Below are 56,339 nucleotides of genomic sequence, written 5' to 3' on the forward strand. Positions count from 1 at the left end.
GTCCGGGCCGAGCGGGTCGTCGTCCGCGGTCGCCGGACGGCCCTGTCCGCGGTCGTACGCGGCACGGTCGGCGGGCTCCCCCACCAGCTCCCACGCGCGCTGCACCGCGTGGAAGAGGTGCGCCTCGCCGCCCGTGTCCGGATGCGTGGCGCGCACCAGCCGGCGGTACGCGGCGCGGACGGTCGCGGTGTCGGCCGCGGGATCCACCCCGAGCACCTCGTACGGCGTGCGGTCGGCGGGGCTCCCCGCGCGGCTCACTCGGCGGGAGAGGCGGACGCGTCGGCTGCGGCCTGGTCGGCGACCTCCGCCTCCCACGGCGCCGGAATGCCGTAGTAGCGCTCGAGGAAGTCCTGCACCCGCGCCTGGCGCTCGTCGGCCGGCACCTCGGGGAACGAGCCGTCGTTGAGGCAGAAGAAGTCCTGCGAGCGGCGCTTGAGGAGGCCGGGGAGGAGATCCAGACCGGCGCGCGACGTGGTGTCGACGTAGGCGACCTTCGCGTTCTCCTGCTGCACCGCCCGGGCCGTCATCTGCGCGTAGTAGTGGTACAGCGAGTTGGTGACCGAGATGTCGGTGCTGGAGCGGAAGCGGCTGAGCTGCGTGCGGTGGAAGTCCTCCGCGAACTCCTGCTCGAGCTCCAGCAGCACGCTCTTGCGCAGCGGCGTGGCCGCGTGCTCGAGGTGGCGGGTGATGAGGCGGCCGAAGCGCTCCATGAGGAGCCGGCGGTTGACGCGCGCCGAGTTCTCGAAGCCGCTGCGGTCGCTGTCGTTGTCGCCCAGGCCGATGCGCGTGGACGCCTCGATGAACTTCGTGATGCCGCCGGGCGAGAAGAACATGCCGGGCTGCACGGGACGGCCGAAGAACATGTCGTCGTTCGAGTAGAGGAAGTGCTCGCTGAGCCCCGGGATGTGCTGGAGCTGCGACTCGACGGCCTGCGAGTTGTGCGTGGGCAGCGCGGCGGGATCCGTGAAGAACTCCTCGCTGCGCACGAACGTGACGCCGGGGTGCTCGGCGAGCCAGGCCGGCTTCGGCGAGTCGGTGACGATGAAGATCCGGCGCACCCACGGTGCGAACAGGTAGACGGAGCGCAGCGCGTACTTGAGCTCGTCGATCTGGCGGAAGCGCGCCTCGGAGTCGTCGCCCTCGCCGACCACGACGTCCTTCATCCGCTCGGCGCGGCGCTTCTGGAACTCGGGGTCGTTGCCGTCGACCCAGGAGAAGACCATGTCGATGTCGAAGGTGATGTCGGACGCCTGCGCGTCGAACATGCCCCGGAGCGTCTTCCACTCGTGGCCGTACATCTCGACCGTGGTGGGCACGACCTCGGCGGCGGGGAGGATCTCGCGCGTGAGCGAGTTCTCGACCGGCCACACGATGGTCTCGCCCTCGAAGCGGAAGAACTGCAGCTCGACCGCGGTGGACGCCCCGTACGCGAGGAGGCCGTCCGGCTCGATGCGCGGGCGGTAGAGGCGGAAGATCCCGGCCTCGGGGTTGTCGGTGAGGCGGCCGTCGGCGACGAGGAGCGGCGGGCGGCGGCGGCCGTCGACGGTCTTGGCGTAGAGCGGCTCGTCGGCGCACGCGGTCACGAGCGCGCGCACCACGGTGTCGCGGTTCTGCACGTCGATGGCGATGACGGGGCGCTCGTCGTTGCCGCGGATGAGCCAGAAGTCGATGCCGGTCGCGAGCAGCGCGTCCCGGATGAAGAGGAGGTCGGTCACGAGCGCCTGGTGCGGCGTGAGCGTGCGGTTGACCAGCGTGGCGAGGCCCTTGCGGATGACGACGTCGGGGCGGTGGTGCGTGGTCGGCCACGTGGCGGGCGCGGGGGCGACCGCGTCGTCCTGGCGGGAGTACTCCTCCTCGCTGGTGGCCGGATCGACCGTCGGCTCGAGCGCCACGTTGAACTGCCGTGCGCTGCCCGCCATGGATCATCCCCTTGGTGCTTCTCGTGTGCCGATGCGTGCGCCTGACCCGACGGGTGGCGACGGATCATCCTACCGAGCGGTGGACCGCGCCCCCGGTCGGGAGCCTCCCGCGGACGGTGCGGTCAGCGCGGCGGCGCGGCTCCGGGCAGGGCCGGACGCGGCGACCCGTCGGCGTCCCGCCCGAGCCGCGCATGCAGGAGGAGGACGAGCGCCGTGCCGGAGAGCACGCCGTCGAGGATCCCGGCGGGCAGCAGGAACACCATGAGCACGAGCGTGACGACGCAGAGGATCGCGGCGAGCGCGAGGCCCCAGAGCCGGTCGCGCCAGAGGCCGACGCCCGCGGTGATCCGGAGGGCCGCGAAGATCCCGCTCATCGCCATCATCGGGTAGAGGTTCTCGCGGAGGTAGGCGAGGGCGAAGACGTCGGCGTGGTCAGTGATCGTCGCCTGCGGGATGCCGAGCGCGAGCAGGACGACGAGGCCCACGGCGACCAGGCCCTCCATCAGCGCGCCCTGCACGAGGAGCAGCACGGCCGCGGCGCGGAGCTCGCGGCGCGGACGGCTGGCGCGGGCGGTGGTGCGGTTGCTCATGGTCTCCCCGGGGTCGGTGCGAGCGTGGCAGCCCGGTCCGGCGCCGGCAAGTCGGGGCGCCGGTTCGGGGGCGCGGCCCGGCGGATGCGAGGATCGCTGTCACACGCCCGACGCACGACCGCCCTCCGACGAGGACGCGGCCGCCGACCGGGACGCCCGGGAGGAGACCCATGGACCAGCCGACCGTCCGCTCCGTCCTCCCCGCCCGCACGCGGGACGACCTCGCCGCGCTCGGCCCGGCCGTCGCGGCGCTCGCCGGCGGGTCCGGGATCTTCGCGGAGCCGCATCCGCACCTCACCGGCCTCGTTGACCTGCAGACGCTCGGCTGGGAGCCGCTCCTCGTGACGGACGCGGGGCTCGAGATCGCCGCGACCTGCACCATCGCGCAGGTCGCCGGCATCGCGCCGCGCGACGGCTGGCACGCGCACCCCCTCTTCTTCCAGGCGTGCACGGCGCTGTTCGGGTCCACGGAGATCTGGCGCGTCGCGACCGTGGGCGGCAACATCTGCTCGGCCCTGCCCGCGGGGCCGATGACCGCGCTCGCCGCCGCCCTCGACGCCGAGGCGCTCGTCTGGCGCGCCGCCGCGGACGGCTCCCCCGCGCACGACGAGCGGATGCCCGTGGGCGCGCTCGTGACGGGCGACCGCACGACGGCGCTGCGTCCGGGCGACGTGCTGCGCTCGATCCACGTGCCCGCCGCGTCGCTCCGGGCGCGCACGGCGTTCCGGAAGATCGCGCTGTCGCCCATCGGCCGCTCCGGGGCGGTCGTGATCGGCCGGCTCGACGAGGACGGCGCGTTCACGCTCGCGGTGACGGGCGCGACGCTCCGGCCCGAGGTGCTGCGCTACGGATCCCTGCCCGCGGGCGACGCGCTCGCGGACGACGTGCGGGCGATCGGATCCTGGTTCACCGACGCGCACGGCGCCGCCGACTGGCGCCGGGCCGTGAGCGCGCTGCTCGCGGAGGAGATCCGCGCCGAGCTGGCGGGCGACGCGGCGGGATCCGGCGACGGCCCGCCCTCCGGCGAGCGCGGCACCCCGCTCGTCGCCGCGGCCACGACGACGGCGGGAGCGCGCGCATGGGCATGACCGTGGACGGCCGCGAGGTCCCCGGCGAGCCCGCTCCCGGGCAGAGCCTCCGCACCTGGCTGCGCGAGCATGAGGTGTTCAGCGTGAAGAAGGGCTGCGACTCCGGCGACTGCGGCGCCTGCACGGTGCTCGTCGACGGGGACGCCGTGCACTCGTGCATCCTCCCGGCGTTCCGGGCCGCGGGCCGCGTCGTCACGACGGCGGCGGGGCTCGGGACGCCGGGCGACCTGCATCCGGTGCAGCGGGCCTTCGTGGAGGCGGCGGGCTTCCAGTGCGGGTTCTGCACGCCCGGCATCGTGGTCACCGCGTCGACGCTGGAGCCGGATGCGCTCGACGACCTCCCGCGGCTGATGAAGAGCAGCCTGTGCCGCTGCACGGGGTACCGGGCGATCGACGAGGCGATCCGCGGGGCGCACTCGCGCGAAGGCGACGCCGACGCCCCGCACGAGCACGAGCACGGGGCCGGCTGCGGCGGGCGGCCCGCGGGACTCGGCCCCGTGCGGGCGACCCGATCGGCGCGGCCGACCGGATCCACCGCCGAGGCCGTCGCCCGCGAGGCCGAGCGCGCGCAGACCGGCCGCGTCGGCACGTCCCTGCGCGCCCCCGCGAGCGAGCGCGTCGTGAGCGGGCTCGAGCCGTACACGCTCGACGTCGCCGTCCCCGGCCTCCTGCACGCGAGCCTCGTGCGGAGCCCCCACCCGCACGCGCGCATCCGCTCCATCGACGCCACCGAGGCCCTCGCGCTGCCCGGCGTGCACGCCGTGCTCACCCACGAGGACTCGCCCGCGACCCTCTACTCGTCCGCCCGGCACGAGGACCGGTTCGACGACCCCGACGACAGCCGCGTGTTCGACGACGTCGTGCGGTTCCGCGGGCAGCGCGTCGCCGCCGTGATCGCGGACTCGGTCGGGATCGCCGAGGCCGCCGTGCGCCTGGTGCGGGTGGACTACGAGCCGCTGCCGCACGTGCTCGATCCCGACCTCGCCCGGCGGCCCGGCGCCCCGCTGGTGCACGGCGACAAGGACCCGGCCGTCTCCCGCATCGCGGACCCGCGGCGGAACGTCGTCGCGGAGATGCACGGCGAGCACGGCGACGTGGCCGCCGGCCTCGCCCGGGCCGACGAGGTCGTCTCCGGCACCTGGTCGACGCAGCGCGTGGCGCACACGCACCTCGAGACGCACGCGACCGTCGGCTGGATGGAGGAGGGCCGCCTCGTCCTCCGCACCAGCTCGCAGGTCCCGTTCCTGGTGCAGCGCGAGATCTGCCGCCTGTTCGAGCTCGAGCCGGAGCGCGTGCGCGTCTTCACGGCGCGCGTGGGCGGCGGGTTCGGCGGCAAGCAGGAGATCCTCACCGAGGACGTCGTGGCGCTCGCCGTGCTGGCGACCGGCCGCCCGGTGCAGCTCGAGTTCACGCGCTCCGACGAGTTCACCCTCTCCCCCGCGCGGCACCCGATGCGGGTGGGCGTGACGGTCGGCGCGACCGCGGACGGCCTGCTCACGGCCCTCGCGGTCGACGTGCTCTCCGACACGGGCGCGTACGGCAACCACGGGCCCGGCGTGATGTTCCACGGCTGCAACGAGTCGATCACCCTCTACCGCGTGCCGGCGAAGCGCGTCGACGCGCAGGCCGTCTACACGAACAACCTGCCGTCGGGCGCGTTCCGCGGCTACGGCCTCGGGCAGGTGATCTTCGCGATCGAGTCCGCGCTCGACGAGCTCGCCCGGCGCCTCGGCATCTCGGGCTTCGAGATCCGGCGGCGGAACGCGGTCGTGCCGGGCGACCCGCTGATCATCACGCACGCCGAGGGCCCCGACCTCGGCTTCGGCGGCAGCTACGGGCTCGACCAGTGCCTCGACCTCGCCGAGGCGGCGCTCCGCGACGGCGGCGGGGATCCGGTGCCGACGGGCGACCGCTGGCTCGTGGGCGAGGGCATGGCCGCCGCGATGATCGCGACCATGCCGCCGCGCGGGCACTTCGCCGACGTCACGGTCGCGCTGGCGGCGGACGGCACGGTGACCGTGTCCGTGGGCACGGCCGAGTTCGGCAACGGCACCACGACCGTGCACGCGCAGCTCGCCGCGACCGCGCTGGGGACGACGCCCGACCGGATCCGCATCCGGCAGTCCGACACCGACGTCACACGCTACGACACGGGCGCGTTCGGGTCCGCGGGCACGGTCGTCGCCGGGAAGGCCGTGCACCGGGCCGCGACCGCGCTCGCCGACCTGCTGCGGGAGGCCGCCTCGGCGCGCACGGGGATCCCCGGCGCCGCCTTCGCGCTCACGCCCGACGCGCTCGTGGCGGGCGCCGTCGCGGTCCGCGTCGCCGACCTGGTGGGCCCCGACGGCCTCGCGGCCGAGGCGCACGAGGACGGCGCGCTGCGGTCGCTCGCGTTCAACGTGCACGCGTTCCGGGTGGCGGTGGATCCGGCGACCGGCGAGGTGCGCATCCTCCGGTCCGTGCAGGCCGTGGACGCGGGCACCGTCATCAACCCGGCGCAGCTGCGCGGCCAGGTCGAGGGCGGCACGGCGCAGGCGCTCGGCACCGCGATGTTCGAGGAGGTCGTGCACGACGGCGAGGGGCGGATCCTCACCGATGTGCTGCGGAACTACCACATCCCCCAGCTCGCCGACCTGCCCCGGACCGAGGTGCTGTTCGCCGACACGCACGACGAGCTCGGGCCGCTCGGCGCGAAGTCGATGAGCGAGGCGCCCTACAACCCGGTCGCGCCGGCGCTCGCGAACGCGGTGCGGGACGCCATCGGGATCCGGCCGTACGACCTGCCGATGTCGCGCGACCGCGTGTGGCGGCTCCTTCACGGCGGCGGCCCGCAGCCCGCGTTCGACAGCCCGACGACGCTCGGGGAGCGCGGGACGCGGGAGTCCTGATCCTGAAGCGCCAGCGGCGGGCGGGCGCGGCGGGTCAGGCCACGGACCGCGCGCGTCGACGCTGGGCGAGCACGACCGCCCGGCCGACGACGCCCACCGCCAGCACCCCGATCCCCGCCGCGATCGACGACACGGGCAGCGTCGCCACCAGCACCAGACAGCCCGCGACGCCGAGCACCTGCATCGCCCGCGGGTAGCGCCGATCGACCCGCCCCTGCGTGAAGGCGGCCGCGTTGGCGACCACGTAGTACAGCAGCACGCCGAAGGACGAGAAGCCGACGACGCCGCGGAGGTCCACCGTGAGCACGAGCGCGACGACGACCACGGCCACCGCGATCTCCGCCCGCTGCGGCACCCGGTACCGCGGGTGCACGACGGCCAGCGCGCGCGGCAGGTCGCCCTCGCGGGCCATCGCGAGCGACGTGCGCCCGATCCCGGCGAGGAGCGCGAGCAGGGCGCCGAGGCACGCCGCGGCCGCGCCGATCCCGACGACGGGGACCGCCCACGTCCACCCCGCGGCGCGCACCACGTCGGCGAGCGGCGCGGTGGATCCGGCGAGCCGCGCCTGCCCGAGCACCCCGAGGAGCGTCACGGCGACGAGCGCGTAGACGACGAGCGCGCTGCTGAGCGCGAGAAGGATCGCGCGGGGGATGGTGCGGGCCGGATCCCGCACCTCCTCCCCCATGGTCGCGATGCGCGCGTATCCCGCGAAGGCGAAGAACAGGAGGCCGGCGGATTGGAGGACGCCGTAGGGGGTCGTGTCGACGACGCCCGCGATCGGGCCGACGCCGGGTCCCGCGGCACCCGCCCCGCCCGTGACGGGGCCCGCGACCAGAACGAGGGCGATCACCGCGAGGACCACCGCGATGATCACACGGGCGAGCCGCGCCGTGCGGGTCACGCCGAGGCAGCCGACGACCGCGAGCGCGGCCACGGCGAGCGCCGCGACGGGCCGCTGCCACACCGCGGGCACGGCGTAGGCGGCGAAGGTCAGGGCCATGGCCGCGCAGCTCGCGGTCTTGCCGATCACGAACGACCAGCCCGCGAGGAAGCCCGGCCACTCCCCCAGGCGCTCGCGGCCGTAGAGGTACGAGCCCCCGGACGACGGGTAGCGGGCGGCGAGCTGCGCCGACGCGGTGGCGTTGCAGAACGCGACGACGGCGGCGATGGCGAGTCCGAGCAGGAGGCCGCCGCCAGCCGCGCGGGCCGCCGCGGGCATGACGGCGAAGATCCCCGCGCCGATCATCGCGCCGAGGCCGAGCACGGTGGCGTCGACGAGCCCGAGGCGCCGGGCGAGGCCGGGCTGGGCGGGTGGCGCGGATCCGGCGGCGGATGCGGCGGTCATCCGGGCTCCCCGTGGATCGGCCCGGTCGTGGTCGTGAGCGGCGCCCCCGCGGTGCCCGCGCGCGCCGCGAGCACCTCCGCGAGGATCGAGACGGCCGTCTCCTCGGGCGTCGACGCGCCGATGTCGAGGCCGATGGGCGACCGCAGCCGCGCGAGCTCCTCCGCGCCGAGGCCCTCCTCCACGAGCAGCGCACGGCGGCGCACGTCGGTGACGCGGGATCCCATCGCCCCCACGAAGGCGACCGGGAGGCGGAGGGCGGCGACCAGGAGCGGCACGTCGAAGCGGTCGTCGTGGGTGAGCACGCAGATCACGGTGCGGGCGTCGACCTCGGTGCGGGCCAGGTACTCGTCGGGCCACTCCGCGACGACCTCGTGGGCCGACGGGAAGCGGGCGCGGGTCGCGAACGCGGGCCGGGCGTCGCACACCGTGACGCGGTAGCCGAGCAGCGCGGCCGCGTCCGCGAGGGCGGCCGAGAAGTCGACGGCGCCGAACACGAGCATCCGGGGCGGGGGCGCAGCCACCACGTGGAGGACGCGCCGCGGGCCGTCGGCGCAGGCGACCTCCGCGGTGCCGGAGCGGCCGGCGGCGAGGCGGGCGGCGAGCCCGGCGCGGATCCGGCGGGCGGGCTCGGATCCGACGGCCACGTCGACGGCGGGGTCGGGGGCGGCCGTGATCCACGTGCCGAGGGCGGGGCCGTCGAGCACGAGCGCGAGCGACGCCGCACGACCGGCGCGCGCGTCCTCGAGCGCGGCCCGCACCGGAGCCGGGACCGGCGACCGCGGGTCGCCCGCGGGGTCGAGCGCGACGACGACCACGCCGATCCGCCCCCCGCACGTGAGGCCGACCTGGAACGCGTCGTCGTCGCTGACGCCGAACGCGGTGAGCCGGGGCACGCCGTCCGCGAGGACCGCCTCCGCCACCTCCACGACCGCGCCCTCGACGCAGCCGCCGGAGATGGATCCGATGACCCGGCCGGTGTCGTCGACCGCCATCGCGGTCCCGGCCGTGCGCGGCGCGCTGCCGAGCACGTCGGTGACGCACGCGACGGCGAGACGCCGTCCGTCGGCGAGGGCGTCGAGCACCTCGGCGGCGATCTCGAGCACGGCACCTCCCGGGTGGCGGGGCTGAGGGGCGGACGGGACTGGGGAGCGGACGGGATCTGAGGAGCGGACGGACGACGGGAGCGGATGCCCGCGGCCGCACCCAGCCTCCCACGCGCCGGTGGAGGGATCGCGTCCCCGCCGCGCGCAGCGCGCTACCGTGACGCGATCACCAGCCCGCTCGTCCGGAGGAAGCCCCGTGTCCGATGCCCCCCGCCCGTCCGACACCCGTCAGGGCCACGCCCGACCCAGCTTCGGCCTCTGGTTGGAGACCGCGCCGGCGGGCGTGCTGACGGCCGCCTTCATCCCCGTCTTCTTCCTCATCGCCGGGGGCTGCCGCCTCGCCTTCGCGCGCCCCCTCCCCTTCGTGCCGGACGGTCCGCTCGGCCTGATCGTCCTCGCGGCCATCAGCATCGCGGCCGCCTCCACTGTCCCGAAGGCGCGGGACGCGCAGCAGCGGGCGCGACCCGGTGGCCGCATCACCGTGGACGTCTGGCGCGCCGTCTCCAACAGCCGCCTGCCGGACGACGCGGACCCCGCGGTGTGGCGCTCCCCCGTGGAGCAGTACGCGGCCGCCTTCCGCACCGGGCAGGAGAACCTCCCGAAGGCCCTCCTCGGCCTCGTGATCCTCGTCCTCGTCGGCTTCTTCATCCAGTTCGTCCCGTCCCCCCACGGGACGGCAGGCTGGTGCGCCCTCGTCATCGCGGTCGTGCTCGGGATCGCGATCCTCGTCCGACGGCGCCAGCTGCCGCCGCGCATCGACGCGGTCCTCGCGCAGCTCGCGGAGCTCGAGGCGCGCCGCGCGGACCCGCTCGACTGATCCGACGCCCGCCGCCCCACCCCCGAAGGACTCCCCGTGCCCGAAGCCCCTCATCCGCCCGTGCGCGGTCGTCTCGTCCGCCGCAGCTTCGGCCTCTGGTTCGAGACCGCGCCCCGCGGAGCGCTGATCGCCGTCGGCATCCCGTCGTGCTTCGTCCTCGTCGAGGGCATCCGCATCACCTCAGGGAGACCCCTGCCCATCGTCCCTGCCGGGACGCTCGGACTCGTGTGCGTGGCCGCGTTCAGCGTCGCCATCGGCGTCCTCTTCGGACTGGTGCGCGACTGGCAGCAGGAATATCGACCGATCGGGAGGATCACCGTCGACGTGTGGAAGGCCGTGTCCACCGGCCGACTGCCGGACGACGCGGATCCCGCGGCCTGGCGGCCCGCGGTGGAGTGGTACGCGTCGGAGTTCGGCCGCGCGAACGCGAGTCCCGCGAAGCTCATCGGCGCCCTCGCCATCTTCCCGATCGGCGGCCTCCTCGCCTTCCCGCACGCCTCGTTCGGCTGGATCCTGCTGGCCGTGGCCGTCTGGCTCGGCATCGTGATCCTCCTCAAGCACCGCCGCGTGCCGCGGCGCCTCGACGCGCTGTTCGCGCAGCTCGCAGAGCGCGAGGCGCGTCGCGCGGACTCCATCGACTGATCCCCGTTCGTCCGCCGGGCTCTGAGGCCTCGGACGATCGGCTTTCACGCACTGCGACGGGCCGGCAGCGTACCGGCATCCTCGCCGCGCGGGCCCTCGTCGATGGGGTGGGAGCGGATGTCGGGGGGTCTCCCTCGATGCCGTGCGCGCATCCGCCGCGCAGGACGAGGAGGTTCCCATGACCCCGACCGCACCCGCGCAGCCCGAGCCGTTTTTCCGCCGACTCCGACGGGCCTGGTACCACGCCCCGTTCCTCCTGCGGGCGTTCGCGTTCGCGCTCCTGGTGTACGCGTGGCTGTGGGTCATCGACCTCGACCAGCCGCCCCAGGAGGCGGGCAGCGGGATCGTCCGGGCCGTCGTGGCCATCGTCGCCGGGCTGGCCGTGGCGGGCGCGCGTCTCGTCACCCGCCTGTACCACCCCGGGGCGCCCACGCCGGTCGAGGTGTCGGAGGCCGCGGAGGACGGCGAGCTGCCGCAGGGAGCGGATCGGGTCGCGTGGCAGGGCGCGCTCGACCGCCGTCGTCGTGAGATCCGCCAGGAGGCGTGGGCCCTCCTGCCCGTCGGCCTGCTCCTCCTGGTCGGCCTCGCCTTCCTGCCGCAGCGCGCGGGCAGCAGCCTGCCCCTCGGGATCGTCGTGCTCCTCGCGGTGTTCGTCCCCTACGCCACCTGGCTGTTCGTGTCGCGCCCGCGTCGCCGCGACAGCGTCGACGCCCTGCTCATCCCGCTGCAGGAGCAGTCGCGCCGAGACGACGAGGAGCGCGCCGGCTGGGCACCGCCCGCACCCGACGACCGGATTCCCCCGGCTGCTGGATGAGCTCGTCACGCTGCCGCGCGAACCGCGCGTCCGACCGGCGCACGACCGTGACCGGCCCGACGTCCTCCGCGCACGACCGGCTCCGGCGCGCCCGCCGCCGGGTCGCCGACGCCCCCGCGATCGTCCCCGGGATGGGCGTCGCCGTGGCCTTCGCCGTGGTCATGACCTGCTCGCGGGTCGCGTTCGGCCGCGAGGCGAGCGTCGAGCGGTTCCTCGCGACCCTCACCGTCGGCGCGTTCGCCGGCCTCGTCCTCACGTTCGTCATCGCTCGCCGACGCCGCGCGGCACCCTCCCGCATGAGGTGGATCGACGTCTCCGAGGCGATCGACGACGGCCGCCTGCCCGCCGGCGCCGACGCGGACTCCTGGCGGTGGCTGCTGCTCCGCCGACGCGAGGTCCACGACCAGCTCGGTGGACCGTGGGCGGTGCTGGTCGCGGCGGTCCTCCTCGTCGGCACCGTCGCCGTGGGCGCGCTCGGCGGATCGCCCCTCGCGTGGACGCTCCCGGCCGTGATCGCCGTCGCGGTGGCGGGCATGGCCGCGATCCGACGCCGCCGGCTCGCGCGCATCGACGCCCTCCTCCAGCCGCTGCTCGACGGCGACGCGGACCCGTCCTCGCCGAACGGGCCGTGACGACGTCCGCCCGCCCGACGCGGCGGCCAAGGGTCACCGCTTCCTGAGCGCCGGCGAGCCCTCCGGCGTGTCGGGGCGCGCGGCCCGTCCTTCGGCCGAGCATCGACCGGGCGCCCGATCCCGCCCGACGCGCACGCACCGTGCCCGCGGGATCCCGCCTCCCTGCACCGCCGCGCACCAGCCGAGCGAACGGATCCGCATGAGCGACCACCGGACCACCAGCACCCCCGCGGCCCCCGCCTCCCCGGGGCGCCGCACCGTCCACCGCGGCCACGTCCTCCACATCACGGGATCCCCGCTCGTGCAGGACGCCCGCCGGCACCTCGTGTCCGTCCCCGACGGCGCGCTCGCGGTCGACGACGCCGGCCGGATCGCGTGGGTCGGCCCCTACCGCGAGCTCCCGGCCGCCTTCGCCGACGCCCCCGTGCACGGCGACGCGTCCGACTTCCTGCTCCCCGGCTTCGTCGACGCGCACGTGCACTTCCCGCAGACCTACACGACGAGCGCGCACGGCGGCGGCCAGCTCCTCGAGTGGCTCGACTCCTGCGTGTTCCCCTCCGAGGCGCGCCTCGAGGACGAGGGCTTCGCGCGCATGATCGCGCACGACTTCACCCGGCGCCGGATCATGGCGGGCACGACGAGCGCGTTGGTCTTCGGCTCCGCGTTCCCGCACGCGCAGGACGCCCTGTTCGAGGCCTCCCGGGACGCGGGCCTGCGGCTCGTGAGCGGTCGCGGGATCCAGACGGTCGGCTCCGGCCCCGCCACCCCGCTCCTCACCTCGGAGGAGGACGCGATCGCGCTGTCGTGTGCCGAGATCGACCGCTGGCACGCCGTCGACACGGGCGACGCGACGACGGCGACGCTCCAGGTCGCGATCGTGCCGCGCTTCAGCCTCTCGGTCACGCCGACGACGCTCCGCGGCCTCGGCGAGCTGTACGACGTGGCGCGCGGTGAGGGCGTGCACTTCCACTCGCACCTCAACGAGAACGACCGGCCCGGCACGGGCGAGATCGCCGCCGTCCGGCAGGTCTACGGCACCGAGACCTACCTCGACACCTACGACGGTCTCTTCCTGCCCGGGTCGGAGCGGGGCGGATCCAGCCTCCTCGGCCGGCGCAGCGTGTTCGCCCACGCGGTGCACTGCCAGGACTCCGAGCTCGCGCGCCTCGCGGAGACGGGCAGCAGCATCGCGCACTGCCCGACGTCGCAGCAGTTCCTCGGCTCCGGCACCATGCCGTGGCGGCGCACGATCGCGTCGGGCGTCAACGTGGCGATCGGATCCGACGTGGGCGCCGGCGACGAGTGGCTCGTCTCGCGCGTGCTCAACGACGCGTTCAAGGTGCACCTCTCGGAGCCCGGCGACGCGGGCGTGGAGATCGACGCCGCCGAGCTCCTCTTCACCGGAACGCTCGCGGGCGCTCGCGCCCTCGACATGGAGGAGCGCTACGGCAACCTCGACGTGGGCAAGGACGCCGACTTCCTCCGCGTCACGCCGGACCGCTGGGAGCCGCTCGCGCGGACGCTCGAGCACGGGATCCGCGCGGACGACGACGCCCGCGCCACCGACCAGATCCTGTTCACCCTGCTGATGGGGCTCCGCGAGCCGGCCATCGCGGGCGTGTTCGTGCAGGGGCGGCGGGTGTCGGCGGGCTGACGGCGCTCAGCCGGGGCACGGCCGGCGCACGGCCGGTCAGCCGCGGCCGGCGTCGCGCTCGCGTGCCTCCCGCAGCCGCAGTCGCGCGCGGTGCGCCACCACGAGGAGGGCCAGCCACGCGAGCGCGAGCAGCCAGCCGGCGATCACGTCGGTGAGCCAGTGGTGCCCGAGGTAGACCCGGCTGAGGCTCACGGAGGCGGCGAACGCGATGGCCATGACGTAGGTGAGCACGCGCGTCGCCCGCCGCACCTGCCGGAGCACGAGGAGGTACGCGACGATGCCTGCGACCACGCTGGCGTTGAGCGTGTGGCCCGAGGGGAACGACGGCGACGTCTCGTAGGGCGGCACGGCGTCGGCGCGCGGCGGGCGGTCGCGGCCGACGAGCTCCTTGCCGACCTCGGTCATGGCGAGGGATCCCGCGCCCGCGGTGAGGCCGAGCACGACCGGCACCCACTGGCGGCGGCGGACCGCGAGGACCGCGATCACCGCGACGCCCATGATCGGCACGGCGTAGACGCCCGCGGCCTCCGTGAAGACGGTGACGGCCGTGTCGAGCCACGGCGAGCGCGCGCCCATGGCGAGGTGCAGCACGGGCTCGTCGAGGAGGGCGACGCTGTCGTCGTCGATCACCGCGACGTAGAGGCCCGCGAAGAGGCTCGTGGCGGCGGTGATGACGAGCAGGCCGAGGACGAGGACGACGGCGAAGGTGCCGGTCGGGCCGACGCGGGTCGCGACGCCCGTCGCGGTGCGGGCGACGCGCCCCGGCGGCCGGGTGGTGCGCCGACGCGGGGGCACGCGGTCCCCGGTGGCGGCGGGGCGGGTCACCCGTGGACGAGCGCGGAGGACGGCACGCGGTCGCGTCGGCGCGCGGCGGCGGCGATGAGGCCGGCCGTGCCCGCGATGACGCCGATCACGAACGTCGCGACCGCGCCCATGAGGCCCATGAGCACGATCCCGAAGGCGCCGGCGCCCTCGTCGAGCTGTCCGACCCCGTCGCGCGTCGCCCAGGCCGCGAGCACGGCGAGGCCCAGGGCGAGGACCAGCGCGACGATCGTGGTCCCCACGAGATACCAGCCCCAGCCGGCGCCGCGGGCTCGGGCGGCGACGAGCACGACGGCCGCGAGGATCACGAGCACCGGCACGCCGAGCGTCAGGGTGAGGGCGAGGGCGAATGCGGTGTCGGAGTCCATCCGTCGAGCGTAGGCCGCGCGCCCGGGGAGGGCGAGGGACGGCGGGGCCGCGGCGGCGTGGGGCGCGCTCCTAGCATGGGCGGATGGCGGAGGCGGGATCAGCGGGCGCGACCGACGACCGGCGGCCGGGCACGCGCATCGCGGGCGTCGTGCTCGCCGGCGGCGCCGGCACCCGCTTCGGCGGCCCCAAGGCGCTCGCGACGCATCCCGACGGCACGCCCTGGCTCGCGACCGCGATCCGCGCGCTCGCCCACGCCGGCTGCGACCCCGTGCTCGTCGTGCTCGGGGCGTCGGCGGACGCGGCCGAGGCGCTGCTCGGGACGCGGCCCGAGGCCGCGAGCGCGATCATCGTGCGCGCCGACGACTGGGCCGGCGGCATGTCCGCCTCCCTGCGCGCGGCGCTCCGGGCCGCCACGGCGCTCGATCCGACGCCCGTCGCGCTCGCCGTCGTCCCGGTCGACGTCCCCGACCTCGAGGCGGCCACCGTCCGCCGCGTGCTCGACGCGGCGCCCGTGGATCCGGCGACGCTCCGGCAGGCGGTCTTCCGCGGCCGCCCCGGCCATCCCGCCCTGATCGGCCGCGCCCACTGGATGCCGCTCGCTGACGTGCTGCGCGGCGACGCGGGCGCCCGCGCGTACCTCTCCGCGCACGACGCGCGGCTCGTCGAGGCGGCCGACCTCAGCTCGGGCGCGGACGTCGACCGGCGCCCCTGAGCGGCACCCGACCGCCGGGACGATCCGCTCGCCGCCGCACCGCGCGGCGGTACGGTGGCCACGCGCGTCCCGACCCCCGAGCGGTCCGCGCATCCCGCGGCGCCCACGAGCCGCCGCGGGACCGATCCAGCACAGGAGCGACCATGCCCTTCGACGACGAGTTCCCGACCGCCGCGGAGCCCCCCTCCGGCGCGGAACGATCGTCGCGGCCGGGGATCGCGCGACACGGGCGGCTGCGCGCACCGAGCGCCGCGCGGCACGTCGCCCTCGTCCTCACCGCGACCGTCGCCGTGCTCGCGGTCAGCGCCGTGTCCGTCGCGGCGATCGCGGCGTGGGAGCTGAGCCGAACCGTCTCGGCGAACTCCGTCGACATCTCCGACGGCGCCGCCATCCCGCCGGCGCTCGGCGGGCTCGACGGGAGCGCGGACATCCTCCTCGTCGGCAGCGACAGCCGAGACGGACAGGGCGATGGGTACGGCGACCCGAAGGTCGTGGGCACAGGGCGCCTCAACGACGCGAACGTCCTCGTGCACGTCAGCGCCGATCACACGCGGGCGACGGCCATCTCCTTCCCGCGCGACATGCTCGTCGACATCCCCGCCTGCAAGGGCGAGGACGGGAAGCCGGACGTGCCGGGATCGACGCACGTCATGCTCAACACCGCGCTCAGCCGCGGCGGGCTCGGCTGCGTCGTGCGCACCATCAAGAGCATCACGGGGATCGACATCCCCTACGCCGGCGTCGTGCAGTTCAGCGGCGTCGAAGCGGTGTCCGAAGCCGTGGGCGGAGTCCCCGTGTGCCTGGCCAAGCCCATCCACGACAAGGACACGAGCCTCGACCTCCCGGCCGGCATCAACGTCATCCACGGTCACGAAGCTGCCGAGTTCCTGCGGACGCGACACGGCGTCGGCGACGGGAGCGACCTGGACCGCATCAGCAACCAGCAGGTGTTCCTGGGGGCGCTCGTCCGCACGGTGACGAGCAGCGACACCCTGACGAACCCCGCGAAGGTCTATGGGATCGCCCGCGCCGTCGTGGAGAACATGACGCTGTCGACCTCCATGGACAGCGCCACCGCGATCGCGTCGATCGCCCTCACCGTCAAGGGCATCCCCACCGACCGCTTCACGTTCGTGCAGTACCCGAGCGTGCGCCGCACCGACGGCCGGGTCGACCCGGACGCGCAGGCCGGCGCCCAGCTCATCAGCGCGGTCACGTCGGACTCCGACTTCAGCCTCGCGCCCGGCTCCATCGGCGGCGGGGTGCAGGCCCCGAAGTCGACGCCAGCGCCTTCGCCCTCGTCGTCTGCGGGATCCGCGGCCGCCGGTTCCCCGGACGCCGCCGCTCCGGGCACCGTGCTGCCGAAGGACGTGACGGGCCAGACCGCGGCCGAGGAGACGTGCGCGCACGGCTGACCGACGCGCGTCGGGACCCGCCTCAGCGCGCGAGCGCCTCCTCCAGCGCGTGCCACGCGAGCAGCGCGCACGTGCCGCGGAGCGGGTAGCGGCCGGAGTCCGCGAGGGCGAACGCGTCGCCCAGCCGCTCCTCCACGCCGGGCCGGAGCTCGTGGGAGCGGATGAGCGCGCGCAGCTCCACGACGAGGGCCGTCGCCTCCGCGGCCGTCCGCCCCTCGACGAGCTCGGCGAGCATCGACGCGGATGCCTGCGAGACCGTGCAGCCGCGGCCGTGCCAGCGGACCGCGATGCGCTCGGCGGGATCCACGTGCGTACCCGCCGAACCGACCGGGTACGACGGATCCACCGCGAGCACCCGGAGGTCCACGACATCGCCGCACGTCGCGTTGCGCTGCTCCGATGCACCGAGCACGAGGCCCGTCGACGGGGTGGCGGCGTCCGGCTCGGCGACGAACCGCCCCGGCGCAGAGGCGGCCCGCAGCTGGGCGTCGCTGCCGACGCGCCGCCGGGCGTGGTCGGCGATGAGGGCCGAGGCGATCTGCCGGTCGAGCGTCATCGTCCGACCGCGTACCCCTGCGCCCCGCGCGGGTTGGCGGCAGCTCCCAGCAGGCCCGTGGCCGGATCCCGCGTCACGGCCGAGAGCCGCCCGAGCGTCCAGTCCCCCGCGACCTCGACGACGTGCCCGCGGGCCCGCAGGTCGGCGATGACCTCCTCGCCCACGCGCCCCTCGACGACGAGGCAGCCGGGCGTCCAGGTGCGCGGCCAGAACGATCCGGGGACGCTCGTCGTGTGGAACGTCGGCGCGTCCACGGCCTGCTGCGGGCTGAAGCCCCCGACGATCGTGCGCAGCAGGTAGGGCAGCTGCCACTGGTCCTGCTGGTCGCCGCCGGGCGAGCCGAGCGCCTCCACGGGCTCGCCGTCGCGCGTGATCAGCGTGGGCGTCAGCGTCGTGCGCGGCCGGCGCCCGGGCACGAGCGACGAGGGTCCGCCGGGCTCGAGCCAGGTCATCTGCAGGCGCGTGCCGAGGCAGAAGCCGAGCGACGGGATGAACGGCGACGACTGGAGCCAGCCGCCGGAGGGCGTGGCCGAGATCATGTTGCCGAAGCGGTCGACGATGTCGAGGTGGCAGGTGTCGCCGCGCGTCTCGCCCGTGCGCGAGACGGTCGGCTCGCCCGCTCCACCGGAGGAGGCGGGCGCGTCGCCCTCGACGACGAGCGGCGGCAGGAACGGCTCCACGCCGTCGACGCGGCCGGGCCGCAGCTCGTGCGACGCCTCGTCCGTGATGAGCGCGCGCCGCTCGGCCGCGTACTCCGCGCTGAGCAGCACGTCGAGGGGCGCGCCGCCCGGCACGGCGTCGCCGTAGTACGCCTCGCGGTCGGCCAGCGCGAGCTTCTGCGCCTCGATGATGCGGTGGATCCCCGCGGCCGTCGCCGGGTCGATCTCCTCGTCCGTGAACCCGTCGAGGATCATGAGCGCCTGCAGCAGCGCCGGCCCCTGGCCCCAGGCGCCCGTCTTCCAGATGCGCACCCCGCGGAAGTCGATGGACACCGCGTCCTCCCACGAGGCGCGCGAGCCGGCGAGGTCCTCGGCCGTGAGGAGTCCGGCGTGGTCGGCGCCCGTGGAGTGCCGGTGCGGATCTTGCACGCTCGCGACCATCTCCCGGGCGACGAAGCCCTCGGCCCAGACCGTGCGGGCCGCCTCGATGCGGTCCTCGCGCGTCGCGCCCGGGCCCGCGGCGGACGACGACTCCGACAGGATCCGCTCCATGGCGGCGGCCCATGCGGGGTTCCGCACGAGGGATCCGGCCGCGGGCGCCTCGCCGTCGGGCATCCAGAACCCGGCGGAGGCGGACCAGTGCTCGCGGAACAGGTCGGCGACGCCCGCGATGGTGCGGCGCACGCTCTCCAGCACCGGATGCCCGTCCCGCGCGTACCCGATGGCGAACGCCCAGACGTCGGCGACCTCCCACGTGCCGTGGTCGCGCAGCAGGAGGAGCCACGCGTCGACCGCCGCGGGCACGGCCGCGGCGAGCGCGCCGGCGCCGGGCACGCGGTCGAGGCCCTCCTCCCGGAAGCGCTCGGGCGTCGCGGCGGCGGGCGCGGATCCCTGTCCCATGAGGAGCTTCGGCGCGGCCTCCCCCGCGACCTGCACGACGGCGGTCATGTCGCCGCCGGGGCCGTTGAGGTGCGGCTCCACGACGTGCAGCACGAAGGCGGCGGCGACCGCGGCGTCGAACGCGTTGCCGCCGCGCTCCAGCACGGCCTGGCCGGTGCCGGACGCGAGCCAGTGCGTGGAGGCGCTCATGCCGAACGTGCCGAGGAGCGTGGGGCGGGTGGTGAAGGCGTCGGGGGCGCGGAACGTCACTCAGGGTCCTTCCGGTGGGGTGCCCCCAGTGGACCACACCCGTCCCGCGTGGCGGGAATGCCACCGACCTCCCACCCGTTCACCGTTCGACCCGGGAGGCTCATGACTGACACCAGCGGCGTCGGATTCCGATCAGAGCGCGGCCCGATCCTCGTCGCCCTGATGATGACGACGGGCCTCGTGGCCATCGACTCGACCATCCTCGCCACCGCCGTGCCGTCCATCGTGGCGGACCTCGGCGGCTTCGCCTCGTTCCCGTGGCTGTTCTCCATCTACCTGCTCGCGCAGGCGGTGTCGGTGCCGCTCTACGCGAAGCTCAGCGACACCGTGGGGCGGAAGCCGATCATCCTCACAGGCATCGGCCTGTTCCTCGTGGGCTCCGTGCTGTGCGGGTTCGCCTGGAGCATGCCCGCGCTCATCGCGGCCCGGGCGATCCAGGGCCTCGGCGCCGGGGCGGTCGCGCCCATGGCGATCACGATCGCGGGCGACATCTACACGGTCGCCGAGCGCGCCAAGACCCAGGGCTACCTCGCGAGCGTCTGGGCGGTCTCGAGCGTGGTCGGCCCCACCCTCGGCGGCGTGTTCTCCGAGTTCACGACCTGGCGCTGGATCTTCTTCGTCAACGTGCCGCTGTGCCTCGTCGCCGGCTGGATGATCGTCCGCCGCTTCCACGAGTCCATCGAGCGCACCAGGCACCGCGTCGACTACGCGGGCGCCGCGCTCCTCACGGTGGGCCTCAGCCTCCTGATCCTCGCGGTGCTGGAGGGCGGCCAGGCGTGGGCGTGGGACTCCGTGCCGAGCATCGGGTCGTTCGCGGTCGGCGGCGTGCTGATCGTCGCGTTCCTCCTCGTGGAGCGCCGCGCCGCCGAGCCCGTGCTGCCGCTCTGGGTGTTCTCCCGGCGGCTGCTGCTCACGACCACGCTCGTGTCGCTCGGCGTTGGCGCGATCCTCATCGGACTCACCTCCTACGTGCCCACCTACCTCGAGGGGTCGATCGGCGTCACGCCGCTCGTCTCCGGCCTCGCGCTCGCGGCGCTCACGATCGGCTGGCCGATCTCGGCGTCGCTGTCGGGCCGCCTGTACCTCCGCATCGGGTTCCGCCGCACCGTGCTGATCGGGATGGCGCTCACGATCGTGGGCACCGGAACCATCGCGCTGCTCGCGGCGACGCCCACGCTCGTCGGCATCTCGGTCGGCTGCTTCGTGGTGGGCCTCGGGCTCGGCCTCGTCGCGACCCCCAGCCTCATCGGCGCGCAGTCGAGCGTCGGCTGGGGCGAGCGCGGCGTGGTCACGGGCGCGAACCTGTTCGCGCGCTCGATCGGCAGCGCGGTCGGCGTCGCCGTCTTCGGCGCGATCGCCAACGCGATCTTCGCGGAGTCCGCGGGCGGCCAGAAAGACCCGGACGCCGTGATCGCCGCATCCGGCGCCGTGTTCCTCGCGGTGGGCGTGTGCGCGCTCGCCACGGTGATCGCGGGGCTCCTCATGCCGGAATCGCGCGTGGAGGACACCGAGATCGCGCGCGCCGAGCCCCTCGTCGACTGACACGGCCCGCCGCCCGCGCGATTCGCGGGAATGCCGATCCCGCCCCTACAGTTGACCCAGATGCATACGTTCGCATGGATAGGGAAGCAGGGCAGCATGGCGCAGGAGATCGAGCTCGGACTGGACACGTTCGGCGACGTCACGGTAGGACCGGACGGCCGCGAGCTGCCCTACGCCGAGGTGATCCGCAACGTCGTCGCCGAGGGCGTCCTCGCCGACCAGGTCGGCATCGACTTCATCGGCCTCGGCGAGCACCACCGCGACGACTACGCCATCTCCGCCCCCGAGGTCGCGCTCGCCGCCATCGCCGCGAAGACCTCGCGCATCCGCCTCGGCTCCGCCGTCACCGTGCTCAGCTCCGACGACCCCGTGCGCGTCTTCCAGCGCTTCGCCACGCTCGACGCCGTCTCGGACGGCCGCGCGGAGGTCATCCTCGGCCGCGGATCGTTCACGGAGTCGTTCCCGCTGTTCGGCTACGAGCTGAGCGACTACGAGCGCCTCTTCGAGGAGAAGCTCGGCCTCTTCGCCGAGCTCGTGAAGGAGACGCCCGTCACCTGGAGCGGATCGACGCGCGCCGGCCTCACCGACCACGACGTCTTCCCGAAGACGGCGAAGGGCCTCACTACCTGGGTGGGCGTCGGCGGCAGCCCCGAGTCGGTCGTCCGCGCCGCGCGCCACGGCTTCCCGCTCATGCTCGCGATCATCGGCGGCGAGCCGCACCGCTTCGCCCCCTACGCCGACCTGTTCGCGCGCGCCAACGACCAGCTCGAGCAGCCGCGCCTGCCCGTCGGGATCCACTCGCCCGGCTACGTCGGCGAGACCGACGCCGAGGCGCGCGAGGCGTTCTTCCCCGACTACCAGGTGATGCACGCGCGCATCGGCAAGGACCGCGGCTGGCCGCCGCTCGCCCGCGCCTCCTACGAGCAGGAGATCGACCACGGGTCGCTCTACGTGGGCTCGCCCGAGACGGTCGCCCGCAAGATCGCCGCGACCCTGACGGCCGTCGGCGCGACGCGCTTCGACCTCAAGTACAGCGCGGGCCCGTTCTCGCACGAGCGCATGATGGGCGGCATCGAGCGCTACGGCACGATCGTGGCGCCCATGGTGCGCGACCTCCTGGCCTGATCCCGCAGGCCCTCGCGGACAGCCGATCCGCGACGTCCCGGCGAGCGGACCCTGGCTCGGGATATCCTGCGTCTCGGGCTCGCCACGGGCGGGCACCAGGGAGGACGGGCGGCGATGGGCAGCGCAGCGCATCCGCGTGCGTCCCGCGGACTCCTCGCCCTGGTCTCCGGTCCGCTCGCCGCGCTCCGCTCGGCCACCGTCGGCCGCGTGCAGTACCGGCTGCTCTACCGCGAGATGCGCCGCGCCACCTTCCCGCGCGACTCCCCCACGGGCTCGCAGCCGGGGCCGGATCCGTACGGCCTCGCCGTCGTCGGCGAGGGCACGGCCGTCGGCTACCAGACCGTCTCGCACGACCTCGGCATCGCCGGCCAGGTCGCCCACAAGCTGTCGGTGCGCACCGGCCGCGGCGTGTTCTGGGCCGTGCAGCCGTTCCCCGACTTCACCGTGCGCTCCTGGCGCCCGGGACTCGACGCCTTCCCCGCCTGGGCGAGCACCGACGTGGCCGTCATCGTGCTCGGCATCGGCGACGCGATCCGCTTCACGCCGACGCCGCTCTGGGAGTCGCTCCTCGACGCGTGCATCGCGGACGTGCACGCGCGCATGCCCGCGGACGCCCTCGTGCTGATCGCGGAGGTGCCGCCGCTGCAGGACTCGCCGGCGACGCCCCCGCTCATCGCCGGCGCCATCGGCCGGCACGCGGATGCCCTCAACCGCGGCACGCGACGCGTCGTCGCCCGGCACGCGCGCACCGCGAGCGTCCCGTTCCCCACGTGGCGCATCCCGGAGTTCTCGGCGCCGAATCCGCAGGACACGCTGTACGGACGCGTGTACCGGGCGTGGGCGGAGCTGATCGTCGACGAGATCGCGCCGTAGTGGGGCGGCGCGAGGCGGGACGGCGACGGTGACCGGCGTCCCCGATCCGGGCCCCGTGCCCGTGCGGATCACCGTGGACGTGCCGCAGGTGCGACGGCTCCTCGCCGAGCAGCTCCCCGCCTGGGCGGGGCTCCCCGTGACGCCCGTCGACCCCGGCGGCTGGGACAACCGCACCTTCCGGCTCGGCGACGACATGCTCGTGCGGCTGCCCAGCGCGGCGCCGTACGCCCTGGCCGTGGCGAAGGAGCAGCGCTGGCTCCCGCTGCTCGCGCCCGCCCTGCCGCAGCCGATCCCCGTGCCGCTCGCGGAGGGCCGCCCGGGCGCGGGCTACCCGTTCCCCTGGTCGGTGTACCGGTGGATCGCCGGGGAGACCGCTCGGTCGGAGCGGGTGGCGGATCCGGTGCGCTTCGCGGAGGACCTCGCCGACCTCGTCCGCGCCCTGCGGGGCGTCGACGCGACCGGCGGCCCGCGGCCGGGCGCGCACAACTGGTTCCGGGGCGCTCCGCTCCGCACCTACGACGCCGGGACCCGCGCGGCGCTGCGCGACCTCGGGGGTCGAGTCGACGCGGACCGCGCGATGGGGGTGTGGACCCGCGCGCTCGGAGCGAGCTGGCGGGACGACGACGTGTGGTTCCACGGCGATCTCGCCGCGGGCAACATCCTCCTCGACCGCGGCGAGCTCTGCGGCGTGATCGACTTCGGCACGTGCGGCGTCGGCGATCCCTCCTGCGACCTGGCGGTGGCGTGGACGCTGCTGACGGACGACGGCCGACGCGCGTTCCGCGACCGCCTGCCGGTCGACGACGACGCCTGGGCTCGCGGTCGGGGGTGGGCGATCTGGAAGGCGCTCACCACGTGCGCGGGGGACGCGGATCCCGCCGACCGGCAGGTCCGGGACGCCCGGCGCGCGCTCGACCGGATCCTCGCCTCCGCCGACGACGACGCCTGACGGCCCGGACCGCGCACGGCAGACTGGACTCATGGGCGAGCTGCGGGACGGGTACGCGGCGGCCGACATCCGCGCCGCCGAGGCGCCGCTGCTCGCCGCCGGGGCGCAGCTGATGCGGGTCGCCGCCGCGGGGCTGGCCCGCGCGTGCCGGGAGCTCGCGCCCATGGGATCCGTGCTCATGCTGGTCGGCGCCGGGAACAACGGCGGCGACGCGCTGCTCGCGGCCGCGGAGCTCGGGCGGGAGGGCCGGGAGGTGCGCGTGATCCGCACGGCCTCCCGCATCCACGAGGACAGCGCCGCGCAGGCGGCCGCGGCGGGCATCCGCGTCGACCGGGCCGAGGACCTCGACGACGCGGCCGTGGCGGCGCTCGGCGCGTCGTCGGCGCTCGTGGTCGACGGGATCCTCGGCATCGGCACGACCGTGGATCCGGCGCTCCGCGGGGAGGCGCGGCGCGTGGTCGCCGCGCTCCTGCCCGTGGTCGCCGACGAGGGCGGCCCGCGCGTGATCGCGTGCGACCTCCCGAGCGGCGTCGGCTGCGACGACGGCGCGGTGCCGGATCCGACGGTGCTGCCCGCCGACGTCACGGTCACCTTCGGCGCGGGCAAGGCCGGGCTGCTGCGGGGGCCGGCGCGGGCGCTCGCGGGCCGGGTCGTGGTGGTCGACGTGGGTCTCGACCTCGCAGGTCTCGCGCCGACGGTCGTCGCCGCGCCCTGACGACGCGCCCGGGCGGTCGCGTGTCCCCCCTTCCGACGACTTCACCGGACGCTCCCGTCGCGTCAGAGTGGGAGCAGGCCGACCGGCCCGTCGAAGGGGGACGACACCATGCACGAGCACGCCAGGACATCCATCGCACCACCCGGAAGGGCGGCCGCGTGAGCGCCGCTCTCGTCATCGCCGTCGTGAACGCCGGGATCATGGCGCTCGTCGCGCTCGCCGCGCCGCGCCTGCCGCAGTGGTCCCGCGGATCCTCGTGGCTGCTGCTCGTGCTCGCGCTCGCGGTGCTCGGGCTGCACCTCATGGCCGACGCGTGGGGAATCCCCGCGACGCTCCTCGCGATCGCGTTCCTCATCTCCACCTGCCTCAACGCGAGCGCGCTGGCGCCGCTGATCATGCAGGGCCTCATCGCACGCGCGCCGGGCTCCCGCCGCGCCCTGGAGTAGACCGCGCCGACGCACGACGCCCGACAGGCCGATGGCCGCACCGCCCGAGGCGGTGCGGCCATCGCCGTCGTGGGGGGAGGATCAGGCGGGCGTCACGTCGATGAGCACCTTGCCCGTCACGCCGTCCTCGACCGCCCGGTGCGCGGCCGCCGCGTCCTCGAGCGCGAAGCGGGTGATCGGCAGGCCGGCCTCCTCGCCGACGGGCAGCGCGCCGTCGAGAGCCGCGAGGTGGATGTCCGCGCGGGCCGTGTCGAGCGCGTCGCGGCCCACCGTGTACAGCAGCAGGAACTGGTAGCGGAGGTTCTTCACGAAGCTGTCGACCACGGGGAGCGTCACGGTGTCGCCGCCGTTGTTCGCGTACACGGCGACCGAGGCGCGGTTCTTGGCGACCGCCTGGTTGAGCCCGGCGTTCTGCGCGGGCGCGACCTCGACGATCAGGTCGACGCCGTCGGGCGCGATGGACCGGATCTCGGCCACCGCGTCGCCGTGCTTGTAGTCCACGACGTGCTGCGCGCCGGCGGCCGTCGCGAGCGCGGCCTTCTCGGGCGAGCTGACCGTGGTGATCACGGTGGCGCCGGCCCAGCGTGCGAGCTGGATGGCCGCGTGGCCCACCGCGCCCGCGCCGCCGGCGACGAGCACGTGCTTCCCGGCGAGGGCGCCGGGCGCGAGGCGCGACGGGCCGTCCTCGGAGACGGTGAGCGCGCGGTGCGCCGTGACGGCGGGGACGCCGAGGCTGGCGCCGAGGTCGAAGGAGAGGCCGTCGGGCAGCGGCGCGACGCGGTCGACCGGGAGGACCGTCTTCTCCTGCGCGGTGCCGGTGGGGCGGCCGTGGGCGGCCAGCATGATCCAGACGCGGTCGCCGACGGCGAGGTCCGTGACGTCGGGCCCGACGGCGTCGATGACGCCCGCGCCGTCCTGGTTCGGGACGACCTCGGGGAACGGCAGCTCCTGGCCGGGCGCTCCGCCGTCGCGGGACTTCCAGTCGGTGGGGTTCACGCCCGAGACGACGATGCGGACGCGCACCTCGCCGGGGCCGGGCGCGGCCTCGTCGCGGTCGACCAGCTGCAGGACGTCGGGGGCACCGGTGCGGGTGTAGGCGATTGCTCTCATGCCCTGCCCAACGCCCGGCGCCCGCGCGGTGTTCCTCGGGTCAGCTCCCGAGCGTGTCGTGCGTGAACCGGCCGCCGAGCAGGGTGGCGGACACGCGCATGGCCCGCAGGTCGTCGGCGGTGGTGGCGTCGGCGAGCGGATCCCGCTCCACGATCGCGAGGTCGGCCCGCTCCCCCGGCGCCACGCGCGTGCGCACCGACGCGTCGAGCGCGGCGGCCCGGTCGATGGCCTGCTCGGGGTGCCACGGCGCCCGGCCGTCGCGCGACCGGCCGACCGCGGCGGACATCGTGGCCCACGGATCCAGCGGCGCGACCGGCGCGTCGGAGCCGAGCGCGAGGCGCGTGCCCGCGGCGCGGAGGTCGGCGAGCGCGAACGCGCGGCCCGTGCGGCCGGCCCAGTAGACGTCGGCGACGTCGCGGTCGTCCATCGCGTGCTCGGGCTGGACGCTCGCGACGACGCCGAGCGCCGCGAAGCGCGCCACGTCCTCGTGCGTGAGCAGCTGGGCGTGCTCGATGGATCCGGACGTGCCGTCCGCGTCGCGGTGCGTGCCCCGGAGCTCCTCGTCGAGGTGCGCGAACGCGTCGAGCGCGAGCCGGTTGGCGTGGTCGCCGATGGCGTGGATGGCGGGCCGGAGCCCCTGCCGGGCGGCGCGCAGCATCAGCCCGCGCAGCTCCTCGGGCGGCACGGAGAGCGTGCCGCAGGCGCCGCCGTGCGCGTCGCCGCCCTGGCCGTCGAGGTCGGGGTACGGGTCGAAGCAGTACGCGGTGCGGGTGTTGAGGGATCCGTCGGTGACGACCTTCGCGGGCCCGACGCGCACGAGGCCGTGCGTGCCCGGGATCACGTCGCCGGTGCGGAGGCCCTCGTCGCGCGCCCGGTCGAGGTCCTGCGGCCAGATGCCGCACTCCACGCGGAGGGCGCCGTGCCCGAGGGCGGCGAGGCGGCGCCAGCGATCCGGGTTCCAGTCGATCTCGAGGTCGACCACGCCGACGACCCCGCGGCGGGCGGCGTCGCGGGCGACCTCCACGGCCTGCGCGTCGAGCGAGGCGGCGTCGCCCTCCTCCACGCGGTACATGAAGGCGAAGCAGTCGTCCTCGCGCAGGAGGCCGGTCGGGTGGTCGCCGTAGCCGTGCGGCGCGAGGGCCGCCGAGCTCGCCCAGCAGCAGTGCAGGTCGCCGCTCACGAGGAGGACGGGGGTGTCGCCCGCGACGGCGTCGAGCAGGTGCTTGGTGGGGAGGTCGGGCCAGAGGCCGTCGCGGAACCCGTAGCCGACGAGCGCCTCGCGGACGCCGCCGCCCGGGCCCGTCACGGCGCCGCCGGACGCGGCGACGCGCGCGGCGAGCGCGTCCCGCACGAGCGCGACGGCCTCCGCGGCGGACGACACCCGGGAGAGGTCGAGGCGGCGGGACACCTTGGTCCACTGCGTGAAGTGCACGTGGTTGTCCCAGAGGCCGGGGATCACGAACCGGCCGTCGAGCGCGCGGACCTCGGCTCCGGCGGGGTCGGCGGATCCGGCGGGCCCGACCGACGCGACGATCCCGTCGCGCACGAGCACGTCGACGGGCGCGGCTGACCCGGCCACGCGTCCGCCCGCGAGCAGCAGCGCGCTCACGCGTCGCCCTCGGCGGATCCGTCGGCGTCGCGCGCCCGGGCCCGGCGCATCTCCGCGGCGAGCGCCCGGTCCGGGTACTCCGCGCCGTGCTCCAGCTCGTGGAGCACGCGCTCGACCACGTGCGGCGGCTTGTCCTGGCTGAGCTTGGCCTTGGCGACGAACCGCGTGACGACGAGCCGGAGGCCCACGGTGCCCGCGCTGATGCGCGCGGAGTAGGCGGCGTCGGCGGCCGTGCCCGCCATGCGGCGCGGTTCGGGCATCCGGTCCTCGAAGCGGTCGACGAGCTGCCCCAGCACGCGCAGGTTCTCCTCGGCCGACAGGATCTCGACGCGGCAGGTGAGGTGCGCGCTGATGTGGTTCCAGGTGGGCACGGCGGGGTCGGCGTCGTACCAGCCGGGCGAGACGTAGCCGTGCGGGCCCTGCACGATGACGAGCACCTCGCCGTCGGGGCCGCTGCGGAGCCCGAGCTCGTGGATCCGCTCGTCGGGTCGGCCCACGTGGGTGAGCAGCACGAGGTCGTCGCGGGCCGGATCGAGCAGCACCGGGTAGTGCGAGGCGACGAGCCCGGCGCCCGTGCCGCTGACGATCGTGGCCCACGGGTTCTCCGTCACGAGCCGGCGGATCTCGCCCTCGTCCTCGAGCGCGTACGACGGGTTCTCCCTCACCGGGCGGCCCGCCGCGGCTCGGGGGCGGGCGAGGACGCGAGGGGCATGACGGGATGCTACCGGCCGTCGGGGGCGCGTCGTCGCCCGCCGCGACGACGGGTCCGGGCGCCGGCGATCAGCGCGCCCGGAGCCCCGGGAACTGGTCGTCGCGCCACTCGCCGACGAGCCGCTCGCCCGCGTCGGCGGCGTCGACCTCGCGCTGCCGGAGCTCCACCCGCCGGATCTTCCCCGAGGCCGTCTTCGGCAGCTCGCCGAACTCCACGCGGCGCACGCGCATGAACGCCGGGCACCGCTCGCGCGCGTGCCTCAGCACGCCGAGCGCGGTCTCCTCGTCGGGCTCCCACCCGGCCGCGAGGTGCACGTAGGCCTTGGCGACGTTGAGCCGCACGGCATCCGGCGCGCCGACGACCGCGGCCTCGGCGACGGCCGGGTGCTCGATGAGCACGCTCTCGACCTCGAACGGCGAGATCTTGTAGTCGGAGGACTTGAAGATGTCGTCGGTGCGGCCGATGAAGGTGATGGTGCCGTCCGGATCACGTCGGGCGACGTCGCCCGTGTGGAAGAGGCCGTCGCGCATCGCCTCGGCGGTGCGCTCCTCGTCGCCGAGGTACCCGGCCATGAGGTTGACGGGCCGGGTGGCGAGGTCGAGGCAGATCTCGCCCTCGTCGGCGCGCTCGCCCGTGACCGGGTCCACGAGCACGAGGTCGACGCCCGGCAGCGGCGTGCCCATCGAGCCCGGCACGACGGGGTCGCCGGGCGCGTTCGCGACGATGGCCGTGGTCTCCGTCTGGCCGTAGCCGTCGCGGATCACGAGCCCCCACCACTCCTCGATGCGCGCGATGACCTCGGGGTTGAGCGGCTCTCCGGCCGACATGATCTCGCGCAGCCGCCCCGGCCGCTCCCGGATGCCCGCCTGGATGAGCATCCGCCACACGGTCGGCGGCGCGCAGAACGTCGTCACCTCGGCGCGGTCGAGCTGCTCCACGAGCGCGTGCGCGTCGAACCGCGCGTAGTCGTGCACGAACACGGTGGCCTCGGCGATCCACGGCGCGAAGAAGCAGCTCCACGCGTGCTTGCCCCAGCCGGGCGAGCTGATGGCGAGGTGCACGTCGCCGGGCCGCAGGCCCAGCCAGTACGCGGTCGTCAGGTGCCCGACCGGGTACGAGACGTGCGTGTGCACGACCATCTTCGGCTTGCTCGTGGTGCCCGAGGTGAAGTAGACGAGCGCCGGATCCGTGGACGCGACGGCCACGCGCACCGGCTCGGCGGGCGCGTGGTCGGCCGCGCGGTAGTCGGTCCAGCCGGCGGTCGCGGGCGCGTCGTCGCTCGCGCCGATCGCGATGCGCAGGAACGCGCCCGGCACCTCGTCGAGCACGGCGGTGTGCGCGGCGTCGGCGATCACGGCGCGGACGCCCGCGCGCTCGACGCGGTCGGCGAGGTCCGCGGAGCCGAGCACGGTCGAGGTGGGCAGGATCACGGCGCCCGCCTTCATGATCGCGAGCATCGTCTCCCACAGCTCCACCCGGTTGCCGAGCATGAGCATGACGTGGTCGCCCTTGCGCACCCCGAGCCCCACGAGCCAGGTCGCGACGCGGTCGGAGCGCGTCGCCATCTCGTCGAAGGTGACGCTCCGCTCGGAGCCGTCGCCCGCCACGACGCGCAGCGCCACCCGGTCGTTCCCCCGCGCTACGCAATCGAACCAGTCGACCGCCCAGTTGAAGGACTCCCCCACGTCCGGCCACGCGAAGCGCGCCGCCGCGCCTGTCCGGTCGGTGCGCATCTCCTGCAGGAGGTCACGGGCGGCGCGGTAGGAGGAGTTGGCTTCGGTCATGGGTCCATCCTGCTGGCAGCGCCCCGGTGCGTGCCGCAGGTGATCCGGGAACCGCACCGCCCGGCGGACGGCTCCGGAGCGACCGAGCGCTGCACGAACCCACCGAAGACGGAAGGACGATCGCATGACCGAGATCACCGCCCACCACGGGCTCCTGAAGGACACGAACCTGCACGTCGACGACACCGGCGGATCCGGCCGCCCCGTCGTCCTCATCCACGGCTGGCCGCTGTCCGGCGAGTCGTGGAAGAAGCAGGTGCCCGCGTTCGAGGCCGCCGGCTACCGCGTCATCACCTACGACCGCCGCGGCTTCGGCCGAAGCGACAAGCCGCTCACGGGCTACGACTACGACACCTTCGCGTCGGACCTCGACGCGCTGCTCACCGCGCTCGACCTCCGCGACGTGACCCTCGTCGGGTTCTCGATGGGCGGCGGCGAGATCGCCCGCTACATCGGCACCCGCGGCGAGGAGCGCCTCCACAGCGTGGTCTTCGCGTCCGCCGTGCCGCCGTACCTGGAGAAGACCGACGACAACCCGGACGGCCCGCTCACGAAGGACGCCGCCGCCGAGATGACCGCCGGCCTCACGAAGGACGAGGACTCCTTCTACGACGAGTTCACGACCGGGTTCTTCTCGGCGAACGGGGTGCTGAAGGTCACGGAGGCCGAGCGCCAGGAGGCCATCGCCCTCGCGCACCAGTCGAAGAAGCACGCGGCGCTCGCGTCGATGGCCGCCTTCGCGACCACGGACTTCCGCGACGACCTCACGAAGGTCACGGTGCCGACGCTCGTCATCCACGGCGACAGCGACGCGACCGTGCCGTTCGAGGGATCCGGCGAGCGCACCCACCGCGCCATCGCGGGCTCCGAGCTGCACGTCGTGGAGGACGCCCCGCACGGCGTCACGGTCAGCCACCCCGAGGAGTGGAACCAGGCCGTGCTGGAGTTCCTGAAGAAGTAGGACGCACCACCGCTAGCGCAGGGGCGCTGATCCGATCCCGGGTCAGCGCCCCTGCGTGCGCTTGTACGGCTTGGGCTGGCCCTTGACCACGGGCGCACGGCCCTGCCCCTTGGAGGCCTTCGCCTTGCCGCCGGCGGGCGGCTTCGGCGCCTCGGGCGGGGTGGACGGCTTCGCGAGCTCCTCGAGCGCCTCCTCGTAGGCGAGGCGGCCGGTCTTCGTGAGCCGCGTCTCGGTGCTCTGCGGGTCGAACACGGCCTTGCCGTAGTGCTCCTCGACCGCGCGGATGGAGGAGGCGAGCTTCGCGCGCGAGATGCCGAGCTGATCCGCCGCCTTCGGGTGGTGCAGCACCTCGGCGGCGACCACGAAGTGACGCTGGTGGCTGATCTTCACGTGCGTGAGCCTCTCGTCGCGGCGGATGCCGGACCCCCACGGTACAGGGCGGGTGCCGCCGCCCCGGGCGCGGCCGGTAGCGTCGACGCGGGCGGACGGCCCGGACGGAGGCGCGACATGGCGGGACTCGAGGTCGTGGCGGCCGTGCTGATCCGCGACGGGCGCGCCCTCGCCTGCCGCCGGGCGCCCCACACGTCCAGCGCCGGCACGTGGGAGTTCCCCGGCGGCAAGGTCGAGCCGGGCGAGACGCCACAGGAGGCCCTCGCGCGCGAGATCCGCGAGGAGCTCGGGATCGACGTGACGGTCGGCGCGGTCGTCGACCGCTCCGAGGTGCCCGTCGGCGACCGGGTGATCGACCTCTCGTGCTACCTGGCGGATCCGGTCGGCGAGCCGCCGACGTCGAGCACCGACCACGACGAGCTGCGCTGGGTGCCGCTCGCGGACCTCGGCGGGCTCGACTGGTCGGCGCCGGACCTCCCCACGGTGCGGCGGCTGGTGCTCCGGGCGCGGCACCCCGACGCCGACTGGGTGATCGCCGTCGGCGCGACGCCACCGGCCCGCGATCCGTCCCGGGACGCGCACGCCGCGCGCCTCGCGGAGCTGGCGGCCGGGTACGCGCGCGGCTTCGCCGACCTCCGGGAGGGCGTGCGGGCCGCGCATGCCGACGGGCTCGACGAGCACCGCATCGCCGCGGCGGCGGGGCTGACGCTGGCCGACGTGCGCGCGCTGCTCGGCTGAGCGCGGTCGGGAGGTCCCGCTCGGGCGCGGATCCCGGCTCGGTTGGGGGCGCGCAGCGGGAGCGGACGCCCGGGTCGCCTGATGCGCCCGCGTGGGGCACACGGGGGCATCGAGCGGGGCATTCATCCCCAGGCATCGCAGCTGGGGATGACCGGCACGCATTCCCAGGCGCGAGCCCCTAACGTCCAGCAGCACCCTGCCCGAGGCGTCTGCCCGGGCTCCCCCTCACCACGAACAGAGAGACACCCATGTCCGTCATGTCCTCCCCGCTCCGCCGCTCCGCGGTCGTCGCCACCGTCGCGCTCGTCGCCACGCTCGCGATCCCGACCGCCGCGCAGGCCTCCGCGCCCGCCCACCGCGCGTCCACCTCGCACAGCACCGTCGCCCAGAACCACCACCACGCGCCCTTCGCGGTCCGCACCACCGTCGTCCCGAAGACGGCCGTGAAGACGTTCGGCGGCGGCGTCATCTACACGCCGCAGGACACCGGCAAGCCCGTCCTCGGCGCCGTCGTCATCACGCCCGGCTTCACCGACACGAACGCCGACGAGAAGGAGATGGCGGAGCTCGTCGCCTCGCAGGGCTTCGTCGCCTTCGCGATCGACACGCTCGACGTGGGCGATCTCCCCGACCAGCGCGCCACCGAGATCCTCGCCGCGGCCGACTACCTCACCGACCAGAGCGCGGTGAAGTCCCTGGTCTCCGCGAAGGACCTCGGCTTCATCGGCTACTCGTTCGGCGGCGGCGGCACCTTCCAGGCCGCGCAGGCTCGTCCATCCGTCAAGGCCGCGATCGGGCTCATGCCGTTCGACATCCCCGACGTGAACGACCCGAACGCGACGACCCCGTCGTACCCGAAGATGACGACGCCGAGCCTCGTCATCACCGGCCAGAAGGACGACGTCGCCGACCCGAAGTACATGGGCAAGCCCATCTACGACTCCATCCCCGTCGGCACGCCGAAGCAGTACCTCGAGCTGAAGGGCCTCGGCCACGCCGCCGGCGAGCACGTGCCGGTCGCCACGATCCGCGTCGCGGTCACGGCGTTCCTCAAGCGCTTCCTCGACGACAACCACGAGTACACGAAGTTCATCTGCCCGGCCCCGAAGGTCGAGGGGCCCATCAGCGCGTCGCTCAGCTCCTGCCCCAAGGGCTGACCCGTCCGTTCCTCCCGCGCGGCGTCCGACCCCTTCCGGGTCGGGCGCCGCGCGGGCGTGTCCCCTTCGTGACGCCTAGGGTGGGACCGATCCACCATCCGCCCCCGCTCCACGCGGGCCGGCAACCGAACGGAGCGCTGATCGCGCTGAGCACCACCCCGCCGCCCGCGGATCCGCGGCGCCCCCGCCGGGACCCCGGCGCCGCGCGTCCGCCGCGCCAGCGCCGCCGCCGCGTCAACCCGCAGGAGATGCGCGACGTCCGCGCGCGCCTCCGCGGCACCATCTACGAGGGCACCGAGCCCGCGCACGGCCGACTCGGCGACCTCTACTCCCCGCGCCAGATCGTCGACTTCTGCCTCGACCTCGGCGAGGTGATGCTCGCATCCGGCGCCGACGTGCGCGCCGTCGAGATCGCCATCGTCGCCGTGAGCACGAAGTGGAACCTCGCGCCGCTCGAGCTCGACATCACGGGCACGGCCATCACGATCCAGTACGCGCCGCACGAGGGCCCGCCGCTCGTGAAGCTGCGCGTCGTCACGGCCGAGGGCAGCGACCTGCACCGGCTGTCGCTCGTGTACCAGATCGTCGACGAGCTCCTCCACGACGACCGCGACATGACGAGCGCCGTCGACGGCCTCGTCGAGGTGCTGAAGTCGCCGCCGCGCTGGCCGTCGTGGATCACCGACGCGTCCATGGGCCTCTTCGGCGTCTCCGTCTCGCTGCAGGCCGGCGGCTCGCTCGCGGGCGCCGTGGGCGCGTTCCTCCTGATGATCGGCTCGATGGTGCTGGGCCGGCAGCTCGCCCGCCGCGGCATCCCGCCCTTCTTCGTGGTGGCCGTGCAGTCGGCCGCCGTCGCCGCGATCGGCACGCTCGCCATCTGGTCGGGCATCATGCCCGCCGGGAGCGCGGCCGCCATGGTCGCGGCCGTGGTGGTGCTGATCCTCCCCCACGTCACGATCGTCACGTGGGCGCAGGACGCCATCTCCGGGTTCCGGGCCATGGCGCTGTCGCGGGCGATGATCATCGTGCTCATCGTCGCGGGCATCGCGGTCGGCATCCCGGGCGGCCTGGCGCTCACCGCGGGCGTCGACATCGAGGTCGACCCGACCGACATCACCCTCCGCGCCCTGCCCTTCTGGATGCTGCTCATCACCACGTTCTTCGCAGCCGGCGCGACGGGGATCACGCAGGGCGCCAACGCGCGCGTGATGCCCGTGGCCATCGCCGTCGCGCTCGTGGGCACGACGTCGCTCTACGTCCTCCGCACGGCGGGCGTGCCGCTGCTCGCCGGCACGTTCCTCGTCGCGACGCTGCTCGGCGCGCTCGGGACGGTGGTCGCGGCGCGCCTCCGGGTGTCGGCCACGGCCATCGCGGTGCCCGCCTTCTGCGGTTCCCTCCTGCCGTCGCTCGCGGTCGCCTCGGCGCTGCTCAACTCGATGGCCGGCACCTCCGGCGCGACGGGCGCGTTCGTCGGCGCCATGGCCACCACGCTCGCGATCGGCGCGGGCCTCGTGCTCGGCAGCCTCCTCGCGACCCCGCAGGCCCGCCGCCACCTCCGCCGCCGCTCGAAGCGCGTGGTCGTGCAGTCGGTGCGGCTGGATACGACGCCCATCGGCATCATCCGCGACCCGGCGCTCCTCGATCCACTCCCGCGACCCGAGGAGCCCGCGTGAGGGAGATCCTCCTGGTCACGCACCCGGAGGCGACGCACCACGTCGAGGGGCGCGTCGGCGGCTGGCACGACTCGGAGCTCACGCCGCGCGGGCGCGACCAGGCCGACCGCATCGCCGACGCCGTCGCCGCGCGCGTGCCCGCGGGGACGTCGATCCTCACGTCCGACCTGCGCCGCACCCGGCAGACCGCCGACGCCGTCGCCGCGCGCGTCGGCGGACGCCCGGTGGCGGTGCCCGAGCTGCGCGAGAAGTCCTACGGCGAGGGCGAGGGGCAGCCGGACGCCTGGTTCCGGGAGCGCTTCGTCCCGCCGCCCGCGATCGGCGAGCGGATGCACCACGACGAGGGGCTCGCGGGCGCCGAGACCAAGGCCGAGTGGGTGGCCCGCGTCTACCGCGGGATGGGCGCCGTCATGGCCGACCCGGCGCCGCACGTGGTCGTCGTCACGCACGGCGGGTCGGGCACGTTCGTCATCGCCCGGTGGATCGGCATGCCGCTGACCGCGCTCGACGTGGTCGCGTTCCGCCTGCCGGCCGGCAGCATCACGCACCTGGTGGAGGACGACGTGTTCCACAACCGCACCGTGGCGACGCTCGGGGACACGGCGCATCTCCTCGACTGAGGCCCGGCACGCGAGCCCGGGCAGTGCAGCGCCGGACGGCCACCCCGCTCGGCCCGCCGGGATCCGCCCCCGAGGCCGGGCATAGCCTGGAGGGAGAGGTCCCCACGAGGGACGCCACCCACCTACGAGGAGGATCCCCGATGGACGTGCACCCCGGTGTCACCCTGCTGGACGACGACGTGCGGGACGCGCACGAGCTGTTCCGCTCGCTGCACGCGCACCCCGAGCTGTCGATGCAGGAGCACGCGACCGCCGCCGCGATCGAGGCCTACCTGGAGGCCATCGGCGCCGAGACGAGCCGCTGCGGCGGCACCGGCGTGGTCGGGATCCTCCGCAACGGCGACGGCCCCGTGGTCGCGTTCCGCGCCGACACCGACGGCCTCCCCATCCTCGAGGAGACGGGCCTCGCCCACGCGAGCCGCGACACCGGCATCGACCCGTCGGGGAAGGAGGTGCCCACGATGCACGGCTGCGGCCACGACTTCCACGTCGCCGCCGCGCTCACCACCGCGCAGGCGCTCGCCGCGAACCGCGATGCGTGGGCGGGCACGATCGTGTTCGTGTTCCAGCCCGGCGAGGAGACCGGCGAGGGCGCCCGCGCGATGCTCGCCGACGGCCTCTGGGAGAGGGCGCCGCGCCCCGAGGTGGTCCTCGGCCAGCACGTCTTCCCGCTCCCCGTCGGCATGGTCGCCACGCGCGAGGGCGCGTTCATGAGCATGAGCGACTCGTGGCGCGTGACCGTGAGGGGTCGCGGCGCGCACGGATCGCAGCCGCAGAACTCCATCGACCCGATCGTCGCCGCCAGCGCCATCGTGCTCCGCCTGCAGACCGTGGTCGCCCGCGAGCTCGACCCGCAGGCCGCGGCCGTCGTGACCGTGGGCACGTTCCAGGCGGGCACGAAGGAGAACATCATCCCCGAGCACGCGGTGCTCGGCCTCAGCATCCGGACCTTCGACCCGGCCGTGCGCGAGCGCGTGCTGGCGTCGGTGCGGCGGATCATCCTGGCAGAGGCCACGGCGAGCGGCGCCCCGGAGCCCGAGATCGAGGAGATCGTCTCGTTCCCGCTCAACCGCAACGACCCGGAGGCGACGCGCGGCGTCGTGGCGGCGCTGACGGCGCAGCTCGGCGAGGACATGGTGAAGGAGTCGCCGCCCATCATGGGCAGCGAGGACTTCGGGATCCTCGGGGAGGCCATCGGCGTGCCCACCGTCTACTGGGCGTTCGGCGGCGTGGAGCCCGAGGCGTTCGGCGGCGCCACCCCGCCGCCCGGGAACCACACGCCGCAGTTCGCGCCGACCATGGCCGGCACGATCGAGACGGGCGTCAAGGCCGCGACGGCCGCCCTGCTCTCGCGTGTCGGGACCGCCCGCGGGTAGGGTCGACCGGACACGCACACGGAGGAGGAACCACCATGTCGGATGCGCTGATCGCCGGGCTCGTCGTCGTGCCGCTCGCCCTCGCCTACGTCGCGCTCATCGTGACGGCCCTCGTGCAGGTCGTCCGCGACCGGACGCTCGCGGGGCTCTCCCGCGACCTCTGGATCGCCGCGCTCGTGCTCGTGCCGATCGTCGGCGCCATCGCCTGGTACGGCATCGGGCACCGCACGGTCGACGCGCAGCGCGCCGTCCAGCGCCTGCGCCTCGGCCTCTAGCCGTCGCCCGTCCGCTCCGCTCGGAGCAGCACCGCGCCCGCCGCTCGACCCCGGTCAGCGGCGGGCGCGCCTGTTCCGCCAGGCCGACCACGCGCCGGTCGACCACAGCGCCCAGAGCACGAGGAGCGGCTGGAACACCAGGCGGATGGCGCGGGCGGCGTCGGTCTCCAGGCCGAACGCGGGCGTGCGGGTGACGAGCTGCGAGATGTTGCCGGGGAAGATCGCGACGAAGAACGCCGCCACCACGAGCCCGACCCAGATCCGCCAGCGTCCGAGCAGCACGAGCGAGAGGCCGAGCAGGATCTCCACGACGCCCGACGCGAGCACCACGAAGTCGGGATCCATCGGCAGCCAGGTGGGCACCTGCGCCTGGAACGACTCCCGCGCGACCGTGAGGTGCCCGGTGCCGGCCATGATCAGCACGAGGCCGAGCAGGATCCGCGCGAGCGTGCGCGGGACCGAGCGGCGGCCTCCGTCCGGGGCGATGCGCGGGTCCGCCGCCCGCTGATCGGCGTCGGTCGGGCGGGAGGCGGGGCGCGAGGTCATGCCCCCAGTCTGACGCGCCGCGCGGGCCGGTCGCGCCGTCGCCCGCGCCGTGCGACGGCCGCGCGCGGCCGCATCCGTCGCCTCGTCTCGGTCCGCCTCCAGCCGCGTCGGCTGTTCGGCGTCCGCTCGCGGAGGTGCCGCCGACGGCTACCGTCGATGCCTCGGCCGCCGGTCCGGCGGTCGCTCCCCCACGGAAAGGCTGCCCATGACGCACGCGTCCCGCACCGCCGCACGGATCCTCGCCCGCACGCTCCTCCGCCGCCCGGCCCTCGCCGTGGTCGCGGGCGCTGCCGGCCTCCTCGCCCTCGTGGCCGTCTCCCCCGCATCGTCCGCCACCGCCGACGACGCCGTGCCCGCCCCCGCGACCGTCACCCGCTCCGCCGCCGAGGCGGCCGAGGCCGTCGCCTTCTGGACGCCCGAGCGGCTCGAGGGCGCGGGATCCCCCGAGCTCACGCGCGTGACCGGCACCCCGACCTCGCCGGACGACACCCCGTCCGCGGACGAGCTCACGACCTCCGCCGCCCGCGAGCAGCGCCGCGCCCGGCCGGTGATCCCGGTGGCCCAGCAGGTCGACCCCGTCCCGCACATCGGCATCGTCGCGTACGTCGTCGACGGCAAGGAGATGAGCTGCACGGGCAACGCCGTCGAGTCCGAGAACGGCCTCACCGTGGCCACCGCGGGCCACTGCGCGTTCCCCGGGAAGGACCCGTCGAGGATGGTCTTCGTGCCCGGCTACATGAAGGGCCAGCCGTACACCGTGTGGCCGGTCACCTCGGTGACGCTCGCGGCGGGCTGGCGCGAGACGCTGGATCCGGCGCGCGACACGGCGTTCCTCACGGTCGGCAGCCCCGACGGGCGCACCCTCACGGAGGCCGTCGGCGCGTCCCCGGTCGAGTTCCACCAGAAGCTCACGCACTACACGACCATCATCGGCTACCCGGCGTCGGGCCGCTTCACGGGCGACGCGCCGTTCCTCTGCAGCGGCACCGCCCGCGCCACGCACCTCGAGGGCCAGTCCGGCCAGGAGCTCGACTGCGACATGAAGGAGGGCGCGTCCGGGGCGCCGCTGTTCGACGGATCCGGCCCGGGCGCCCGCCAGTACAGCGTGCTGTCCGGCGGCCTGGAGGATCAGCCGCTCGTGGTCGCGCCCGTGTGGGACCGCGTCATCGAGGCGGCGTACCGGGCCGCGCAGGCGCACGTCGCCTGATCCCGTGCGGGTCGCGCGCCCTCTCCGCGAGGGCGCGCGACCTCCCCGCGAGGGCGCGCGGTCGGGGCCGCCCGGGGCGCGTCATCCCCGTCAGTCGAGCACCAGCACGGCCACGATCCCGGCCGCGAACAGGAGCAGGGGCACGCCCACCGCGATGACGCCGCCGAGCGTCGGCGTCATCCGCAGTCGGCGCACCGGCCGCGGACGGGATGCGCGGTCCGGCTCCGGCAGGCCCACCGCCCGCAGCACGGCGTCGAGCGCGGACGGGTCCTCGGGACGCTCGATCGGGTCGGCGCGCCAGCGCTCCCACCGGTCGACCTTGGCGACCAGCGCGGTCGTCGCCTCGATCACGTCGCGCCAGCGCTCGGGGTCGCGCGTCACGACGTCGTCGGACGAGGTGAGCAGCAGCCGGTCGCCCACGACCTCGACGTCGAGGCCGCGCACCCGGTCGATGAGCAGGGCGAGGATGTCGGGCGTGAAGAGGTAGAGCGCGTCGCGCTCGCTGCCGGCCGGGCAGTACAGGGCGAAGTGGCGGTCGACGTCGCCCTCGAACGACAGGCGCTGCTCCCGCTCCGGCCGCGACATCATCGTCAGCGCCCGCCGCAGGAGACCCCGCCGCGCGATCACGCGGATGTGCGGCATCTCGTGCGCGAGCCGGATCATCGCGTACCCGCCGAAGCGCGGCGCCCCCTCGCGCCGGCCCGCCGTGACGATCTCGTGGTTCCCGAACTCGACGCCGGGAGCCGAGGTCGGCCGCATCACCCGGGTGAGGTCGAAGTAGCGGCGCGCCGATCCGAAGTGCCCGTCGGACATCGGCCCCGGCAGGTACGTCATGCCGTTCGCCTCGGCGAAGCGCGCGAGCCGGAGGTGCGCGCGGTACCCGCCGCGGCGCTCGCGCGAGCGGGTCACCCAGCTGCCGAAGACGACCAGCAGGATCGCGGGCAGGGCGCCGATCAGCGCCTGCCAGGCCGCCTCGCTCGCGGCATCGGGGGCGCCCTCCTCGAGGGTCTCGGCCATGATCCCCGCGAGCAGGACCACCATGAGGGCGCTCGCGCCGGCGATGACGACCATGAGCGCGGTCCGCGCCTTCACGCCGATCCCCTCCGCCTCCGGGTGCGCGCGGCGGAAGCGGCGGCGGAAGGCGCGCAGGTCAACCCACCGGATCCGGTCGGTGAGCGGATCCGTGTCGAGCCGCGCCCGGGTGAGCGCCCGCTCGCCCGTCACGGCAGCGTCGTGATGAGGAAGCCGGCGCCGAAGAAGGCCGCGGCGAGCGCGATCAGCAGGAGCAGGCCGACCGTCGGCCGGTTGCGGAGGCGGTGTCCGGCGGCCGCGACCCCGCGCGACCGGCGGGCGCGCCGACGGGCCTTCCCGGGCGGCGGCACGGCGAGCGCCTCGTCGGACGCCGTGAGCACCGACGCCTCCTCGCCCTCGAGCGACAGCAGCCGGTCGTCGCGCCAGCGCTCCCACCGGTCGACCTGGGCCATGAGCGCGGCGGTCGCGTCGATCACGTCGCGCCAGCGCGCGGGATCGAGCGTCACCATGTCGGCCGGCGAGCGCAGCAGCAGCCGGTCGCCGCGGATCTCCACGTCGAAGCCGCGCACCCGGTCGACGAGCACCGCCATCACGTCGGGCGTGAAGAGGTACAGGGCGTCGCGCTCGTACCCCTCAGGGCAGTACAGCGCGGCGTGCCGGTCGAAGTCGCCCTCGAGCTCCAGGCGCTGGTCGCGGGCCACGTCGAGGGTCGGCGTCATGGCGCGGCGGAGGCGCGTGCGGGTTGAGATGACCTGGATGTGCGGCAGCTCGCGTCGCAGCCCGATCATCGCGTAGCCGCCGTACTGGGTGATGCCCGCGGCCTTCGATGCGCTGCTGAGCTCGTGGTTGCCGAACTCGACCGGGCGGGCCGTGCGCGGCCGCATCACGCGCGTCACGTACATCCCGCGGGAGGCGGGCTCGCCCATGTGCGCGTCGCTGATCGGGCCCGGCACGTAGCTCAGCCCGTTGACCCGGCCGAAGCGGGCGAGGCGGTAGTGGGAGCGGATCCGGCTGCGGCGTCGGCGGGTGCGGACGAGGCGCCACGCGAAGAAGACGCCGACGCCGAACATCGGCAGCGCGAACACGGACATGCCGAGGGCGTCGCCGCGGGTCTCGGGGTCGTCCGTGAACATCGCGCCCAGCGCGCCGGTGAGGAGCAGGACGCCGCCGAGCGGGATGGAGACGACGGCGAGGATCCCCTGGGCGATGCGGCCGAGCGCGAACAGCGGCGAGACGAGCACCGGGAACCGGGCGGTGAACTCGCGGCGGAACCGGCGGAGGTCGGCGCGGTCGATGCGGCCGGTCAGCGGCGTCGTGTCCAGCTGCGGCCGGCTGGGCGCGTGCGTCGTCATGGATCCCCTCGTCCCGCGGCGTCGCGGCCGCGCTCCCACCGTACCGAGGGCGCCGGTCGCGATCGGGCGCGCGGACGCCCCCAGGTCGGGCGGCACGGCGACGCGCGTCGCGGCCCTCAGCGCGGGAAGGGCGTCGCGCCCACATTCTCGTAAACGGACACCAATCCGTTGGAGGAAATGAGCAACTTCTCTTGTAGCCCAAGACCCTTAGCCACCGCGCGGCTCGATAACGAGTCAGAAACAAAACGCTGCCTGTCTTCAGTCCGCAACACCGGCCCGAATGGGGGTCTTGCGCATTGACTTTAATTGATGCAAGCTTCTTTAATTCTTTCGAGCGGGAACTGGAAGGTGGAATGCATACCAGCGTCACCGATGGCGTCTTTTCCGAAATAACGTGAGCTCACGTCAAGACCGAAGCCCTTAGATGAACGGAACTACACATGTCTGCCGCTACAGACTTACTACAACTGACGCCTTACCTGGTGGAAACAGACGAGGTGTCTTCACGCCGCCTCGAAAAAGCTCAAGAAAAGTCACAAGAGACGCACCGGCGCGCCGTCCTCACAAGTCAACGGATCAAATCTGAGGCGAACGCGATTCTCGGCCCATATCTCGTTGCAACGCGCTCTGATCTTGTAACCGAGAGCAACACGATGGAGGGCATGCGCTGGAATAAAGGGGACGTCCGGCAGTCAATCAAGGATAATCAAGCTCTACTCGTCGGCCCTCTTCATTCGCTAACTGAGACCGTACGAGCGGATCCGAAGTTGTACGAAGTTCTCGGGCTCTATCGCGCCCACGAAATAGCAGATACATGGCTGGAAGACGAGCATGCTCCTCGGGCCGCAGACATCAGAGCGCTTCATAAGCTTATTTTGGGAGACGTCCGAGGCAGCGGCTCCTATAAGCAGTTCGAGAATCAAATAGCAGGACGACCTGACCACCGGACCACTTCGCCGAACGAAGTTGGTCGAGTCATGCTTGAGTTGAGCGATTGGTGGGCCAATAGCACTGGAGAACCGCTCCTTACCGCTACGGCCGTGCACGCCTGGCTGGCCCACATCCATCCGTTCGAAGATGGCAATGGGCGTACGGCGCGAATTCTTGCAAACATTGAGTTAGCTCGCCACAACTACCCACCACTACTGCTGCGGGCCGACAGTGATCGAGGAGAATACTACGCTGCCCTGCAGGCGAGCGACGAAGGAGACTTGCTCCCGTTGTACGAGTTGTTCGAAAAGGCTATTCGGCGCCAGTCGAAGCTAATGGCAAGATCCACTTATCTTCAAGAGATTATTGACGACCGCCTACTGTCTAGTATCGAAGACAAGTACAACTTGTGGCAAGCATCGCTCAACCGATTTTCAGTTGCCATGGCAGAGCACGCCCGGCGAGCTAGACTGAACTTCACCGTTCAGGGGACCCTAAGCTTAGAGGAATTTGGGCTCCTCTTGGAGCGCGACTCTGCAGGTAATGGTTGGTATGCCAAAATATCACACGGCCGACAGGAGGAGTGGCTCCTCTGGTTCGGGTTCCAGACACTGACATGGAATGACATGTCCGCCGACGCGTCTCCATATCCTTCTATCTTTATATCTCGTCGAGACGCGAACCCAAAAGCCATCCATCCATTTTCACCCACCTTTGAGACGCAAGATCTAGAAGGGCAGGTATGGGATGAAATGCAAATAATTCCTGCTCGAGCGAACCCGGTGTTATTAAGGACTCGATTCGACATGGCAGAAGTATCTCCGGAGGCTGCAGCCTCTGCCCTCATTCGAACCCTCGGATCTGGATTCTCAGTATAACAAGCTCCTTGTAAGCCCTCAGCGCGGGAACGCCGTCGCGCCCACCTTCTCGTAGGCGGCCCACGCGTCCACCGGGCCGCGGCCCGCGACCGCGTGCTCGCCGATCACCCGCGCCTTGTAGACGGCCGGGTTGTGGCTCGCGACGACGCGCGCGTTGCGCCAGTGCCGGTCGAGCGCGCGGCCGCCGGAGGTCGCGGACGCTCCCCCGACCTCGAACAGCCGCGTCGCGGCGGCGGGCACCTCGTCGACCGCGTGCACCTGCGCGCGGTAGACCGCGTCCTCGGCGGCGTCGAGGGTCGGCCGGTCGAGGGCCTCCCCGGGCGGCGCGGTGGCGACGGCGTCGTCGAGGAGCGCGGCAGCGGCGAGGGTCGCGGCGCGCACGGCGAAGGCGGCCGTGGAGATCCGGCCGACGACCTCGAGCACCTGCGGGTCGTCCTTCGGGAGCGCCGCGGTGGCGTGGATGTAGGTGCGCGTGCGGCTGCGCACGAAGGCCACCGCGTCGCGCTCGACCTCCTGCGCGATCCCCGCCAGCACCGCCACGAGGTACAGCTGGTAGAAGGCCTGGATGTGGCTCAGCGGCGCCTCGCGGTAGGCGGTGACGGTCGCCGGATCCACCTCCACGGCCTCGAAGGTCGTCGTGCCGCTCGCGGTGAGCGTCTGGCCGAAGGCGTCCCAGTCGTCGACCGCGGTGACGCCCGGCGCATCGGTCGGGATCGCGAGCGTCACGCGCTCGACGCCGTCGGCGGCTGCGCGACCGGCGGCCAGGTAGATCCAGTCGGAGTAGAGCGTGCCGGTGGAGTAGTACTTGGTGCCGTCGAGGAGCCAGCGGCCGTCGCGCTCCGTGAGCGTCGTCGAGATGTCGGCGAGCGTGTTCCCGGTCTGCTCGCTGGTGGCGTTCCCGACGATGGCGCCGGACGCGATGCGGCGGATCCACTCCTCGCGTGCCGGACCCGGCGGCCGGCGCAGCACGAGCTCGACGTAGCCGAAGTGGCCGCGGAGCAGGTGCCCGACGTTCGCGTCGGCCGCCGACAGCTCGACCACGAGCTCCACGAGCTGGGCCAGGGACGCGCCGCGCCCGCCGTCGGCGACGGGCAGGCGGATCGCGCCGAAACCCGCCTCGCGGAGCAGCGCGACGGCGTCGAACGCGAGCTCCCGGGCACGCTCGCGGGCGACGGCGCCCTCGCGGATCCGGTCGAACAGCGGCAGGAACTCGGCCCGCAGCTCGGCGGTGGAGGAGCCCGACGCTGAGGCGACCGTCACGAGAACGCGCCCCGGTAGGCCGCCGCCGGGTGCGACTCCGGCAGCCGGTCGCGTCCCGTGAGCTTGTGCCGGAGCGTGCCGGGTGCGTACTCGCGCTGCTGGAGGCCGCGCTCCTGGAGCACCGGCGTCACGTGGTCGACGAAGTCCTCGTAGCTGCCGGGCAGGGTCCAGTTGATGACGTTGATGCCGTCGACGCCCGCCTCCTGCCAGCCCGCGAGCACGTCCGCGATCTGCTCGGGCGTGCCCACCACGCGACCGCGCAGCTTCGCGGAGAGCCGCGCGAGGTCGGCGATGGTCGGCTCACGGTCGGGCGACGCCTCGCGCAGCCAGTTCAGGTGGCTCTGCCCGGCCTGCGTCTCGACCTCGGAGAGCGGTGTCGCCGGATCCAGCTGCTCGCCGGTCTTCGGGTCGAAGCCGAGGTTGGAGTGCAGGAGGAACCCGTCGGCCGAGAGGTACTCGTCGATCTCGGCCTCGTTGCGCTTCGCCTCCTCCTCCGTGCTGCCCGTGATGAAGGAGAGCCCGAGCCAGAAGGAGAGGTCGTCCGCCCGGCGTCCGGCGTCCACGGCGAGCGCCCGGGTGTCCTCGATGAGGGCGCGGGTCTTCTCGGGCGTCGACGACAGGATGAACTGCGCCTCCGCGTTCCGGGCGGCGAACCGGCGGCCCACGGGCGAGGATCCGGCCTGGAACAGCACGGGCGTGCGCTGCGGCGACGGCGACGACAGGTGCGGGCCGGCCACCCTGTAGCGCGGCCCTTCGTGGTCGATGCGGTGGATCCGGGACGCGTCCGAGAACACCCCGCGCGCCTTGTCGCGCTGGAGCGCGTCGTCGTCCCACGAACCCTCCCACAGCTTGTAGACGACGTCGAGGTACTCGTCGGCCCAGGCGTAGCGGGCGTCGTGGTCCTCGAGGCCGTCGTGCCCGAAGTTGCGGGCGGCGCCGTCGAGCGCGCTCGTCACGACGTTCCAGGCGATGCGCCCGCGCGTGATGTGGTCGAGCGTCGAGACCTTGCGCGCGAAGTCGAACGGGTGCGCCTGGAGCACGGAGCTCGTGAACGCGAAGCCGAGGTGCTCGGTGCTCACGGCGAGCGCCGAGATAAGCACCGACGGGTCGTTGCTCGGGAACTGCAGGCCCTCGCGCGCGTTCACGTCGTAGGCGCCGTCGCCCGGACCGTAGAGCCCGACCACGTCCGCGAAGAACATGGCGTCGAAGCGGCCTCGCTCGAGCGTCTGCGCGAGGTCGACCCACAGGCGCACGTCGTCGAACTCGTGCTGCCGCGCCGACGGGTGGCGCCACAGCCCGTGCTGGATGTGGCTCGCGGTGTTCATCACGAACGCGGCGAAGCGGAGCGGGGGCCGGGCGTCGGGCATGGGGGTCCTCTCGTCGGGATCCCAGCGTCGCACGGGTGGGGAAATGCGGGCCCGGCGGATGTAGCGGTCCGTCACATGGGAGTTGTGCACCGCGCACACAGGAACGCCCCAGCAGCCGCTACCGTCAGCGCACACGGACGCGGGGCCACGATCTGGCGCCCGGCCCGTGCCCTCCTCTCCATCTGCACCTGCACCTGCACCTGCCCCCTCCGGCGCCGACGCTCGTCCGCGCCGTCACTCCCCCGCCAGGAAGGTCCCTCATGCACCCCCATCACCCGCGTTCGCACCGTCGAACCTCTGCCGCGATCGCTGCCGTCTGCCTCGGCGCCGCCCTCCTCGGCGCCGCGGCACCCGCGTCCGCCGCCCACCGGGACGCGTCCGCGTCCGTCGTCCGCGTCGCGGTGCCCGCCGCGCAGGGCTCCGACGCGGTCGCCTACTGGACGCCCGAGCGCCTGGCCGCCGCGACGGAGGACTCCGGCTCCGGCGACGCCGCATCGGACGCCGTGAGTTCGGACGCCGCGCGCACCAACGACCAGGCCGAGCAGGTCGCCACCGTGTCGCACATCGGTCGCATCTACTACGTGCAGGAGGGCTCCGGCCACTTCTGCTCGGCGAACGTGGTCGACTCCGCGAACGGCTCGACCATCGCGACGGCCGGGCACTGCGTCACCCGTGACCAGACCTTCTCGACCAAGATGGTGTTCTACCCGCAGTACGAGTCGGGCGGCTCCCCTTACGGCGTCTGGCCCGTCGTCGGCGGCAACGTGCTCACCGGCTGGTACCAGAAGAACGACGACGACCAGGCGGAGGACACGGCCTTCATGGCCGTCGCGCCCGACAGCGACGGGGACACCGTCGCCAGCGTGGTCGGCTCATCGCCCGTGCTCTTCGACCAGCCGGCCACGCAGCTCGTCTCGGCGTACGGCTACCCCGCCGTCGGGCGCTTCGACGGCGAGCACCTCGACCGGTGCATCGGCACGGGCACGGCAGCGGGCACCGCGCAGATCGACCTGGCGTGCGACATGACGGGTGGCGTCTCCGGCGGCCCGATCTTCGCCGGCGCGGGCAGCGATGGCGCGCAGTTCTCGAACGTGGCCGAGTACGACTACACGGTCACCCACAACATCGGTCCGCTCTGGCAGGCGGCGGCGCAGTCGGCGCACGACCTCACCGGGGCGATCGGGACCTGATCCCGCACGGGGGACGACGAGCGCTCCGCGTCACGCGGGCGACGTCGTCCCCCACCGCCGGCATCCGCCGTCGGGATCGCCGCACCAGGAGACAGGCACCACCCGCATCACGGCGCGGACGACCGTCCGCGTCGTCTCCGCCACGAGCCCGTGGCCCTCTCCGAAAGATGCTCCATGCCCTCTCGCATCACCCCCTCCGCACGCCGGCCCCTCGCCGCCGTCGCCGTCATCGGCCTCACGGCCGCCCTCCTGGGCGTCGCCTCCGCGGCGTACGCCCACGAGTCGACGGCACCCGCCGTCGCCGCCCTCTCCGCGTCCGGCTCGGCGTCGGCCGGCGGCTTCGCGGTCTCGAGCGCCGAGGCCGCGTCCGCCGTCGCGGTCTGGACCCCGGAGCGTCGCGCCGCGGCCATCGACCTCGACGGCGTCAGCGGATCCGCGCCCGCCCACGACGCGCTCGCCGCGTCGGCCGCATCCGCCGTCTCGAACGCGCAGCGGATCGCGCCGGTGTCGCACATGGGCCGCCTCTTCATCCACCGGGACGGCGACTACTTCTCCTGCAGCGCCAACGTGGTGGAGTCGGCGAACCGGTCGACCATCGCCACCGCCGGCCACTGCCTCACCTCGCACCAGGTGTTCTCGACCGACATGGTCTTCTACCCGGGCTACGAGGAGGGCCAGCCCGCCGTCGGCGAGTTCCCCGTCGTCGGCGGCAACGTCACGACCGGGTGGTACCAGCGGAACGACGGCGACCAGGCCGAGGACACGGCGTTCCTCGCCGTCGGCCACGACGCCGCGGGAGACGACCTCCAGAGCGTCGCCGGTGCGTCCCCCGTCCGCTTCTTCGAGCCGGCCGCGCAGGAGGCCAGCATGTACGGCTACCCCGCCGGGCCCCCTTTCGACGGGAGCGAGCTGGAGCGCTGCGTCGGCCCGGGCCACGCGACCTCGGCCATGCAGATCGACCTCGCCTGCAACATGACCGGCGGCGTGTCCGGCGGCCCGATCCTCCAGGGCGACGGGCCCGACGGTGCGCAGTTCGGGAACGTGGCCGAGCTGTCGTCCGACGGGACGCACAACGTCGGTCCGCTCTGGCAGGACGACGCGGAGTCCGCCTACGACCTCACGGCGGCCATCGCCGTGTGATCCCGGAGCCGACACGGCTCCACGACGCATCGACCGGGCGCGGACGCCGTCCGCGCCCGGTCCCCACCCCAGTGCTCCCGAGAGGATCCCATGTCCCACCGCACCGCTCCCCCCGCCCGACGGCGCCTCACCGCCGTCGCCGCCGTCTGCCTCGGCGCCGCCCTCCTGGGCGCCGCGTCGTCGGCCACCGCCGCCGAGCACGCGACCGCGATCGCGCCGAGGGCCGACGCCGTCCGGGTCGCCGTCGACGTGACGAGCGCGCAGGCCGACGACGCCGTCGCGTTCTGGACGTCCGAACGCCGCGCCGCCGCGATCGACGCGGACGCACTCACCGCCACGTCGGACGACGCGGCCCGCTCCGACGCCGTGCGCCCGGACGCCGCCGCGGACTCCGCCCGCGCCGTCCCGGCGGCCCCGGTCTCCCACATCGGCCGGATGTACTACATGCAGGCCGGCGTCGGCTACGCGTGCACGGCCAACGTGGTCGAGTCGGCGAATCGGTCGACCATCGCGACCGCGGGCCACTGCATCACCCAGCACCAGGTCTTCTCGGACCACATGATCTTCTACCCCGGCTTCGACTCCGGGCCCTCGGCCTCCGGCGCGTGGCCGATCATCACCGGCTACGTCCCCTCCGGCTGGTACGAGCGCAACGAGAACGACCAGTTCGACGACAGCGGCTTCCTCGCCGTGAAGCGGGACACCTCCGGTCGCGACATCCAGAGCGTCGTGGGTGCCTCGCCCGTGCTGTTCGACCAGTCGAACGCCGAGCGCGCGGCGGTCTACGGCTACCCGGCCGCGGGCCGCTTCGACGGCCAGACGCTGCAGCGGTGCGGCGGCCTGACCGAGGGCGTGTCCGTGGAGGAGTTCGCGCTCCCCTGCGACATGAACGCCGGATCCTCCGGCAGCCCCGTCTTCGCGGGCGACACCGCCGACGGCCCGCAGTTCGCCAACGTCGCGGAGCACTACGGCGACAGCAGCCACGTGCTCGGCCCCGTCTGGCAGGGCACGGAGCACGACGCGTACGACCTGGCGGCGGCCGTCGCGAACTGACGGGACACCACGCCCCGAGGGCGGTCGGTGGGCGCGATGCCCGCCGACCGCCCTCGTGCGTGCGGGGCGTCCGCCGGTGCGGTGTCCGCCGTGACGCGCTCGGCTCGCTCCGCAGTCCCCTCCGCGTGTGACGTCCCGTGACCGGCGGGCGTTACGCGGCGTGACCGCGGGCCTTCCCCATGCGGGGGATCACGGGCCACGGTGGGCGGCACCCGAGCGGATCCCCGCCCGGCCTCCCCCTGCACCGCAGCCGCACCGCTGGAGACGCCATGACCACCGCCCCGCCCGCCGCATCCGCCGCCCCGCCCGCCACGCCGCCCGGCGGACCCGCCTCGCCCGCCGCGCCCGAGGCTCCGGCCGACGTGTCCCGCCGCCGACGCCGCGTCCTCACGGCGTCGTTCATCGGCACCACCGTCGAGTACTACGACTTCTACCTCTACGCCACGGCGTCCGCGCTCGTGTTCGGCAGCCAGTTCTTCCCGAACCAGACGCCCGCGGTCGGCCTGCTCTCGTCGTTCGCCGCGTACGGCGTGGGGTTCCTCGCGCGGCCCATCGGCGGGATCGTCGCCGGGCACCTCGGCGACCGCATCGGCCGCAAGCGCATGCTCGTCTACTCGCTGGTGCTCATGGGCATCGCGTCGACGCTCATCGGCGTCCTGCCCACCTACGCGACCATCGGCCTCGCGAGCGTCGTCGGCCTCGTCTTCCTGCGTCTCGTGCAGGGCATCGCGGCGGGTGCCGAGTGGGGCGGATCCGCGCTGCTGTCCGTCGAGCACGCCCCCGCCCACCGCCGCGGCCTCTTCGGCGCGTTCACGCAGATGGGATCCGCGGGCGGCATGCTGCTGGCCACCGGCGTCTTCGCGGCCACGCGCTTCGGCCTCGGCGAGGAGACGTTCCTCGCGTGGGGCTGGCGCCTGCCGTTCCTCCTCAGCGCCGTGCTCGTGGCCGTGGGCCTCGTGATCCGCCTCCGCGTGGAGGACGCCGCCGAGTTCCGCGACATCAAGGCCGCCGGGCAGGTGGAGCGCTTCCCGCTCGGCGTCGTGCTGCGGAAGCACCCGCGCGCCGTGCTCATCACCGCCGGCCTCCGCCTCGTGCAGCCCGCGCTCTACTCGATCCTCACCGTCTACACGCTCTCCTACCTCGCCCAGAAGCGCGGCGACTCGGGCGTCGCTCTCACATCGGTGCTCATCGTCTCGGCGCTCAGCGTGCTGACGACGCCGCTCTGGGGCTGGATCTCCGACCGGGTCGGCCGCCGCCGCCTCACCATCGCGAGCGCGGCCGGCATCGGGATCCTCATCTGGCCGTTCTTCGCGTTCCTCGACTCCGGCCCGCTGCTGCTCCTGCCGCTCGTCTTCGCGCTCGGCATGAACGTCTTCCACGACTCGATCTACGGCCCGCAGGCCGCGTGGTTCGCCGAGCAGTTCCCGACGGGCGTCCGCTACAGCGGCGTCTCGCTCGGCTACCAGGTCGGCAGCATCTTCTCCGTCGGCCTCACGCCGCTGCTCGCCGTGCTGTTCCTCCAGTGGGGCGGCGGATCCCCGTGGATCCTCTGCGCGTACATCGGGCTGTACGCGGTGCTGACGATCGCGGCGGCGCTCGCGGCGAAGGATCCGGCGCGGGAGGCGGTCGCGGGGCGGCGGGGTGCTGCTGCGGCCGGGGCCGGGGCCGGGGCCGGCTCCGGCTACGGCTCCCGCGGCGAGGACGACGCGGCCGGGTCCGTCGCGGTCGAGCTCCGGGAGCGGGAGCGCGCGACGGCGCGGTAGCGACGGGTGGTCGAGGGTGGGGTGGATGCGCCCCACCCCTCGATGCGTCCGCGACCGTCCGCGTTCCCGGCCCGGTCTCGCATCGACGGCCCGTCCACGGCGGACGGCACCCGTATCGTGTCGGCATGACCGCCGCACCGACCGTCCGCCCCGCCGTGCCCGCCGACGCCGACGGAATCGCCGAGGTCCACATCCGCACCTGGCAGGAGACGTACGCGCACCTGCTGCCGGCGTCGTACCTCGACGGGCTCGACGTCGCGGCGCGCGCCGAGGACTGGCGCGGCACGCTGACCTCCTCGTCCGCAGCGCCGCCCTTCGTCGCGCTCATCGGCGACCGCATCGTCGGCTTCGCCCTCTCGGGACCGGCGCGCGACGAGGATCCGCCCCGCCCCTTCCAGCTCTACGCGATCAACATGGTCGCCTCCGCCCACGGCTCGGGCGCCGGCCAGGCCCTGTTCGACGCGGCCGTCGGCGACTCCCCCGCCTACCTCTGGGCCGCCGACGACAACCCGCGCGCTGAGGCCTTCTACCGGCGCAACGGGTTCACGCGCGACGGCGGGGTGGAGCGGCAGATGTACCAGGGGGCGGAGATGGTCACGGTGCGGATGGTGCGGTGAGGGTGGCCGGGCGGCGCATCTCCGCGCGGCCCGGCACGACCAGTAGCCGCTATACCACGCGCCGCGCCCTCGGAGTGCGGCGCCCCCGAGCCAGCGGCCATCCGTGATCATGTCCGAATGGACGAACGACGCACGCAGGACCATCAGCTCCGCACCTTGCGCTTCTGGCTGCTCTTGGAGCTGCTGAATCCGCAGGCGGCCCCCTCGATCACCTCTCGGACCGACACCTCCGAGGCCCGGGTCACGGCCTGGCGTCCTGGTGATCCCCTGCCGTGGAAGACGATGGCCCCGCCCCCCTCCGCGTCACGGCTCGAAGCGCGTATGGCGGCACACCGTGTACCTCAGTGCGTATCCCCTCGAGGCGACATTCGCGCGACTGCACGCCCTGTTCCCCGAGGATCGCGACGCCTACCAGGAACGCCCGGGCGGCACGACGGCGGCGGCTGGCCTGCTCGTCGACGACGACGGCAGGTACGTCCCCGATTCCGCGATCCTGTCGTCGGCCTCTTGGGCGGTCGGACACCTGTCGAGCTCGGCTACGACGAGCCGGGAGTGGATCGACGGGTTCGGCCGCGCGGCGGAGGCATGGACCGGAGCGGTCGACGAGCACGAGGGTGTGCGTGCGGAGGCGGGGGAAGCCGGCCTCGCTCCCCTCGACGATGAGGCCCTCAGCGGACTCCTCCAGCTGGCCCATGCCTCGGCGGGACTGGTGGGCGATGCCGACCTCGCGACCGACGCCATCCGGATCCAGAGCGTCCCCATGTCGCTCCGGACCGCGGAGGGCGCACCCGAGATCGACTTCCTCAACAGCTTCCACCTCGAGGACCTCACCTCCGTGTCCGAGCAGGTCGCCAAGGGCGAGGTGGGAGCCGCCCTGTCGGCCTACCTCACCGGCGACGGGGACCTGGCGGCGGATCGGCGCGTCGACGTGGTCGCGGACATCGACGCCATGGAAGCAGGCGCCGGGATCGAGCGGCTCCCGAAGGGCAGATGGCCCACGAAGCCGTCGCATCCGCTCGCGACCAGCCAGCAGTTCGCCGTCGACCTCGCGCTGCACGACCTGATGCCGACGGCTGGCCTCATGGGGGTGAACGGCCCGCCCGGGACGGGCAAGACGACGATGCTGCGCGACATCCTGGCGGGCAACGTCACCGAGCGCGCCCGTCGCCTGTCCGCCCTGACGAAGCCCGAGGACGCGTTCACGTCCGTCGTCCACCAGTGGAACGGACCTCAGGGCCACAGGATGTCCGTGCCGCAGCTCCGACCCGAGCTCACGGGCTTCGAGATGGTCGTGGCGTCGTCCAACAACTCCGCGGTGGAGAACATCTCCTCGCAGATCCCCGGACGCGACGCGATCGACGAGAGGTGGCAGGGATCGGCGGACTACTTCGGTGAGCTCGCGTCCCTGGTCATGAGGAGGAACGGCGCGTCCACGCCGTCCTCGGACAGCGACGGCGCGGAGGCGTGGGGACTCGTCGCGGCGAGGCTCGGGCGGAAGGAGAACCGCAGCACGTTCTTCTCCTCCTTCTGGTTCGGAGAGCAGAGCGACGGGCGCGCGGCGGATGGTCGTGCGCCCGTACGGGGCATGCAGGAGCTGCTGACCCAGTGGAGGGACGGGTCGGAGGCGTTCCGTCCGTGGGATGACGCTCGGCGTGCGTTCCAGATCGCCGAGCGGAGGGTCGACGACCTGATCCGCGAGCGGAGCGAGGCGGACGCCAGACGCCGCCTGCTCCCGCGCCTGAGGGAGCAGGAGCACGCGACCGCGGGCGCGGTGGTGCGCCTGGAGACCTGGGCGGCGCAGGTGGAGACCGAGTCCGCGGCTCATGCCGTCGCACGAGCGGAGGCCACTGCGGCGCTCGATCGCGCGGCGGGCAGGATCCAGGACCATGTGCTCGTCAAGCCGGGCCTCGGGGAGACCTTGTTCACCCTCGGACGCGCGGTCCGTGAGTGGCGTCTGGCGCTGCGGCCGTTGGAGGTCGCGCGGGACCAGGCCGCGGCCCGCGACGACGAGGAGCGACGACGCTCCGAAGCCGATGGCGTCGCCCGGGCACGTGCCGCGGAGGAGGTGCGTGCCGCCCGCCAGGAGCTCTCCGCGGTTCGCCATCGTCTGGCGACGACCACGAAGGAGTGCGAGGCGGACGACGCCCGCGTGCCCGGGCCCCGCCCCGGGGCTGGCCGAGCGGATCACGAGAGGGAGATGATCGCGCCCTGGCTCGACGCGACGCTCGACGCGGCGCGCTCCGATCTGTTCCTCGCGGCCTTGGATCTGCACCGCGACTTCCTCGCCAACGCGGCGTCGACCATGGTCCGTGGTCTGCGCGCCGCATGCCAGGTAGTGGCCGGCAGCTCTCCTGCCGACCTCGAGAGCGAGAAGCTGAAGGCGGCGTGGCAGCTCTTCTTCCTCGTGGTCCCCGCGATCTCCACCACGTTCGCGTCATCGGGCCGCATGTTCGGCTCGCTCGGACGCGAAGCGCTCGGTTGGCTGCTCATCGACGAAGCCGGCCAGGCAGCACCGCAGCACGCCGCCGCCTCGATCTGGCGGGCTCGACGGGTCGTGGCGGTCGGAGATCCCCTCCAGCTCCCGCCGATCATCTCCGTGCCGCAGAAGACCGTCGGGGCGCTCGCGAAGGCGCATGGGGTGACTCCCGCGTGGATCCCGCCTCGTGCGTCGGTGCAGACCCTCGCCGATCGGGTGGCCCGCTTCGGCACATCCCTGCCTCAGGGCGACGAGACCGTGTGGGTGAGCGCACCGCTGCGCGTCCACCGCAGGTGCGACGATCCGATGTTCACGATCTGCAATCGCATGGCGTACGCGGGACTGATGTTCCACGCGGTGCCCGACAGGTCACACGCGACGCCTCCGGACCGGTTCGACGGACCCGACGGTCCTCGCATCACGCCCAGCCACTGGGCAGATGAGCCGGCGACGACTCCCGGCAGCCACCTGCAGCCCGGGCAGTTGCAGCGCACCCGGAGCGCGATCGACTACCTGCTCGGGCTCGGCGTCGGAGCGGATGAGATCATCGCCATCTCGCCCTTCCGTTCGGTCGCGGATCGTCTCGGCGCTCTCAAGCACGACTACCCGGGGCTGACGGCAGGGACCATCCACACCGCCCAGGGACGCGAAGCGGAGGTCGTGCTGCTCGTACTCGGTGGTGATCCCGACAAGCCCGGCGCACGAGCATGGGCGGCGGAGAGCGTCAACCTGCTCAACGTCGCGGTAAGCCGCGCTCGTCGGCGGCTGTACGTGGTCGGCGACCTGGCTGCGTGGCGCCAGCAGCCCTACTTCAGCCAGGTGGCCGCCGCGCTCCCCGCCCAGCGACGCGGAGGCGGCGCCGAGTGAGGTCCCGTCACATCGTGTTCCAGTGGTACTTCCCGCTGGCGTCCGGGCCCTTGCCGCCGCACTTGTAGCTGCGTCCGTTGTCCGCCTGCGCCACGGTGCCCACCGAAGAGCAGAAGCCGCCGGGGTTGATGCCACCGGTCTGCTGCGCGGGCTCGGGAGCCGCCGGCGCCGGAGCGGCCGGCGCAGGTGCCGGCGCGGCCGGCTTCGGAGCGGGAGCCGGAGCCGCGGGCGCGGGGGCCGGCGCGACCGTCGGCTCGACGGTGGGCTCCGGGGCGGGCGCCAGCAGCGTGAGCGTCACTGTGGATCCGCCGTCGACGCGCGACCCCGGCGCCGGGCTCTGAGACTTCACGGTCATGCCGTCGGTGACGCTGGTCTTCTCCCCCGACTCGAGCACGTACTGGACGACGTAGCCGGCCTCGCGGAGCAGCGAGCGGGCATCCGTCGCGGTCTTCGCGCTGACGTCCTCGACGACGTGGACGACCGGCGTGGGCTTCGCGGACGGCGTCGGGGTGGGGCTGGGGGTCGCGGTGGCGACTGCCGCCAACGCGGGCGCTGGAGCCGAACCGGAAGCACCTGCGGGCAGCGCAGCGCCGACGATGAGCATCAGGACGGCGCCGACCGCGGTCACCGTGCCGCGGGGACGCGAGGTGAGGGCGGGGACAAACCCGCGGCGTCCGAAAACGACCGTGTAGAGGGCGGCCGCGAGCGCGACCAAGCCGAGGGACACAAACATGCCCCGGAATCCGCCACCGGCTGCGCTGATGAGGATGACGAGCGCGGCCACGGACGCGACGATCCAGGTCGCCGCCGGATGGATCCCCGGGCGGGTGTCGCCGAGGACCGCGGTCGACGCCGTAGGCGCGACCGGCGCCCCGACGGCCGTGGGGGCGGGCCACGCGGGCGTCGGTGCGGGGATCGCGATGGTCGCCGCCATCCGCTCCGCCTTGGCTCGGACGGTAGCATCGCGCTCCGCGGCCTTGGCCTGCATCGCTGCCTCCCGCTGTGCGACTTTCGCGGCCCGCTGCTGCTCGGCGACGGCGGCGCGCTCGGCCTGGACCCGCGCGGCATCCGCGGCGCGAGCGGCCTTCGCCTGCTCGGCCTGCTGCGCGGCGGCGACGGCGGCCAGCACCGCGTCTTTCGGCGCCTGCGCCTGGGGCGCGACTGGCTGCACCATCGGCGCGAAGTGCTGCGTCCACGCGGCGCCGTCCCAGTAGCGGAGCTGGCCGGATCCGTCGGGGAACCAGCCGGCGGGGGCGGCAGAGGGGACGTCGGGCATGGAGCTCCTCGGGTGCGTGCCGCGACGAAGGGGTACGCGGCAGGTGGTGTCGTCGAGTGACGACGCCTGAGGCTATGAGCGCGCTCTCTCGGGCGTAAGCCCTCGTGTGGGGGTGAAAGGGGGGCGGGGCTACTGGGATCCGCTGCCCCGATCGGC

Annotated in this window: 51 protein-coding genes (2 of these 51 only partly in view); 30 read left to right on the forward strand and 21 right to left on the reverse strand. The window is 74.0% G+C overall.

All coding sequences use genetic code 11. The features are described from left to right. The 3 genes from AWH51_RS11240 to AWH51_RS11250 form a co-directional block, all read right to left on the reverse strand. A protein-coding gene (locus AWH51_RS11240) for a J domain-containing protein (protein WP_063072160.1) crosses the window boundary here: on the reverse strand, positions 1 to 258 show its beginning. It extends 723 nt beyond the left edge of the window; only the first 258 of its 981 coding nucleotides appear in the window; its start codon is at positions 256 to 258; its stop codon lies off the left edge, out of view. Then, positions 255 to 1,919 (reverse strand): stealth family protein, encoded by a 1,665-nt coding sequence (locus tag AWH51_RS11245; protein ID WP_063072161.1) that lies wholly within the window; start codon positions 1,917 to 1,919, stop codon positions 255 to 257. The genes AWH51_RS11240 and AWH51_RS11245 overlap by 4 nt, the downstream gene beginning before the upstream one ends. A gap of 122 nt (positions 1,920 to 2,041) precedes the next feature. Beyond that, a complete protein-coding gene (locus tag AWH51_RS11250; RefSeq protein ID WP_063072162.1) occupies positions 2,042 to 2,509 on the reverse strand; it encodes a hypothetical protein in 468 nt (155 codons plus the stop codon). 170 nt (positions 2,510 to 2,679) lie between these two features. On the opposite strand from AWH51_RS11250, the gene AWH51_RS11255 reads away from it, so the two are divergent. Continuing rightward, positions 2,680 to 3,597, forward strand: coding sequence for an FAD binding domain-containing protein (locus tag AWH51_RS11255; protein WP_063072163.1), 918 nt, complete (start codon positions 2,680 to 2,682; stop codon positions 3,595 to 3,597). Beyond that, positions 3,588 to 6,485 carry a molybdopterin-dependent oxidoreductase gene (locus AWH51_RS11260; protein WP_063072164.1) on the forward strand — a complete coding sequence of 966 codons (2,898 nt, stop codon included), beginning with the start codon at positions 3,588 to 3,590 and terminating at the stop codon, positions 6,483 to 6,485. The genes AWH51_RS11255 and AWH51_RS11260 overlap by 10 nt, the downstream gene beginning before the upstream one ends. A 34-nt stretch (positions 6,486 to 6,519) precedes the next feature. Here AWH51_RS11260 and AWH51_RS11265 read toward each other — a convergent pair whose 3' ends face one another. Both AWH51_RS11265 and AWH51_RS11270 read right to left on the reverse strand, forming a co-directional pair. Continuing rightward, positions 6,520 to 7,830 carry an APC family permease gene (locus AWH51_RS11265; protein ID WP_063072165.1) on the reverse strand — a complete coding sequence of 437 codons (1,311 nt, stop codon included), beginning with the start codon at positions 7,828 to 7,830 and terminating at the stop codon, positions 6,520 to 6,522. Beyond that, complete coding sequence (locus tag AWH51_RS11270) at positions 7,827 to 8,933, reverse strand: XdhC family protein (protein WP_063072166.1); 1,107 nt, start codon at positions 8,931 to 8,933, stop codon at positions 7,827 to 7,829. The genes AWH51_RS11265 and AWH51_RS11270 overlap by 4 nt, the downstream gene beginning before the upstream one ends. Before the next feature lie 196 nt (positions 8,934 to 9,129). Between AWH51_RS11270 and AWH51_RS11275 the strand changes: the two genes are divergently transcribed. From AWH51_RS11275 to AWH51_RS11295, 5 genes are all read left to right on the forward strand, one after another. Beyond that, a complete protein-coding gene (locus tag AWH51_RS11275; RefSeq protein ID WP_063072167.1) occupies positions 9,130 to 9,750 on the forward strand; it encodes a hypothetical protein in 621 nt (206 codons plus the stop codon). Between the two features lie 36 nt (positions 9,751 to 9,786). Then, positions 9,787 to 10,392, forward strand: coding sequence for a hypothetical protein (locus tag AWH51_RS11280; protein ID WP_131798131.1), 606 nt, complete (start codon positions 9,787 to 9,789; stop codon positions 10,390 to 10,392). Positions 10,393 to 10,570: 178 nt separating this feature from the next. Further along, positions 10,571 to 11,206, forward strand: coding sequence for a hypothetical protein (locus tag AWH51_RS11285; protein ID WP_063072169.1), 636 nt, complete (start codon positions 10,571 to 10,573; stop codon positions 11,204 to 11,206). Further along, a complete protein-coding gene (locus AWH51_RS11290; RefSeq protein WP_254654548.1) occupies positions 11,203 to 11,838 on the forward strand; it encodes a hypothetical protein in 636 nt (211 codons plus the stop codon). The genes AWH51_RS11285 and AWH51_RS11290 overlap by 4 nt, the downstream gene beginning before the upstream one ends. A gap of 199 nt (positions 11,839 to 12,037) precedes the next feature. Further along, positions 12,038 to 13,492: an amidohydrolase family protein gene (locus AWH51_RS11295; protein WP_063072170.1), complete on the forward strand. Its 1,455-nt coding sequence runs from the start codon at positions 12,038 to 12,040 to the stop codon at positions 13,490 to 13,492. Between the two features lie 36 nt (positions 13,493 to 13,528). On the opposite strand, the gene AWH51_RS11300 is transcribed toward AWH51_RS11295, so the two are convergent. Together AWH51_RS11300 and AWH51_RS11305 are read right to left on the reverse strand one after the other, a co-directional pair. Beyond that, entirely contained in the window at positions 13,529 to 14,317 is a 789-nt protein-coding gene (locus AWH51_RS11300) for a phosphatase PAP2 family protein (RefSeq protein ID WP_063072171.1), read from the reverse strand. Next, complete coding sequence (locus AWH51_RS11305; protein ID WP_063072172.1) at positions 14,314 to 14,682, reverse strand: hypothetical protein; 369 nt, start codon at positions 14,680 to 14,682, stop codon at positions 14,314 to 14,316. Before AWH51_RS11305 ends, AWH51_RS11300 begins: the two co-directional genes overlap by 4 nt. An 83-nt stretch (positions 14,683 to 14,765) precedes the next feature. Here AWH51_RS11305 and AWH51_RS11310 point away from each other — a divergent pair, with 83 nt between their 5' ends. Both AWH51_RS11310 and AWH51_RS11315 read left to right on the forward strand, forming a co-directional pair. Further along, positions 14,766 to 15,395, forward strand: coding sequence for a nucleotidyltransferase family protein (locus AWH51_RS11310; protein WP_063072173.1), 630 nt, complete (start codon positions 14,766 to 14,768; stop codon positions 15,393 to 15,395). 143 nt (positions 15,396 to 15,538) lie between these two features. Next, positions 15,539 to 16,810 (forward strand): LCP family protein, encoded by a 1,272-nt coding sequence (locus AWH51_RS11315; protein WP_063072174.1) that lies wholly within the window; start codon positions 15,539 to 15,541, stop codon positions 16,808 to 16,810. A 22-nt stretch (positions 16,811 to 16,832) separates the two neighbouring features. On the opposite strand, the gene AWH51_RS11320 is transcribed toward AWH51_RS11315, so the two are convergent. Both AWH51_RS11320 and AWH51_RS11325 read right to left on the reverse strand, forming a co-directional pair. Next, on the reverse strand, positions 16,833 to 17,366 hold the full coding sequence (locus AWH51_RS11320) for an iron-sulfur cluster assembly scaffold protein (RefSeq protein WP_063072175.1): 534 nt from the start codon (positions 17,364 to 17,366) through the stop codon (positions 16,833 to 16,835). Beyond that, a complete protein-coding gene (locus tag AWH51_RS11325) occupies positions 17,363 to 19,174 on the reverse strand; it encodes a gamma-glutamyltransferase family protein (protein WP_063072176.1) in 1,812 nt (603 codons plus the stop codon). The genes AWH51_RS11320 and AWH51_RS11325 overlap by 4 nt, the downstream gene beginning before the upstream one ends. A 102-nt stretch (positions 19,175 to 19,276) precedes the next feature. On the opposite strand from AWH51_RS11325, the gene AWH51_RS11330 reads away from it, so the two are divergent. From AWH51_RS11330 to AWH51_RS11355, 6 genes are all read left to right on the forward strand, one after another. Then, positions 19,277 to 20,716, forward strand: coding sequence for an MFS transporter (locus tag AWH51_RS11330; protein ID WP_063072177.1), 1,440 nt, complete (start codon positions 19,277 to 19,279; stop codon positions 20,714 to 20,716). A gap of 96 nt (positions 20,717 to 20,812) precedes the next feature. After that, entirely contained in the window at positions 20,813 to 21,841 is a 1,029-nt protein-coding gene (locus tag AWH51_RS11335; RefSeq protein WP_063072178.1) for an LLM class flavin-dependent oxidoreductase, read from the forward strand. A 114-nt stretch (positions 21,842 to 21,955) separates the two neighbouring features. Then, positions 21,956 to 22,714, forward strand: coding sequence for an esterase (locus AWH51_RS11340; protein ID WP_063072179.1), 759 nt, complete (start codon positions 21,956 to 21,958; stop codon positions 22,712 to 22,714). A gap of 28 nt (positions 22,715 to 22,742) precedes the next feature. Next, positions 22,743 to 23,663, forward strand: a complete 921-nt coding sequence (locus AWH51_RS11345; protein ID WP_063072180.1) for an aminoglycoside phosphotransferase family protein — start codon at positions 22,743 to 22,745, stop codon at positions 23,661 to 23,663. A gap of 31 nt (positions 23,664 to 23,694) precedes the next feature. Then, entirely contained in the window at positions 23,695 to 24,378 is a 684-nt protein-coding gene (locus tag AWH51_RS11350; RefSeq protein WP_063072181.1) for an NAD(P)H-hydrate epimerase, read from the forward strand. A gap of 158 nt (positions 24,379 to 24,536) precedes the next feature. Further along, a complete protein-coding gene (locus AWH51_RS11355; RefSeq protein WP_063072182.1) occupies positions 24,537 to 24,824 on the forward strand; it encodes a hypothetical protein in 288 nt (95 codons plus the stop codon). 81 nt (positions 24,825 to 24,905) lie between these two features. Here the strand turns inward: AWH51_RS11355 and AWH51_RS11360 are convergent, their stop codons facing one another. The 4 genes from AWH51_RS11360 to AWH51_RS11375 all read right to left on the reverse strand — a co-directional run bounded on the left by AWH51_RS11360 (position 24,906) and on the right by AWH51_RS11375 (position 30,039). Beyond that, positions 24,906 to 25,934, reverse strand: a complete 1,029-nt coding sequence (locus AWH51_RS11360; protein ID WP_063072183.1) for an NADPH:quinone reductase — start codon at positions 25,932 to 25,934, stop codon at positions 24,906 to 24,908. Between the two features lie 40 nt (positions 25,935 to 25,974). Continuing rightward, the gene (locus AWH51_RS11365; RefSeq protein ID WP_063072184.1) at positions 25,975 to 27,543 is read right to left on the reverse strand and encodes an amidohydrolase; all 1,569 of its coding nucleotides are present in this window, start codon (positions 27,541 to 27,543) and stop codon (positions 25,975 to 25,977) included. Continuing rightward, positions 27,540 to 28,208 carry an FMN-binding negative transcriptional regulator gene (locus tag AWH51_RS11370; RefSeq protein WP_063072185.1) on the reverse strand — a complete coding sequence of 223 codons (669 nt, stop codon included), beginning with the start codon at positions 28,206 to 28,208 and terminating at the stop codon, positions 27,540 to 27,542. Before AWH51_RS11370 ends, AWH51_RS11365 begins: the two co-directional genes overlap by 4 nt. Before the next feature lie 115 nt (positions 28,209 to 28,323). Continuing rightward, on the reverse strand, positions 28,324 to 30,039 hold the full coding sequence (locus tag AWH51_RS11375) for an AMP-binding protein (RefSeq protein WP_063072186.1): 1,716 nt from the start codon (positions 30,037 to 30,039) through the stop codon (positions 28,324 to 28,326). Positions 30,040 to 30,163: 124 nt separating this feature from the next. Here AWH51_RS11375 and AWH51_RS11380 point away from each other — a divergent pair, with 124 nt between their 5' ends. Continuing rightward, positions 30,164 to 31,000 (forward strand): alpha/beta fold hydrolase, encoded by an 837-nt coding sequence (locus AWH51_RS11380; protein WP_063072187.1) that lies wholly within the window; start codon positions 30,164 to 30,166, stop codon positions 30,998 to 31,000. A 42-nt stretch (positions 31,001 to 31,042) separates the two neighbouring features. On the opposite strand, the gene AWH51_RS11385 is transcribed toward AWH51_RS11380, so the two are convergent. After that, on the reverse strand, positions 31,043 to 31,390 hold the full coding sequence (locus AWH51_RS11385; protein ID WP_063072188.1) for a LysR family transcriptional regulator: 348 nt from the start codon (positions 31,388 to 31,390) through the stop codon (positions 31,043 to 31,045). Positions 31,391 to 31,507: 117 nt separating this feature from the next. On the opposite strand from AWH51_RS11385, the gene AWH51_RS11390 reads away from it, so the two are divergent. The 6 genes from AWH51_RS11390 (at position 31,508) to AWH51_RS11415 (ending at position 37,229) form a co-directional block, all read left to right on the forward strand. Continuing rightward, entirely contained in the window at positions 31,508 to 32,128 is a 621-nt protein-coding gene (locus AWH51_RS11390; protein ID WP_063072189.1) for a (deoxy)nucleoside triphosphate pyrophosphohydrolase, read from the forward strand. A gap of 248 nt (positions 32,129 to 32,376) precedes the next feature. Further along, on the forward strand, positions 32,377 to 33,285 hold the full coding sequence (locus tag AWH51_RS11395; protein ID WP_063072190.1) for a dienelactone hydrolase family protein: 909 nt from the start codon (positions 32,377 to 32,379) through the stop codon (positions 33,283 to 33,285). A 248-nt stretch (positions 33,286 to 33,533) separates the two neighbouring features. After that, a complete protein-coding gene (locus AWH51_RS11400; RefSeq protein WP_254654549.1) occupies positions 33,534 to 34,958 on the forward strand; it encodes a threonine/serine ThrE exporter family protein in 1,425 nt (474 codons plus the stop codon). After that, entirely contained in the window at positions 34,955 to 35,578 is a 624-nt protein-coding gene (locus tag AWH51_RS11405; RefSeq protein ID WP_063072192.1) for a histidine phosphatase family protein, read from the forward strand. The genes AWH51_RS11400 and AWH51_RS11405 overlap by 4 nt, the downstream gene beginning before the upstream one ends. Before the next feature lie 140 nt (positions 35,579 to 35,718). Beyond that, positions 35,719 to 36,954, forward strand: coding sequence for an amidohydrolase (locus AWH51_RS11410; protein WP_063072193.1), 1,236 nt, complete (start codon positions 35,719 to 35,721; stop codon positions 36,952 to 36,954). A 35-nt stretch (positions 36,955 to 36,989) separates the two neighbouring features. Continuing rightward, positions 36,990 to 37,229 carry a PLDc N-terminal domain-containing protein gene (locus AWH51_RS11415; protein ID WP_063072194.1) on the forward strand — a complete coding sequence of 80 codons (240 nt, stop codon included), beginning with the start codon at positions 36,990 to 36,992 and terminating at the stop codon, positions 37,227 to 37,229. A 54-nt stretch (positions 37,230 to 37,283) separates the two neighbouring features. On the opposite strand, the gene AWH51_RS11420 is transcribed toward AWH51_RS11415, so the two are convergent. Beyond that, entirely contained in the window at positions 37,284 to 37,775 is a 492-nt protein-coding gene (locus AWH51_RS11420) for a DoxX family membrane protein (RefSeq protein WP_063072195.1), read from the reverse strand. 205 nt (positions 37,776 to 37,980) lie between these two features. Here AWH51_RS11420 and AWH51_RS11425 point away from each other — a divergent pair, with 205 nt between their 5' ends. Next, positions 37,981 to 38,982, forward strand: coding sequence for a trypsin-like serine peptidase (locus tag AWH51_RS11425; RefSeq protein ID WP_063072196.1), 1,002 nt, complete (start codon positions 37,981 to 37,983; stop codon positions 38,980 to 38,982). Between the two features lie 90 nt (positions 38,983 to 39,072). Here the strand turns inward: AWH51_RS11425 and AWH51_RS11430 are convergent, their stop codons facing one another. Then, complete coding sequence (locus AWH51_RS11430; RefSeq protein ID WP_063072197.1) at positions 39,073 to 40,206, reverse strand: hypothetical protein; 1,134 nt, start codon at positions 40,204 to 40,206, stop codon at positions 39,073 to 39,075. After that, positions 40,203 to 41,366 (reverse strand): hypothetical protein, encoded by a 1,164-nt coding sequence (locus AWH51_RS11435; RefSeq protein WP_063072198.1) that lies wholly within the window; start codon positions 41,364 to 41,366, stop codon positions 40,203 to 40,205. The genes AWH51_RS11430 and AWH51_RS11435 overlap by 4 nt, the downstream gene beginning before the upstream one ends. 482 nt (positions 41,367 to 41,848) lie before the next feature. Here AWH51_RS11435 and AWH51_RS15735 point away from each other — a divergent pair, with 482 nt between their 5' ends. Next, entirely contained in the window at positions 41,849 to 43,174 is a 1,326-nt protein-coding gene (locus AWH51_RS15735) for a Fic family protein (protein WP_175345516.1), read from the forward strand. 18 nt (positions 43,175 to 43,192) lie between these two features. On the opposite strand, the gene AWH51_RS11440 is transcribed toward AWH51_RS15735, so the two are convergent. Both AWH51_RS11440 and AWH51_RS11445 read right to left on the reverse strand, forming a co-directional pair. After that, entirely contained in the window at positions 43,193 to 44,434 is a 1,242-nt protein-coding gene (locus AWH51_RS11440; protein ID WP_063072199.1) for an acyl-CoA dehydrogenase family protein, read from the reverse strand. Continuing rightward, entirely contained in the window at positions 44,431 to 45,801 is a 1,371-nt protein-coding gene (locus AWH51_RS11445; RefSeq protein WP_063072200.1) for an LLM class flavin-dependent oxidoreductase, read from the reverse strand. The genes AWH51_RS11440 and AWH51_RS11445 overlap by 4 nt, the downstream gene beginning before the upstream one ends. 260 nt (positions 45,802 to 46,061) lie before the next feature. Here AWH51_RS11445 and AWH51_RS11450 point away from each other — a divergent pair, with 260 nt between their 5' ends. From AWH51_RS11450 to AWH51_RS11475, 6 genes are all read left to right on the forward strand, one after another. After that, a complete protein-coding gene (locus AWH51_RS11450; RefSeq protein ID WP_063072201.1) occupies positions 46,062 to 46,991 on the forward strand; it encodes a trypsin-like serine peptidase in 930 nt (309 codons plus the stop codon). Positions 46,992 to 47,165: 174 nt separating this feature from the next. Beyond that, positions 47,166 to 48,131: a trypsin-like serine peptidase gene (locus AWH51_RS11455; RefSeq protein ID WP_063072202.1), complete on the forward strand. Its 966-nt coding sequence runs from the start codon at positions 47,166 to 47,168 to the stop codon at positions 48,129 to 48,131. 90 nt (positions 48,132 to 48,221) lie between these two features. Further along, positions 48,222 to 49,184 (forward strand): trypsin-like serine peptidase, encoded by a 963-nt coding sequence (locus AWH51_RS11460; protein ID WP_063072203.1) that lies wholly within the window; start codon positions 48,222 to 48,224, stop codon positions 49,182 to 49,184. A 269-nt stretch (positions 49,185 to 49,453) separates the two neighbouring features. After that, positions 49,454 to 50,947 (forward strand): MFS transporter, encoded by a 1,494-nt coding sequence (locus AWH51_RS11465; RefSeq protein WP_063072204.1) that lies wholly within the window; start codon positions 49,454 to 49,456, stop codon positions 50,945 to 50,947. A 125-nt stretch (positions 50,948 to 51,072) separates the two neighbouring features. Continuing rightward, entirely contained in the window at positions 51,073 to 51,564 is a 492-nt protein-coding gene (locus AWH51_RS11470; RefSeq protein WP_063072205.1) for a GNAT family N-acetyltransferase, read from the forward strand. A 334-nt stretch (positions 51,565 to 51,898) separates the two neighbouring features. Beyond that, positions 51,899 to 54,907: a DEAD/DEAH box helicase gene (locus AWH51_RS11475; RefSeq protein WP_254654550.1), complete on the forward strand. Its 3,009-nt coding sequence runs from the start codon at positions 51,899 to 51,901 to the stop codon at positions 54,905 to 54,907. Between the two features lie 7 nt (positions 54,908 to 54,914). On the opposite strand, the gene AWH51_RS11480 is transcribed toward AWH51_RS11475, so the two are convergent. Both AWH51_RS11480 and AWH51_RS11485 read right to left on the reverse strand, forming a co-directional pair. Further along, the gene (locus tag AWH51_RS11480; RefSeq protein WP_063072206.1) at positions 54,915 to 56,183 is read right to left on the reverse strand and encodes a PASTA domain-containing protein; all 1,269 of its coding nucleotides are present in this window, start codon (positions 56,181 to 56,183) and stop codon (positions 54,915 to 54,917) included. Between the two features lie 129 nt (positions 56,184 to 56,312). Then, on the reverse strand, positions 56,313 to 56,339 hold the 3' end of the coding sequence (locus AWH51_RS11485; protein WP_063072207.1) for a very short patch repair endonuclease. It continues 441 nt past the right edge of the window; 27 of the gene's 468 nt are visible here — the last part of the coding sequence; its start codon lies beyond the right edge, outside the window; its stop codon occupies positions 56,313 to 56,315.

The organism is Clavibacter tessellarius (genome assembly GCF_001618005.1).
Classification (GTDB): Bacteria; Actinomycetota; Actinomycetes; order Actinomycetales; family Microbacteriaceae; genus Clavibacter; species Clavibacter tessellarius_A.

Coding starts and splice junctions, on each gene's coding strand:
- AWH51_RS11410 (WP_063072193.1), top strand. CDS start 35,719: ATGGACGTGCACCCCGGTGTCACCCTGCTGGACGACGACGTGCGGGAC.
- AWH51_RS11470 (WP_063072205.1), top strand. CDS start 51,073: ATGACCGCCGCACCGACCGTCCGCCCCGCCGTGCCCGCCGACGCCGAC.
- AWH51_RS11315 (WP_063072174.1), top strand. CDS start 15,539: ATGCCCTTCGACGACGAGTTCCCGACCGCCGCGGAGCCCCCCTCCGGC.
- AWH51_RS11310 (WP_063072173.1), top strand. CDS start 14,766: ATGGCGGAGGCGGGATCAGCGGGCGCGACCGACGACCGGCGGCCGGGC.
- AWH51_RS11265 (WP_063072165.1), bottom strand. CDS start 7,830: ATGACCGCCGCATCCGCCGCCGGATCCGCGCCACCCGCCCAGCCCGGC.
- AWH51_RS11390 (WP_063072189.1), top strand. CDS start 31,508: ATGGCGGGACTCGAGGTCGTGGCGGCCGTGCTGATCCGCGACGGGCGC.
- AWH51_RS11375 (WP_063072186.1), bottom strand. CDS start 30,039: ATGACCGAAGCCAACTCCTCCTACCGCGCCGCCCGTGACCTCCTGCAG.
- AWH51_RS11350 (WP_063072181.1), top strand. CDS start 23,695: ATGGGCGAGCTGCGGGACGGGTACGCGGCGGCCGACATCCGCGCCGCC.
- AWH51_RS11360 (WP_063072183.1), bottom strand. CDS start 25,934: ATGAGAGCAATCGCCTACACCCGCACCGGTGCCCCCGACGTCCTGCAG.
- AWH51_RS11380 (WP_063072187.1), top strand. CDS start 30,164: ATGACCGAGATCACCGCCCACCACGGGCTCCTGAAGGACACGAACCTG.
- AWH51_RS11330 (WP_063072177.1), top strand. CDS start 19,277: ATGACTGACACCAGCGGCGTCGGATTCCGATCAGAGCGCGGCCCGATC.
- AWH51_RS11420 (WP_063072195.1), bottom strand. CDS start 37,775: ATGACCTCGCGCCCCGCCTCCCGCCCGACCGACGCCGATCAGCGGGCG.
- AWH51_RS11290 (WP_254654548.1), top strand. CDS start 11,203: ATGAGCTCGTCACGCTGCCGCGCGAACCGCGCGTCCGACCGGCGCACG.
- AWH51_RS11400 (WP_254654549.1), top strand. CDS start 33,534: ATGCGCGACGTCCGCGCGCGCCTCCGCGGCACCATCTACGAGGGCACC.
- AWH51_RS11250 (WP_063072162.1), bottom strand. CDS start 2,509: ATGAGCAACCGCACCACCGCCCGCGCCAGCCGTCCGCGCCGCGAGCTC.
- AWH51_RS11465 (WP_063072204.1), top strand. CDS start 49,454: ATGACCACCGCCCCGCCCGCCGCATCCGCCGCCCCGCCCGCCACGCCG.
- AWH51_RS11260 (WP_063072164.1), top strand. CDS start 3,588: ATGGGCATGACCGTGGACGGCCGCGAGGTCCCCGGCGAGCCCGCTCCC.
- AWH51_RS11450 (WP_063072201.1), top strand. CDS start 46,062: ATGCACCCCCATCACCCGCGTTCGCACCGTCGAACCTCTGCCGCGATC.
- AWH51_RS11245 (WP_063072161.1), bottom strand. CDS start 1,919: ATGGCGGGCAGCGCACGGCAGTTCAACGTGGCGCTCGAGCCGACGGTC.
- AWH51_RS11435 (WP_063072198.1), bottom strand. CDS start 41,366: ATGACGACGCACGCGCCCAGCCGGCCGCAGCTGGACACGACGCCGCTG.
- AWH51_RS11295 (WP_063072170.1), top strand. CDS start 12,038: ATGAGCGACCACCGGACCACCAGCACCCCCGCGGCCCCCGCCTCCCCG.
- AWH51_RS11335 (WP_063072178.1), top strand. CDS start 20,813: ATGGCGCAGGAGATCGAGCTCGGACTGGACACGTTCGGCGACGTCACG.
- AWH51_RS11395 (WP_063072190.1), top strand. CDS start 32,377: ATGTCCGTCATGTCCTCCCCGCTCCGCCGCTCCGCGGTCGTCGCCACC.
- AWH51_RS11445 (WP_063072200.1), bottom strand. CDS start 45,801: ATGCCCGACGCCCGGCCCCCGCTCCGCTTCGCCGCGTTCGTGATGAAC.
- AWH51_RS11425 (WP_063072196.1), top strand. CDS start 37,981: ATGACGCACGCGTCCCGCACCGCCGCACGGATCCTCGCCCGCACGCTC.
- AWH51_RS11320 (WP_063072175.1), bottom strand. CDS start 17,366: ATGACGCTCGACCGGCAGATCGCCTCGGCCCTCATCGCCGACCACGCC.
- AWH51_RS11455 (WP_063072202.1), top strand. CDS start 47,166: ATGCCCTCTCGCATCACCCCCTCCGCACGCCGGCCCCTCGCCGCCGTC.
- AWH51_RS11460 (WP_063072203.1), top strand. CDS start 48,222: ATGTCCCACCGCACCGCTCCCCCCGCCCGACGGCGCCTCACCGCCGTC.
- AWH51_RS11255 (WP_063072163.1), top strand. CDS start 2,680: ATGGACCAGCCGACCGTCCGCTCCGTCCTCCCCGCCCGCACGCGGGAC.
- AWH51_RS11340 (WP_063072179.1), top strand. CDS start 21,956: ATGGGCAGCGCAGCGCATCCGCGTGCGTCCCGCGGACTCCTCGCCCTG.
- AWH51_RS11480 (WP_063072206.1), bottom strand. CDS start 56,183: ATGCCCGACGTCCCCTCTGCCGCCCCCGCCGGCTGGTTCCCCGACGGA.
- AWH51_RS11305 (WP_063072172.1), bottom strand. CDS start 14,682: ATGGACTCCGACACCGCATTCGCCCTCGCCCTCACCCTGACGCTCGGC.
- AWH51_RS11285 (WP_063072169.1), top strand. CDS start 10,571: ATGACCCCGACCGCACCCGCGCAGCCCGAGCCGTTTTTCCGCCGACTC.
- AWH51_RS11415 (WP_063072194.1), top strand. CDS start 36,990: ATGTCGGATGCGCTGATCGCCGGGCTCGTCGTCGTGCCGCTCGCCCTC.